The organism is Streptomyces sp. NBC_00239 (assembly GCF_036194065.1).
In the GTDB taxonomy this organism is placed as follows: domain Bacteria; phylum Actinomycetota; class Actinomycetes; order Streptomycetales; family Streptomycetaceae; genus Streptomyces.
In genome coordinates this window covers 5900601-5958113 of sequence record NZ_CP108095.1, presented here as the reverse complement: position 1 = coordinate 5958113, position 57513 = coordinate 5900601, and the positions used below count along the sequence as shown (strand labels likewise).

Annotated in this window: 52 protein-coding genes and 1 pseudogene (2 of these 53 running past the window's edge); 23 read left to right on the top strand and 30 right to left on the bottom strand. The window is 72.9% G+C overall.

Translation table 11 applies throughout. From position 1 onward, the window contains the following. Both OG764_RS26180 and OG764_RS26175 read left to right on the top strand, forming a co-directional pair. A protein-coding gene (locus tag OG764_RS26180; protein ID WP_328970877.1) for an acyl-CoA dehydrogenase family protein crosses the window boundary here: on the top strand, nt 1-429 show its 3' end. Its footprint begins 558 nt before the window's first position; only the last 429 of its 987 coding nucleotides appear in the window; its start codon lies off the left edge, out of view; it ends in the stop codon at nt 427-429. A 760-nt stretch (nt 430-1189) separates the two neighbouring features. Further along, nucleotides 1190-1972 (top strand): class I SAM-dependent methyltransferase, encoded by a 783-nt coding sequence (locus tag OG764_RS26175; protein ID WP_328970876.1) that lies wholly within the window; start codon nt 1190-1192, stop codon nt 1970-1972. Here the strand turns inward: OG764_RS26175 and OG764_RS26170 are convergent. Then, nucleotides 1954-2958: a terpene synthase family protein gene (locus OG764_RS26170; RefSeq protein ID WP_328970875.1), complete on the bottom strand. Its 1005-nt coding sequence runs from the start codon at nt 2956-2958 to the stop codon at nt 1954-1956. The two genes, OG764_RS26175 and OG764_RS26170, sit on opposite strands and share 19 nt — an antisense overlap. A 309-nt stretch (nt 2959-3267) precedes the next feature. Beyond that, nucleotides 3268-4035 (bottom strand): SDR family NAD(P)-dependent oxidoreductase, encoded by a 768-nt coding sequence (locus OG764_RS26165; protein WP_443056048.1) that lies wholly within the window; start codon nt 4033-4035, stop codon nt 3268-3270. Between the two features lie 65 nt (nt 4036-4100). Between OG764_RS26165 and OG764_RS26160 the strand changes: the two genes are divergently transcribed. From OG764_RS26160 to OG764_RS26150, 3 genes are all read left to right on the top strand, one after another. Next, a complete protein-coding gene (locus OG764_RS26160; protein ID WP_328970873.1) occupies nt 4101-4721 on the top strand; it encodes a PadR family transcriptional regulator in 621 nt (206 codons plus the stop codon). A 64-nt stretch (nt 4722-4785) separates the two neighbouring features. Beyond that, complete coding sequence (locus tag OG764_RS26155) at nt 4786-5301, top strand: pyridoxamine 5'-phosphate oxidase family protein (RefSeq protein WP_328970872.1); 516 nt, start codon at nt 4786-4788, stop codon at nt 5299-5301. A gap of 140 nt (nt 5302-5441) precedes the next feature. Further along, a complete protein-coding gene (locus OG764_RS26150) occupies nt 5442-5984 on the top strand; it encodes a GntR family transcriptional regulator (protein WP_328970871.1) in 543 nt (180 codons plus the stop codon). A 175-nt stretch (nt 5985-6159) separates the two neighbouring features. Here the strand turns inward: OG764_RS26150 and OG764_RS26145 are convergent, their stop codons facing one another. The 3 genes from OG764_RS26145 to OG764_RS26135 form a co-directional block, all read right to left on the bottom strand. Continuing rightward, the gene (locus tag OG764_RS26145; RefSeq protein ID WP_328970870.1) at nt 6160-7620 is read right to left on the bottom strand and encodes a glutamate synthase subunit beta; all 1461 of its coding nucleotides are present in this window, start codon (nt 7618-7620) and stop codon (nt 6160-6162) included. Beyond that, nucleotides 7613-12205: a glutamate synthase large subunit gene (gene gltB, locus OG764_RS26140; protein WP_328973173.1), complete on the bottom strand. Its 4593-nt coding sequence runs from the start codon at nt 12203-12205 to the stop codon at nt 7613-7615. Before gltB ends, OG764_RS26145 begins: the two co-directional genes overlap by 8 nt. A gap of 560 nt (nt 12206-12765) precedes the next feature. Next, the gene (locus tag OG764_RS26135) at nt 12766-13497 is read right to left on the bottom strand and encodes a VIT1/CCC1 transporter family protein (protein WP_328970869.1); all 732 of its coding nucleotides are present in this window, start codon (nt 13495-13497) and stop codon (nt 12766-12768) included. Between the two features lie 236 nt (nt 13498-13733). On the opposite strand from OG764_RS26135, the gene OG764_RS26130 reads away from it, so the two are divergent. The 7 genes from OG764_RS26130 (at nt 13734) to OG764_RS26100 (ending at nt 21820) form a co-directional block, all read left to right on the top strand. Then, the gene (locus OG764_RS26130) at nt 13734-14720 is read left to right on the top strand and encodes an ADP-ribosylglycohydrolase family protein (RefSeq protein WP_328970868.1); all 987 of its coding nucleotides are present in this window, start codon (nt 13734-13736) and stop codon (nt 14718-14720) included. Further along, complete coding sequence (locus tag OG764_RS26125; RefSeq protein WP_328970867.1) at nt 14717-16051, top strand: ADP-ribosylglycohydrolase family protein; 1335 nt, start codon at nt 14717-14719, stop codon at nt 16049-16051. Before OG764_RS26130 ends, OG764_RS26125 begins: the two co-directional genes overlap by 4 nt. A gap of 7 nt (nt 16052-16058) precedes the next feature. Further along, entirely contained in the window at nt 16059-17204 is a 1146-nt protein-coding gene (locus OG764_RS26120; RefSeq protein ID WP_328970866.1) for an ADP-ribosylglycohydrolase family protein, read from the top strand. 125 nt (nt 17205-17329) lie between these two features. Then, nucleotides 17330-18838 (top strand): ADP-ribosylglycohydrolase family protein, encoded by a 1509-nt coding sequence (locus OG764_RS26115; protein ID WP_328970865.1) that lies wholly within the window; start codon nt 17330-17332, stop codon nt 18836-18838. After that, a complete protein-coding gene (rbsK, locus tag OG764_RS26110; protein WP_328970864.1) occupies nt 18835-19761 on the top strand; it encodes a ribokinase in 927 nt (308 codons plus the stop codon). Before OG764_RS26115 ends, rbsK begins: the two co-directional genes overlap by 4 nt. Further along, complete coding sequence (locus tag OG764_RS26105) at nt 19758-20999, top strand: CaiB/BaiF CoA transferase family protein (RefSeq protein WP_328970863.1); 1242 nt, start codon at nt 19758-19760, stop codon at nt 20997-20999. The genes rbsK and OG764_RS26105 overlap by 4 nt, the downstream gene beginning before the upstream one ends. Beyond that, nucleotides 20996-21820, top strand: a complete 825-nt coding sequence (locus OG764_RS26100) for an HpcH/HpaI aldolase/citrate lyase family protein (protein WP_328970862.1) — start codon at nt 20996-20998, stop codon at nt 21818-21820. Before OG764_RS26105 ends, OG764_RS26100 begins: the two co-directional genes overlap by 4 nt. A 633-nt stretch (nt 21821-22453) precedes the next feature. On the opposite strand, the pseudogene lgt reads toward OG764_RS26100, so the two are convergent. The 11 genes and pseudogenes from lgt to hisI all read right to left on the bottom strand — a co-directional run. After that, nucleotides 22454-23419, bottom strand: a pseudogene (gene lgt / locus OG764_RS26095) (prolipoprotein diacylglyceryl transferase); the annotation flags it as partial. Nucleotides 23420-23517: 98 nt separating this feature from the next. Further along, nucleotides 23518-24300 carry a DsbA family protein gene (locus OG764_RS26090; RefSeq protein ID WP_328970861.1) on the bottom strand — a complete coding sequence of 261 codons (783 nt, stop codon included), beginning with the start codon at nt 24298-24300 and terminating at the stop codon, nt 23518-23520. Between the two features lie 94 nt (nt 24301-24394). Beyond that, the gene (gene trpA, locus OG764_RS26085; protein WP_328970860.1) at nt 24395-25222 is read right to left on the bottom strand and encodes a tryptophan synthase subunit alpha; all 828 of its coding nucleotides are present in this window, start codon (nt 25220-25222) and stop codon (nt 24395-24397) included. After that, entirely contained in the window at nt 25219-26460 is a 1242-nt protein-coding gene (trpB, locus tag OG764_RS26080; protein ID WP_328970859.1) for a tryptophan synthase subunit beta, read from the bottom strand. Before trpB ends, trpA begins: the two co-directional genes overlap by 4 nt. A 257-nt stretch (nt 26461-26717) precedes the next feature. Then, entirely contained in the window at nt 26718-26939 is a 222-nt protein-coding gene (gene trpM, locus OG764_RS26075; RefSeq protein ID WP_328970858.1) for a tryptophan biosynthesis modulator TrpM, read from the bottom strand. Between the two features lie 7 nt (nt 26940-26946). Beyond that, nucleotides 26947-27756 carry an indole-3-glycerol phosphate synthase TrpC gene (trpC, locus tag OG764_RS26070; protein ID WP_328970857.1) on the bottom strand — a complete coding sequence of 270 codons (810 nt, stop codon included), beginning with the start codon at nt 27754-27756 and terminating at the stop codon, nt 26947-26949. A gap of 178 nt (nt 27757-27934) precedes the next feature. Then, on the bottom strand, nt 27935-28441 hold the full coding sequence (locus OG764_RS26065; RefSeq protein ID WP_328970856.1) for a DUF2752 domain-containing protein: 507 nt from the start codon (nt 28439-28441) through the stop codon (nt 27935-27937). Nucleotides 28442-28519: 78 nt separating this feature from the next. Next, nucleotides 28520-28750, bottom strand: coding sequence for an HGxxPAAW family protein (locus OG764_RS26060; RefSeq protein WP_328970855.1), 231 nt, complete (start codon nt 28748-28750; stop codon nt 28520-28522). 132 nt (nt 28751-28882) lie between these two features. Continuing rightward, nucleotides 28883-29554 carry a TIGR02234 family membrane protein gene (locus OG764_RS26055; protein ID WP_328970854.1) on the bottom strand — a complete coding sequence of 224 codons (672 nt, stop codon included), beginning with the start codon at nt 29552-29554 and terminating at the stop codon, nt 28883-28885. Between the two features lie 51 nt (nt 29555-29605). After that, nucleotides 29606-31120 carry an anthranilate synthase component I gene (locus OG764_RS26050; protein WP_328970853.1) on the bottom strand — a complete coding sequence of 505 codons (1515 nt, stop codon included), beginning with the start codon at nt 31118-31120 and terminating at the stop codon, nt 29606-29608. A gap of 14 nt (nt 31121-31134) precedes the next feature. Next, the gene (hisI, locus tag OG764_RS26045; RefSeq protein ID WP_443056047.1) at nt 31135-31509 is read right to left on the bottom strand and encodes a phosphoribosyl-AMP cyclohydrolase; all 375 of its coding nucleotides are present in this window, start codon (nt 31507-31509) and stop codon (nt 31135-31137) included. Between the two features lie 85 nt (nt 31510-31594). On the opposite strand from hisI, the gene OG764_RS26040 reads away from it, so the two are divergent. Further along, the gene (locus tag OG764_RS26040) at nt 31595-32227 is read left to right on the top strand and encodes a TIGR03085 family metal-binding protein (protein WP_328970851.1); all 633 of its coding nucleotides are present in this window, start codon (nt 31595-31597) and stop codon (nt 32225-32227) included. Between the two features lie 293 nt (nt 32228-32520). On the opposite strand, the gene hisF is transcribed toward OG764_RS26040, so the two are convergent. Genes hisF through hisD form a run of 8 tightly spaced genes read right to left on the bottom strand, consistent with a single transcriptional unit; the run spans nt 32521 to nt 38282 of the window. After that, the gene (hisF, locus tag OG764_RS26035) at nt 32521-33276 is read right to left on the bottom strand and encodes an imidazole glycerol phosphate synthase subunit HisF (protein ID WP_328970850.1); all 756 of its coding nucleotides are present in this window, start codon (nt 33274-33276) and stop codon (nt 32521-32523) included. Beyond that, complete coding sequence (locus OG764_RS26030) at nt 33273-33680, bottom strand: RidA family protein (RefSeq protein WP_328970849.1); 408 nt, start codon at nt 33678-33680, stop codon at nt 33273-33275. Before OG764_RS26030 ends, hisF begins: the two co-directional genes overlap by 4 nt. Next, the gene (gene priA / locus OG764_RS26025) at nt 33677-34408 is read right to left on the bottom strand and encodes a bifunctional 1-(5-phosphoribosyl)-5-((5-phosphoribosylamino)methylideneamino)imidazole-4-carboxamide isomerase/phosphoribosylanthranilate isomerase PriA (RefSeq protein ID WP_328970848.1); all 732 of its coding nucleotides are present in this window, start codon (nt 34406-34408) and stop codon (nt 33677-33679) included. The genes OG764_RS26030 and priA overlap by 4 nt, the downstream gene beginning before the upstream one ends. Next, nucleotides 34408-35067: an imidazole glycerol phosphate synthase subunit HisH gene (gene hisH, locus OG764_RS26020; protein ID WP_328970847.1), complete on the bottom strand. Its 660-nt coding sequence runs from the start codon at nt 35065-35067 to the stop codon at nt 34408-34410. The genes priA and hisH overlap by 1 nt, the downstream gene beginning before the upstream one ends. Then, nucleotides 35064-35231 carry a hypothetical protein gene (locus OG764_RS26015; RefSeq protein ID WP_328970846.1) on the bottom strand — a complete coding sequence of 56 codons (168 nt, stop codon included), beginning with the start codon at nt 35229-35231 and terminating at the stop codon, nt 35064-35066. Before OG764_RS26015 ends, hisH begins: the two co-directional genes overlap by 4 nt. Before the next feature lie 2 nt (nt 35232-35233). After that, nucleotides 35234-35827, bottom strand: a complete 594-nt coding sequence (gene hisB, locus OG764_RS26010; RefSeq protein WP_328970845.1) for an imidazoleglycerol-phosphate dehydratase HisB — start codon at nt 35825-35827, stop codon at nt 35234-35236. Next, complete coding sequence (locus tag OG764_RS26005) at nt 35824-36954, bottom strand: histidinol-phosphate transaminase (RefSeq protein WP_328970844.1); 1131 nt, start codon at nt 36952-36954, stop codon at nt 35824-35826. Before OG764_RS26005 ends, hisB begins: the two co-directional genes overlap by 4 nt. Then, entirely contained in the window at nt 36951-38282 is a 1332-nt protein-coding gene (gene hisD, locus OG764_RS26000) for a histidinol dehydrogenase (protein WP_328970843.1), read from the bottom strand. The genes OG764_RS26005 and hisD overlap by 4 nt, the downstream gene beginning before the upstream one ends. Nucleotides 38283-38480: 198 nt before the next feature. On the opposite strand from hisD, the gene OG764_RS25995 reads away from it, so the two are divergent. The 3 genes from OG764_RS25995 to ybaK are packed head-to-tail and all read left to right on the top strand — an operon-like array spanning nt 38481 to nt 41339. Further along, complete coding sequence (locus OG764_RS25995; protein ID WP_328973172.1) at nt 38481-40016, top strand: oxidoreductase; 1536 nt, start codon at nt 38481-38483, stop codon at nt 40014-40016. A 34-nt stretch (nt 40017-40050) separates the two neighbouring features. Next, nucleotides 40051-40791, top strand: a complete 741-nt coding sequence (locus tag OG764_RS25990; protein ID WP_328970842.1) for an LON peptidase substrate-binding domain-containing protein — start codon at nt 40051-40053, stop codon at nt 40789-40791. Between the two features lie 29 nt (nt 40792-40820). Further along, nucleotides 40821-41339 (top strand): Cys-tRNA(Pro) deacylase, encoded by a 519-nt coding sequence (gene ybaK / locus OG764_RS25985; protein ID WP_328970841.1) that lies wholly within the window; start codon nt 40821-40823, stop codon nt 41337-41339. 293 nt (nt 41340-41632) lie between these two features. Here the strand turns inward: ybaK and OG764_RS25980 are convergent, their stop codons facing one another. The 4 genes from OG764_RS25980 to OG764_RS25965 form a co-directional block, all read right to left on the bottom strand. Next, the gene (locus OG764_RS25980) at nt 41633-42367 is read right to left on the bottom strand and encodes a hypothetical protein (RefSeq protein ID WP_328970840.1); all 735 of its coding nucleotides are present in this window, start codon (nt 42365-42367) and stop codon (nt 41633-41635) included. A 34-nt stretch (nt 42368-42401) separates the two neighbouring features. Next, nucleotides 42402-43238: an ABC transporter permease gene (locus OG764_RS25975; RefSeq protein ID WP_328970839.1), complete on the bottom strand. Its 837-nt coding sequence runs from the start codon at nt 43236-43238 to the stop codon at nt 42402-42404. Continuing rightward, the gene (locus tag OG764_RS25970) at nt 43235-44293 is read right to left on the bottom strand and encodes an ABC transporter ATP-binding protein (protein ID WP_443056046.1); all 1059 of its coding nucleotides are present in this window, start codon (nt 44291-44293) and stop codon (nt 43235-43237) included. The genes OG764_RS25975 and OG764_RS25970 overlap by 4 nt, the downstream gene beginning before the upstream one ends. Nucleotides 44294-44792: 499 nt before the next feature. Beyond that, on the bottom strand, nt 44793-46118 hold the full coding sequence (locus tag OG764_RS25965) for an NYN domain-containing protein (protein WP_328970838.1): 1326 nt from the start codon (nt 46116-46118) through the stop codon (nt 44793-44795). Nucleotides 46119-46334: 216 nt separating this feature from the next. Between OG764_RS25965 and OG764_RS25960 the strand changes: the two genes are divergently transcribed. Then, entirely contained in the window at nt 46335-46502 is a 168-nt protein-coding gene (locus OG764_RS25960; protein ID WP_328970837.1) for a hypothetical protein, read from the top strand. Between the two features lie 91 nt (nt 46503-46593). Here OG764_RS25960 and dnaE read toward each other — a convergent pair whose 3' ends face one another. Next, nucleotides 46594-50133, bottom strand: a complete 3540-nt coding sequence (gene dnaE / locus OG764_RS25955; RefSeq protein ID WP_328970836.1) for a DNA polymerase III subunit alpha — start codon at nt 50131-50133, stop codon at nt 46594-46596. Nucleotides 50134-50289: 156 nt separating this feature from the next. Here dnaE and OG764_RS25950 point away from each other — a divergent pair, with 156 nt between their 5' ends. From OG764_RS25950 to OG764_RS25930, 5 genes are all read left to right on the top strand, one after another. Next, nucleotides 50290-51627 carry a DUF2252 domain-containing protein gene (locus OG764_RS25950; RefSeq protein ID WP_328970835.1) on the top strand — a complete coding sequence of 446 codons (1338 nt, stop codon included), beginning with the start codon at nt 50290-50292 and terminating at the stop codon, nt 51625-51627. A 115-nt stretch (nt 51628-51742) separates the two neighbouring features. Beyond that, nucleotides 51743-52432: a hypothetical protein gene (locus tag OG764_RS25945; RefSeq protein WP_328970834.1), complete on the top strand. Its 690-nt coding sequence runs from the start codon at nt 51743-51745 to the stop codon at nt 52430-52432. 54 nt (nt 52433-52486) lie between these two features. Further along, nucleotides 52487-53275: a DsbA family protein gene (locus OG764_RS25940; RefSeq protein WP_328970833.1), complete on the top strand. Its 789-nt coding sequence runs from the start codon at nt 52487-52489 to the stop codon at nt 53273-53275. A gap of 107 nt (nt 53276-53382) precedes the next feature. Beyond that, nucleotides 53383-55050, top strand: coding sequence for an alkaline phosphatase D family protein (locus OG764_RS25935; protein WP_328970832.1), 1668 nt, complete (start codon nt 53383-53385; stop codon nt 55048-55050). Nucleotides 55051-55213: 163 nt separating this feature from the next. Next, nucleotides 55214-56200, top strand: a complete 987-nt coding sequence (locus OG764_RS25930) for a zinc metalloprotease (RefSeq protein ID WP_328970831.1) — start codon at nt 55214-55216, stop codon at nt 56198-56200. 105 nt (nt 56201-56305) lie between these two features. Here OG764_RS25930 and OG764_RS25925 read toward each other — a convergent pair whose 3' ends face one another. Next, nucleotides 56306-56875, bottom strand: a complete 570-nt coding sequence (locus tag OG764_RS25925) for a dienelactone hydrolase family protein (protein ID WP_328970830.1) — start codon at nt 56873-56875, stop codon at nt 56306-56308. A 64-nt stretch (nt 56876-56939) separates the two neighbouring features. On the opposite strand from OG764_RS25925, the gene OG764_RS25920 reads away from it, so the two are divergent. Beyond that, nucleotides 56940-57513, top strand: partial view of a mechanosensitive ion channel family protein gene (locus tag OG764_RS25920; RefSeq protein WP_328970829.1) — the 5' portion only. 482 nt of this gene lie beyond the right edge of the window; the window shows 574 of its 1056 coding nt (coding positions 1-574); the start codon lies at nt 56940-56942; the stop codon falls past the right edge of the window.

Genomic DNA, 57513 nt, shown 5'->3' with positions numbered 1-57513 from the left:
GCGGCCGCGACGGCGGGCTGCTGGGCGCGGCTGCTGACGGCGGCGCAGTGCCTGGGGCTCGGCGAGGCGCTGCTCGCGCAGACGGTGGCGTACGTGCGCGGGCGCACCCAGTTCGGGGCGGCGATCGGCTCGTTCCAGGCGGTCAAGCACCGGCTCGCGGACACACTGCTGGCGCTGGAGTTCGCCCGGCCGCTGGTGTGGGCGGCGGCGCTGGATCCCGGCCCGCGGGAGGTCGCCGCGGCCAAGCTCGCGGCGGGCGAGGCGGCCTATAGGGCGGCGGGTACGGCCCTGCAGCTGCACGGCGCGGTCGGCTACACGGAAGAACTCGACCTCTCCCTGTGGCTCCGCAAGTCCCGCCCCCTGCGCGACGCCTGGGGCACCCCGTCCCAATGCCGAGCCACCACCCTGCCCCCCGCACGCCCGCAGTAACCCCGGCCCCACCGATACCCGGGGCCACACCCCCGCCCCGCCGATACCCGGGGCCACACCCCCGCCCCGCCGATACCCGGGGCCACACCCCCGCCCCGCCGATACCCGGGGCCACACCCCCGCCCCGCCGATACCCGGGGCCACACCCCCGCCCCGCCGATACCCGGGGCCACACCCCCGCCCCGCCGATACCCGGGGCCACACCCCGGCCCCCGCCGACCCCTGGGGCCACACCCCGCGCCGCCGACCCCTGGGGCCACATCCCGCCCCGCCGACCCCTGGGGCCACACCCCGGCCCCACCGACGCCCGGGGTACAACCCCCCATCCCGCTGGTGCCCTGACGGGCAATTCCCAGCCTCGCCGGCGTTTGAGGCGCGGGGTTTGGGGCGGAGCCCCAGGGCAACCCGGCTCCGCCGGGCACCGGGCTCCGCCCGGACCCGCGCCTCAAACGCCGGCGAGGCTGGGTGTTGCGCCGCAGCGCTTCGGCGAGGCTGGGGTGTTGTGCCGCAACGCTTCGGCGAGGCTGGAAATTGCCGCACGCAGCACCGACAAGGCTGGGAGGGGCTGCACCCCGAGCAACAGCAGGGTGGGGGGTGCACCCCGAGCAGCAGCGGGGTGGGGGGTGCACCCCGAGCAACAGGGGAGTGGGGGTTGCAGCCCGGGCGTCGGTAGGGGCGGGGCGGTGGCGGAGGGGGTGGTTTTCGGGCGGGTGGGGGGATCCGGCCACTCGGTGGGGATCGCACCCTCCAGGATGGTCGGATGACGAACTCAGCCCGCGCACGCGCCTTCGACCGGGCCGCCGCCCAGTACGGCGCGTACCGCCCCGCCTACCCCACCGCCCTCTTCGAAGTCATGGAGGACCTGGCCGGCCGCCGGCTGCGCGGGGCACGGGTCGCCGACATCGGTGCGGGCACCGGCATCGCGACCGCCCTGCTCCACGCCCGCGGCGCCCGCGTACTCGGCGTCGAGCCGGGCGCGGCGATGGCCGCGGAGTTCCGGCGGCGCCTGCCCGGCGTCCCTCTCGTGCGCGGCGACGGCAACCGCCTCCCGCTGGCCGACCGCTCCGCCGAGTTCGTGACGTACGCGCAGTCCTTCCACTGGACCGACCCGGCCCTCTCGATCCCGGAGGCCGCGCGCGTGCTGCGCCCGGGCGGCGCGCTCGCGCTGTTCTGGAACGAGCCGGACGTGTCCGTGCCGTGGATCGCGGGCCAGGACGCCCGCCTGCGGGAGGCGTTCGGCCCCGGCTGGTACGTGTCCGACCACACCCTGCCGGACTCCGCGCCGGCCTTCACCCGCCGCCGGATGCTGTGGTCGCGGCGGGTGTCCCTGGACGCGCACCTGGCCAAGCTGGCCACGCACTCCCTCTTCCTCGTCGACGGCCGCCCGGGCACCCGGGAGTTCCTCGCGGAGGAAAGGGCCCTGCTGGCGCGGGAGTTCCCGGCCGGCGAGGTCGAGGAGCACTACGCGGTGACGCTGCGGCTGACCGTACCCGTTCCCGCATCCGCATCAGCACCCGGCGGCTCTCACAGCAGCGGGTCGTAGTAGCTGGGGTCCTCCAGGGGCGGGGCGTGCTCGATGTCGCGGTAGCGGTGTGACCACAGGTGCCAGGCGCGGCTGCCGGCCATCCAGTGCGACATCGCGTCCAGGCAGCGTTCCAGGTAGGCCGTGGACACCGGGGATTCGGCGAGGGCTCGGCGGGCGGCGAGGTAGTCCTGGGTGCGCACGGCGACCATGCCGGCCGCGCGGGCCGCGGCCTGCGGCCAGCCGAGGCGGTGGGTGTGGCGCAGCACGGCCACGATGTTGTTCATGTCGCCGCGGGCGTACTCCTTGTTGAGGGAGATGATGTCGTTGGTCCAGCAGCAGACGTCGTTGGCGGCGATCCGTACGGCCTGGCACAGGTCGTGGGCGACGAGCTCCTCCGGGAGGCTCTCGCCCTGGGAGGCCTCGATGAGGTCCCAGCAGGCGTCGACGGCGCCGACGACCCGGCGGAACGGCAGGTAGTCCTCCAGGGAGGGCGGGGTGGTGAACCGCCGGTTGGATATCTCGCTGCGGTAGACGTCCACGAACGCGCACAGGTGGCCGGCGAACCTCTGGCGCCAGCCGAGGGCCATCCGGCGGGCCGTACGGGGCCACATGTCGGCGAGTGCGACGGTCAGCGGGTTGGTCGGGCGCCCGGGGGGCGGACCGAGGTCCGGGGTGAGGATGGCGCGGATCTCGGCGAGCACCTCGCCGACCAGCAGGGCCCGCTCGGCCGGGCGGCCGGATTCGTCGAACTCGTCGTCGAAGACGAACAGCCAGGCCGCCCATTCGGCGAGCAGCTCGATGTCGCAGGCCGTGGGGAACGCGCGGGCCGCGAACATGCCGTAGCCCGCCCGGTCGAAGCGCTCGCCGGACACGACAGTGGTGACCAGCCCGAACCGTCGCCCGTAGTAGCGGACATGGGCCTCCGCGAGGTCCGCCGCCGGATGGACGAGCGAGGGGAACGGGCACGGGATGGGTGGTAACTGCGACAGGACATGGTCTTGCATGACGCGCCCCCCGGTTCACTGTGCCAGGGGTGTCATACCCGCCGGAACGTGGTCGCGTAACCCGTCCCCGCCAACCCCCGGCGCAATCCCAGCCCCGCCGGCGTTCGAGGCACAAGCCCGGCCCCGCCGGCGTTTGAGGCACAAGCCCGGCCCCGCCGACGCTCAGGCGCAATCCCAGCCTCGCCGGCGTTTGAGGCGCGGGTCCGGGCGGAGCCCGGTACCGGCGGAGCCGGGTTGCCGTACACCACGCCCTGGGCACGCGCCGTCAGCCGGCCGTACTGCCGCCGTCGACGGCGACGGCACGCGGCGTCAGCCGGCCGTACTGCCGCCGTCGACGGCGAATTCCGCCCCCGTGATGTACGAGGCCGCGTCGGAGCACAGGAAGCGCACGAGTTCGGCGACTTCCCGCGGGCGGCCCATCCGCCCCATCGGCACGTGCGACCAGTCCCGCCCGGCGGACACCGCGGCCACCATCGGCGTGTCGACGGCGCCCGGATGCACCGAGTTGACGCGGATCGCGTCCCCGGCGAGGTCGAGCGCCGCGGAGCGGGTCAGCCCCCGCAGGGCGAACTTCGTGGAGCCGTAGGCCGCGTGGCGGCGGATGCCGACGAGTCCGGCCGTGGAGGAGATGTTCACGATCGAGCCGCCCCCCGCGGCCCGCAGCAACGGCGCAACGGCCTGGATGCCGAGGAACGGGCCGATCAGATTGACCCGCAGCAGCTCCTCGAAGCCACCGAGCGACTGCTCCTCGACGTGCGCGGTGCGCCACAACGCCGCGTTGTTGACCAGCGCGGAGACCGCACCGAAGGCGTCGACCGCGGCTTCGGTGACGGCGGCCCAGCCGGCCGGGGAGGTGACGTCGTGGGCGACGAAGATGCCCTGCCCGCCGAGTTCCGCCGCGACCGCCCGGCCCTCTTCCTCCCGTACGTCCGTCACGACGACGCGCGCCCCCGCGGCCGCGCAGACCCGGGCCTCCTCGGCGCCCTGCCCGCGCCCCGCCCCGGTGACGACGACGACCTTCCCGTCAAGGAGATCCACGCCCGCCCCTCCCGCCGCTCGACTATTTCGAATCGGCATACTTCTAGCAGTCGGGCCCTGCAAGGGGAAGGGAACGACCGGAGCCCGGTCGTAGACTGCGGCCCGTGGCAGACACGGCAGGCGGCACGCACGGACGCACGCTCCCGGCGACGAGCTGGGCGGTGCTGGGACTCCTCTCCTTCGGGGAGGAACTCTCCGGGTACGACCTGAAGAAGTGGGCGGACGGCTCCCTCCGCTTCTTCTACTGGAGCCCCTCCTTCAGCCAGATCTACGGCGAACTCAAGCGGCTGGAGAAGGCCGGGTACGCGCGCTCCCGGCTGGTCTCCCAGGAGACCGGCAGCCGCGACAAGCGGGTGTACCGGATCACCGACGAGGGCCTGGCGGCCGTACGGACCTGGGCCCGCGAGGCCCCCGTGGACCCGCCGGTCCTCAAGCACGGCCCGATGCTGCGGCTGTGGCTCGGCCACCTCCTGGAACCGCAGCAGATGCGCGACATCCTCGCCCGGCACCGGGCGTACGCCGAGCAGATGCGCCTCCGCGCCGCCACCGACGCCGAACACGCCCGCCACGACCCGGCCTGGGCCTCCCCCGCCCTCACCCTCCGCTGGGCCGAACGCCACTACGCCGCCGAACGCGACCTCACCGACGCGATGCTCGCCGACATCGAGGCCCTGGAAGCGGCCCGGGCCGCGGAAGCCCCGGAGGCCGAGCCCGTACGGGACTGATCCACGCGGGCGGGGGCGGGTGCGCCTCAGCCCCGATCGCGGCGCCCCGCGCTTTCATGAAGGCATGACGAGGACGAACAACTGGGCAGCGTTCGAGGCGGCGGAACCGGAGTTCGCGAAGCTGGTGCGGGAGCGCTTCGGGCAGTACCCGCACCACGTCCTGGCCACCCTGCGCAAGGACGGCTCCCCGCGGGTGAGCGGGCTGAACGTGGAGATCCGCGGCGGCGAGCTGTGGCTCGGCATGATGGCCGGCTCCCTCAAGGCCCAGGACCTGCGGCACGACCCCCGCTTCGCGCTCCACTCGAATCCCGGCCCGGACGACACGATGCCCGACGGCGACGTACGGATCTCCGGCACGGCCGTGGAGATCACCGACCCGCCGGAACTCCACCGCTACGCGGAGGAGGACCCGGAGAACGCGGACACCCACCCCTTCCACCTGTTCCGCGCGGAACTGACGGAGGTCGTCCGCACGACGGTGAAAGCCGATGACCTGATCATCACCACCTGGCACCCGGACGGCACTCCCCCACGCACCCTCCGCCGCGGCAACGACGACGAACCAGCCCGGGAGGACTGACCCCCTCCCGGACCGACAGAGAGCATCCCGCCGCGCCGCCCCCGAGTCAATACCCGCCAGTAACGTCCACCCCGGAGACGGTGACCGCCTATCGTGCGCAGCGACGGGAACGGACCGCGCAGGCACACGAGGAGGCCTCGGTGAGCGGCAGCGGATGGACCAGCAGCTCGGTTTCCTACGCAAAGCCCCAGGCGGCGGGCAGCCCCGACGCGTGGTCCCAGGAGGCCGCGGCCAAGGGCCGGCGGGGGACCCAGCGCATCGTCCACGCCGGGGAGCAGGCGGCGCCGGCGGATGCCGCCACGCTGCTCGGCCTGGAGACGGGCGCACCCGTGGTCGTGCGGCGGCGCGTCATCGAACTCGACGGCGAGCCGGTCGAGCTGACGGACACCTACTACCCCGCGCACCTCGCGGCCGGCACCCGGCTGGCGGAAACCGCCAAGATCCCCGGCGGAGCCGTCACCCTCCTCGCCGCACTCGGCCACACCGCGGCCCGCATCGTCGAGGAGGTCACCGCCCTCCTCCCCACCGCGGACCAGTGCGACCAGCTGCGCGTCACGCCGACCGAACCGCTCCTCCGCATCAGCCGGGCCACCCTCGATGCGGACGACCGCCCGTTCCAGGCGGACGTAATGTTCATGCCCGCCCACCGCCAGCACCTGTGCTACGAGATGACGATCGGATGATGTCTACAGCGACCCGGTGAACGCCACAGCGCCCGCCATCCCTGGTCGGGGACATGGCGGGCGCTGTGTCGGGGTGCCGTACTTCGTTGTACGGGCCGTTTGAGGGGTCCTCCGGGAGGGAGGGGTACTGCGAGGTGCTGCCGAGTCCCTCCCCCGGAGGGGAGGGGCCGGAGGATCAGACCATCAGGGAGCGGTCCGTGGGCTTGACCGGGTACGGGAGGGTGCTGGCGCCCGTCAGGAAGCGGTCCACGCCGCGGGCGGCCGAGCGGCCTTCCGCGATGGCCCACACGATCAGGGACTGGCCGCGGCCCGCGTCACCGGCGACGAAGACGCCGTCGACGTTGGTCGCGTACGACGCGTCGCGGGCGATGTTGCCGCGCTCGTCGAGGTCCAGGCCGAACTGCTGCACCAGGCCGTTGGCCTGGTCCGTGCCGGTGAAGCCCATGGCCAGGGTGACCAGCTGGGCCGGGAGGACCCGCTCGGTGCCCGGCTTCTGGGTCAGCTTGCCGTCCACGAACTCGACCTCGACCAGGTGCAGGGCCTTGACGTTGCCGTCCTCGTCGCCCTCGAAGTGGGTGGTGGAGACGGAGTAGATCCGCTCGCCGCCCTCCTCGTGCGCCGACGTGACCTTGTACAGCATCGGGAAGGTCGGCCACGGCATCGCGGCCGGGCGCTCCTCCGAAGGGCGCGGCATGATCTCCAGCTGGGTGACCGACAGGGCGCCCTGGCGGTGGGCGGTGCCGACGCAGTCCGCGCCGGTGTCGCCGCCGCCGATGACGATCACGTGCTTGCCCTCGGCCGTGATGGGGGGCGCCATGAAGTCGCCCTCCTGGACCTTGTTGGCGAGCGGCAGGTACTCCATGGCGAAGTGGATGCCGCCCAGCTCGCGCCCCGGGACCGGCAGGTCGCGGGAGACGGTCGCGCCCGCCGCGATGACGACCGCGTCGAACCGCTTGCGCAGGTCGGTGGCGGTGACGTCGCGGCCGACCTCGATGCCCGTGCGGAACTTGGTGCCCTCCGCGCGCATCTGCTCGATGCGGCGGTTGATGTGCACCTTCTCCATCTTGAACTCGGGGATGCCGTACCGCAGCAGCCCGCCGATGCGGTCGGCGCGCTCGTACACGACCACGGTGTGGCCGGCCCGGGTCAGCTGCTGGGCGGCGGCCAGACCGGCCGGGCCCGAGCCGATGACGGCGGCGGTCTTGCCGGACAGCCGCTCGGGCGCCTGCGGGGTGACGTCGCCGTTGTCCCAGGCCTTGTCGATGATCGAGACTTCGACGTTCTTGATGGTGACGGCCGGCTGGTTGATGCCGAGCACGCACGCCGACTCACAGGGAGCGGGGCACAGGCGGCCCGTGAACTCCGGGAAGTTGTTCGTCGCGTGCAGCCGGTCCGCCGCCGCCGACCAGTCCTCGCGGTACGCGAAGTCGTTCCACTCGGGGATCAGGTTCCCCAGCGGACAGCCGTTGTGGCAGAACGGGATGCCGCAGTCCATGCAGCGGCCGGCCTGCTTGCTGATGATCGGCAGCAGCGAGCCCGGAACGTAGACCTCGTTCCAGTCCTTGAGCCGCTCGGCCACCGGACGGGTGCAGGCGGTCTCGCGGGGGGTGGTGAGGAAGCCCTTCGGGTCAGCCATGGGTCGCCGCCTCCATCATCTTCTCGGTGGTCTCGGATTCCGAGAGTCCGGCCCGCTCAGCGGCGTCCTTGGCGGCGAGCACTGCCTTGTACGTGGTCGGGATGATCTTGCTGAAGCGGGTCACCTCGGTGTCCCAGCCGTCGAGGAGGGACCGGGCGACGGTGGATCCGGTCTCCTCGTGGTGGCGGCGCACCACATCGTGCAGCCACTGCGCGTCCTCGTCGGACAGGCCCTCGATCGCGTCGAGGTTGCCGACGTTGACGTGGTCGCGGTTGAGGTCGATCACGTACGCGACACCACCCGACATGCCGGCCGCGAAGTTGCGCCCGGTCTCGCCGAGGACGACGGCCCGGCCGCCGGTCATGTACTCGCAGCCGTGGTCGCCCACGCCCTCCGAGACGACCAGCGCACCGGAGTTGCGGACGCAGAAGCGCTCGCCGGTGCGGCCGCGCAGGAACATCTCGCCCGCGGTCGCGCCGTAGCCGATGGTGTTGCCCGCGATGACCGAGTACTCGGCCAGGTGGTCGGCGCCCCGGTCGGGACGGACCACGACGCGGCCGCCGGAGAGGCCCTTGCCGACGTAGTCGTTGGCGTCGCCTTCCAGGCGGAGGGTGACACCGCTCGGCAGGAACGCGCCGAAGGACTGGCCGGCCGAACCCGTGAAGGTGAGGTCGATGGTGTCGGCGGGCAGGCCCGCGCCGCCGAACTTCTTGGTGACCTCGTGGCCGAGCATGGTGCCGACGGTCCGGTTGATGTTCCGGATCGCGAGCTGCGCCCGGACCGGCTGTGCCTCCTCGGCGGTCGCCGCGCCCAGGGCGTCGGCGGCCAGCTCGATCAGCTCGTTGTCCAGGGCCTTCTCCAGGCCGTGGTCCTGGGCGACGACCGCGTGGCGGACCGCGCCCTCGGGCAGCTCGGGCACGTGGAAGAGCGGCTCCAGGTCGAGGCCCTGCGCCTTCCAGTGCCGTACGGCCTGGGTGGTGTCGAGGAGCTCGGCGTGGCCGACGGCCTCTTCCAGGGTGCGGAAGCCCAGCTCGGCGAGGATCTCGCGGACCTCCTCGGCGATGAACTCGAAGAAGTTCACGACGAACTCGGCCTTGCCGGAGAAGCGGTCGCGCAGGACCGGGTTCTGGGTGGCGATGCCGACCGGGCAGGTGTCCAGGTGGCAGACGCGCATCATGACGCAGCCGGAGACGACGAGCGGCGCGGTCGCGAAACCGAACTCCTCGGCGCCGAGCAGCGCGGCGATGATGACGTCGCGGCCGGTCTTGAGCTGTCCGTCGGTCTGGACGACGATCCGGTCGCGCAGCCCGTTGAGCAGCAGGGTCTGCTGGGTCTCGGCGAGGCCGAGCTCCCAGGGGCCGCCCGCGTGCTTGAGCGAGGTGAGCGGGGAGGCGCCCGTACCGCCGTCGTGGCCGGAGATGAGGACGACGTCCGCGTGGGCCTTGGAGACACCGGCGGCGACCGTGCCCACGCCGACCTCGGAGACCAGCTTCACGTGGATGCGGGCGACCGGGTTGGCGTTCTTGAGGTCGTGGATCAGCTGAGCCAGGTCCTCGATGGAGTAGATGTCGTGGTGCGGCGGCGGGGAGATCAGGCCGACGCCCGGGGTGGAGTGCCGGGTCTTGGCGACCCACGGGTAGACCTTGTGGCCGGGCAGCTGGCCGCCCTCGCCGGGCTTGGCGCCCTGGGCCATCTTGATCTGGATGTCGTCCGCGTTGACGAGGTACTCGCTGGTGACGCCGAAGCGGCCCGAGGCGACCTGCTTGATCGCCGAGCGGCGCGCCGGGTCGTACAGGCGGTCCGGGTCCTCGCCGCCCTCACCGGTGTTGGACTTGCCGCCCAGCTGGTTCATGGCGATGGCGAGGGTCTCGTGCGCCTCCTGGGAGATGGAGCCGTACGACATGGCGCCGGTGGAGAAGCGCTTGACGATCTCGGAGACCGCCTCGACCTCGTCGATGGAGATCGACTCGCGGTCCTTGAAGGCGAACAGGCCGCGGAGCGTCATCAGGCGCTCGGACTGCTCGTTCACGCGGTCCGTGTACTTCTTGAAGATGTCGTACCGGCGGTTGCGCGTGGCGTGCTGGAGGCGGAAGACCGTCTCGGGGTCGAACAGGTGCGGCTCGCCCTCGCGGCGCCACTGGTACTCGCCGCCGATCTCCAGCGCGCGGTGCGCCGGGGCGATCCCGGAGGCCGGGTACGCCTTGGCGTGGCGGGCGGCCACCTCCTTGGCGACGACGTCCAGGCCGGCTCCGCCGATCTTGGTGGCGGTGCCGTTGAAGTACGTGTCGACGAAGTCCTGGTCGAGGCCGACGGCCTCGAAGACCTGGGCGCCGCGGTACGAGGCCACGGTGGAGATGCCCATCTTCGACATGACCTTCAGGACGCCCTTGCCGAGGGCGTAGATCAGGTTCCGGATGGCCTGCTCGGGCTCGACCTCGGAGAGGAACGTGCCGGCGCGCAGCAGGTCCTCGACCGACTCCATGGCCAGGTACGGGTTGACCGCGGCGGCGCCGTAGCCGATCAGCAGGGCCACGTGGTGGACCTCGCGGACGTCGCCGGCCTCGATCAGCAGGCCCACCTGGGTGCGCTGCTTGGTGGCGATGAGGTGGTGGTGCACCGCGGAGGTGAGCAGCAGCGACGGGATCGGCGCGTGCTCGGCGTCCGAGTGGCGGTCGGAGAGGACGATCAGACGGGCGCCGCCCGCGATGGCGGCGTCGGCCTCGGCCTTGATGGCGTCGATCCGGGCGGCGAGGGCGTCGCCGCCGCCCGAGACCCGGTAGAGGCCGGAGAGCGTGACGGCCGTCATGCCGGGCATGTCGCCGTCGGCGTTGATGTGGATGAGCTTGGCCAGCTCGTCGTTGTCGATCACCGGGAACGGCAGCATGACGTTGCGGCAGGACACGGCCGTCGGCTCCAGCAGGTTGGCCTGCGGGCCGATGTGGGAGCGCAGCGAGGTGACGAGCTCCTCGCGGATGGCGTCCAGCGGCGGGTTCGTGACCTGCGCGAACAGCTGGGTGAAGTAGTCGAAGAGCAGCCGGGGGCGCTCGGACAGGGCCGCGATCGGGGAGTCCGTACCCATGGAGCCGAGCGGCTCGCCGCCGGTGCGGGCCATCGGCGCCAGGATGATCTTCAGCTCTTCCTCGGTGTACCCGAAGGTCTGCTGGCGGCGGGTGACCGAGGCGTGGGTGTGCACGATGTGCTCGCGCTCGGGGAGGTCCTCGAGCTCGATCTCGCCGGCTTCGAGCCATTCCGCGTACGGCGCGGCGGCGGCAAGCTCGGCCTTGATCTCGTCGTCCTCGATGATCCGCTTCTGGGCGGTGTCGACGAGGAACATCTTGCCGGGCTGCAGGCGGCCCTTGCGGACGACCTTGGCCGGGTCGATGTCGAGCACGCCGACCTCGGAGCCGAGGACAACGAGGCCGTCGTCGGTGACCCAGTAGCGGCCGGGGCGCAGGCCGTTGCGGTCGAGGACCGCGCCGACCTGGGTGCCGTCGGTGAAGGTGACGCACGCCGGGCCGTCCCACGGCTCCATCATCGTGGCGTGGTACTGGTAGAACGCCCTGCGCGCCGGGTCCATGGAGGTGTGGTTCTCCCACGCCTCCGGGATCATCATCAGCACGCTGTGCGGGAGCGAGCGGCCGCCGAGGTGGAGCAGCTCCAGGACCTCGTCGAAGGACGCCGAGTCGGAGGCGTCGGGGGTGCAGATCGGGAAGATCCGCTCCAGCTTCGCCGCGCCGCCGACAGAGCCGTCGCGCCCGTTGTCGGCAGAGCCGTCGCGCCCGTTGTCGGCAGAGCCGAACACCTCCGAGGCGAGCTGGGATTCGCGGGCCTTCATCCAGTTCCGGTTGCCCTTGACCGTGTTGATCTCGCCGTTGTGCGCGACGAAGCGGTACGGGTGGGCCAGCGGCCAGGACGGGAAGGTGTTGGTGGAGAAGCGCGAGTGGACCAGGGCGACGGCCGAGGCGAAGCGGCGGTCGGAGAGGTCCGGGAAGAAAGGCTCCAGCTGGCCGGTGGTCAGCATGCCCTTGTAGACGATGGTGCGGGCGGAGAGCGAGGGGAAGTAGACGCCGGCCTCGCGCTCGGCGCGCTTGCGCAGCACGAAGGCCGTGCGGTCCAGCTCGATGCCGGTGGCGCCGCCGCCGGAGACGAACAGCTGGGAGAAGGCCGGCATGGTGGCGCGGGCGCCGTTGCCGAGCAGGTCGGGGGTCACGGGGACCTCGCGCCAGCCGAGGACCGTGAGGTTCTCCTCGGCTGCGATCGCCTCGATCTGCGCGACGGCCTGTGCGGAGCCGTCGGCGGGCAGGAAGGCGATGCCGACGGCGTACGCGCCGGCCTCGGGGAGCTCGAATCCGGCGACCTCGCGGAGGAAGGCGTCGGGGACCTGGGACAGGATGCCGGCGCCGTCGCCCGAGTCGGGCTCGGATCCGGTGGCGCCGCGGTGCTCGAGGTTCCGCAGTACGGTCAGTGCCTGCTCAACGAGGGTGTGGGTGGCCTCGCCGGTGAGGTTCGCCACGAATCCGACGCCACAGGCGTCCTTCTCGTTGCGCGGGTCGTACATGCCCTGCTGGGCGGGGCGACCGTCCATGGGCGACCAGGCAGTGGTGCTGGGGCCGGTCGCGGAGTGCGTGGATGCGGAACGCATCGGCTCTCCCGTCGTCGTCGTGGCATATGCAATAGCCGAGGGACGACGTTGGCCCTCTGCGAAATTTCGTGCAGGTTACATGATGACCGCAATCCCGGTAGCCGGATACTGCATTCCAGCATGCGGACACCGCGGCGGCCACCACGCAGGTTGCGCGAGGCAGAAAAGTGGGACCCTCACGGGCTGATCGCGAGTTCGGGGTCCTGGGGGGCGCGAGATGGGCACCCTTGCCCACGCGCGTTCGTCTCATGCCCGGCGTACACAGGATCGAAACGGCCGGGTAATGGACTACTTATGTTGTGCGACGCATAGTGTCTCACTTTCGCGGCGGTCGGCCTAGGGCGGACGGCCCCGGCGTGCCGGGGCGTACGTCACACACGGTCCCGCACCACGATCCCGCACTTCCGCCCGTACGGCCTGTCCGGTGCACGAGCGAGGCCGCCCGGAGGCCGCCGGGGCTGCCGGCGGCCTCCGGGCGGCCTCGACCGTCCTTCGTGCGGCGATCAGCCGACCGTGTGGCCGATCAGCGCGCCGATGCCGTACGTGACCGCGGCCGCCGCGCCGCCGAGGGCGAACTGGCGCAGGCCGCTGTACCACCAGGTGGACGCGGTGACCCGGGCCACGACCGCGCCGCAGGCGAAGAGGCCGGCCAGCGCCGCCAGCACCGCGGGCCACAGGGCGGTGGCGCCGAGCAGGTACGGCAGCAGGGGCAGCAGCGCGCCGAGCGCGAAGGAGCCGAAGGAGGAGACGGCGGCCACCATCGGGGACGGCAGGTCGTCCGGGTCGATGCCCAGCTCCTCGCGGGCGTGGATCTCCAGCGCCTGCTCCGGGTCGCGGGACAGCTGCATCGCCACCTCGCGGGCGAGGGCGGGCTCGACGCCGCGGGAGACGTAGAGCTCGGCGAGCTCCTCCATCTCGTCGATCGGGTGCTTGCGCAACTGCTGGCGCTCGACGTCCAGTTCCGCCTGGACCAGCTCGCGCTGCGAGGCCACGGAGGTGTACTCGCCGGCCGCCATCGAGAAGGCGCCGGCGGCGAGACCGGCCAGGCCGGTGATGACGACGGTCTGCGGGGCGACCGCGCCGCCCGCCACACCGGTCATCAGCGCGAGGTTGGAGACCAGGCCGTCCATCGCTCCGAAGACCGCCGGCCGCAGCCATCCGCCGTTCACATCGCGGTGCGTGTGGTTGTCGCGGTGGGCCTCGTGCAGCGGTGCTTCGACGTCGATGATGGACATGTGGCTTTACTCCCCTTTTGCGCATGCGGAAGCCATGAGGCATCCGGCTCTCCCCCAACACCTCGAAACTACGCACGATTTTCGGCGCCCGCCAGCAAGGTAGGCCGTACTTACCTGGGGTTTTGGCCGCTGGCGACCGGGTGACCGGGGTGTTTCGCGCCGACCGACAAACCCACTGTCATGGCACAAATCCCCCAAGGGCTCATGATGAGTCCCATCAAGTCGAGAGGCGCGCCATGGAGCTGATTGCATGCAATCCGCAAGTCCTCCTCGAACGGGCGAGGGGCGCTCTTCTGGGGCTCGCGGTCGGTGACGCGCTCGGCGCCCCTGCGGAGAACATGAAGCCGTCGGAGATCCGCGCCCGGTGGGGCCGGATCGAGGGGTTCGTCTCGGACGATCCCGCGGGTACCGACGACACGGAGTACGCGATCTTCTCCGGGCTGCTGCTCGCGCGGCACGGTTCGGCCCTGACGGTCGCCCATGTGGAACGGGCCTGGCACCACTGGATCGCCGACCTCGACGAAGGGCCGTTCCGCGGGGCCGGCTTCTCGGAGCGCGGCACCCTGGAGAACCTGCGGCGCGGGCTGGCCGCCCCGATCTCCGCCCAGCACCGGCACGCGTGGAGCGACGGGCTGGCGATGCGGGCGGCCCCGTTCGGCGTGTTCGCGGCCGGCCGTCCCGCGGAGGCGGCCCGGCTCGTCGCCATCGACGGCTGCGTCAGCCACGACGGCGAGGGAATCTACGGCGGCCAGGCCGTCGCCGCGGGGGTCGCGGCCGCCATGGCCGGCGGCAGCGCCGCCGCGGTGGTCGCCGCCGCGCTGTCCGTCATCCCCTCCGACTCCTGGACCGCGCGCTCGCTGCGGCGGGCGGTGACGGCCGCGCCGCGCGGCGAACGGGCCGTCCGGTCCGCCGTGGTGATCGGCGGCTACCCCTGGACGGACCTGGCGCCCGAGGCGGTCGGACTCGCCTTCGGCGCCTTCGCGGCCGCGCGCGGCGCGTTCTCGGAGTCCGTCCTGACCGCCGTCAACATGGGCCGCGACGCGGACACCACCGCCGCCGTGGCGGGCGCGCTGTCCGGCGCGCTGTCCGGGGTCTCGGCGATCCCCGAGGAGTGGTCCTCGGTCATCGGCCCGGTCCGCGGCAGCTGCCTGCCGTCGATGCGCGGCTACCACGTCCTGGACATCGCCGACCTCCTCACCCCGGAAAGCGAGCCTGCCCGATGACGCCGCCGCCCTACGCCGCCCCGCGCCCCCCGCTGCCCACCGACCCGGTCGCCTGCGAGCCGCACCCCGGCCTGCCGGCGGACCGGAAACCGGAGGGAGAGGTGGACGGCGAGGTGAACGGGGACGAGCTGAACGGGAAGGTGAACGGGCACGCGGGCACGGGCGCGGCGACGGCACCGGCACTGGCACCGGCACCGGCAGCAGCGGCCGGGCCCCGGCGGATCGAGGGGCTGCTGCTCGGGCTCGCCGCGGGGGACGCCGCCGGGTGGCCGGCCGCACGGCACCGCGCCTCGCGGATGCCCGAGTGGACCCGCCGCCTCACCCGCGAGCTCGACACCTTCGCGGAGCAGAACGCCACCACCACCCTCCCCGTGCCGATCGCCCTCAACCAGCCGCCCGAACCGCTCCGCCTGGGCCCCTCCGACGACGCCGAATGGGCCGCCTTCGTCGCCGAGTCGGTGCTCACCGCCGCCGGTTCCCTGCTCAGCGACCTCTCCCGGTCGCGGCGGATGCGCGCGGCCATCGACCTCGCCTGGAACGCCCTGGCCAGCGAGGTCGCGGCGGCCGCCGAACGCGCCCCCGAGGTGGAGTCCGCCGTGCTGCCGCTGCGCGCCCGGATCTCCGTACGCGCGGGCCTGGGCAATCTCGCGGCCGGGCTGCGGCCGCCCGCGACCGGGCACGACAACCCGCACTACTTCGACGACGCGGCCTGCGTGCGGGCGGCCGTACTCGCGGTCGTGCACCCCGGTGATCCCGAAGCCGCCGCCGAACTGGCCGAGTTCGACGCCCGCTACACCCAGGACGGGGACGGGGTGCACGGGGCCCGCGCGATGGCGGCCGCGGTCGCCGCCGCGCTCGGCGGGGCCGACGTGGACGGCGCCGTCGCGGCCGCCCTGGGCCAGCTCCCCGAGTCCACGGAGATCGGCCGCAACGCCCAGCACGCCGTGAAACTGGCCCGAGCGCTGCCCCCGGACAGCGGCGCGTTCGCCCTCGTCCCCACCCTGGAGCACGAGATCGTCGACCACGTCTACAGCTACGGCATCGCGGCCGCCGAGACCGTGCCGGTCGCCCTCGCACTCGCCACGGCGGCCCGCGGCCGGGTCACCGAGGCGGTGCCGGCCGCCGCCTGCCTGTCCCGGGTCGCCGACTCCGCGCCCGCCCTCGCCGGCGCGCTCACCGGCGCGCTCGGCGGCGGCGACGCGCTGCCCGTCGGCTGGCGCGAGGCCTGCCGGACCCTGTCCGGCTGTGTGCTCCCCCGCCTCGCCGGCACCGATCTCGTGGAACTCGCCGGGCTGCTCGCACGCTCGGAACTGACCTCACCCAAGGGATGATTCAGACATGACGCTCACTCTGGAGGAAAGGGCGGCCGGCGTCCTCGTCGGCGCGGCCGTCGGCGACGCGCTCGGCGGCCCGGTGGAGGGCTGGACCCCCGACCAGATCGCCGAACGGCACGGCGGCCGGGTGCACGGCATCGTCGGCCCCTTCCACGACGACTGGCGTACGGCGCGCCCGATCGCGCCATACCACAAGGGCGACGGGCACGTCACGGACGACACCCTGATGACGCACGCCCTGGTCCGCGTCTACGAGAAGGTGCGCGACCACCTCGACGCGTACGCGGTCGCCGACCACCTGGTGCCCGATCTGATCTCCACCCCGCGCTGGATCCCGGAACTGGAAGCGGAAGCCCTCCCCCTGCACCGCGTCTTCCTGGCCGAGAAGTGGATCGTGGCCCGCCTGCACTACGGGCACGTGGACCCGCGCGAGGCGGGCAGCGGGAACATCGTCAACTGCGGCGCCGCGATGTACATGGCGCCGGTCGGACTGGTCAACGCCGGCAATCCGGAAGGCGCCTACGCCGAGGCCCTCGACATCGCCGGCGCCCACCAGTCCTCGTACGGGCGGGAGGCCGCCGGGGTGTTCGCGGCCGCGGTCGCGGCGGCCTGCGTGCCGGGCGCGACGGCCGCCGCCGTGGTGGAGACGGCGCTGGCCCTCGCCAAGGACGGCACCCGGTCGGCGATCGAGGCGGTCTGCGAAGTGGCCGTGCGGCACACGGACTTCGAGTCGGCGCTGGCGCCGCTGCGGACGGCCGTCGCCCCCTTCGACTCGGTCGGCCCGGACTACCGCGCCCCGTCGCTGGCCGCCCGGCGGCCCTCCCGGCTGCACTCCATCGAGGAGCTGCCGGTCGCCCTCGGCATGCTGCTGGTCGCCGGCGGGGCGTACGAGCCCGCCGTCCTGGGCGCGGTCAACTACGGCCGGGACTGCGACTCGACCGCCACCATGGCGGGGGCGATCGCCGGGGCCCTGGGCGGCGAGTCCGCGGTGCCCGCCGCCTGGTCGAAGCAGGTCGCGGAGGCCAGCCGGCTCGACCTGCACGCCCCGGCGGCCGCGCTCGCCGAGGTCGCCCGGGAGGTCTTCGACCGCGACCTCGCCCGGCGCCGCGCCCACGAGTCGGCCTTCACCACGATCGCGACCCCCCGATGACCCCGCCGCCCGGTCCCCCCGCGCCGTCGCCGTCACAACCGTCGCCGTCACCGCCGTCGCCACCGCCGCCATCGCTCGAGCCGACGCCGACGTCATCGCCGGGGCCCGCGCCGGCACGGACGCCGTTGTCGCAGCCGGAGCCCGCGCGGCCGCTGCGGCTGACCTGGGCGCAGCCGGAGGACCTGGTCGGGCACGAGCTGCGGCAGGCGGCCGAGGACGGGCGGGACGCGGAACCGTGGCGGCGCGCGTGGCTCGCCGCGGGCGGCCGGCCCGCACCGGAGCGGGCCGGGGCCTCCACCGGCGCGCCCGCTCCCGGGCTGCGCGCCCTGGCCCTGCGCCTGCTCACCGAACTCGACGCCCTCCCCTCCCCGTTGGCCGCGCGCGAGCCCACCACCCTGTCGGCGATCACCACCGCCTGCCCCCACTGGCCGGCCGACGGCCCCGGCCCGTCGGACACCGGGCAGGACCACGCCAGGCACTCCGAGCCGGACCGGCGGGGGCGTCACGGGCCGGACCGCCGGCCGGGCGGCAGGCCCGGCGCGGGACCGCGGCCCGCGGCCGGGGACCCGCCCCGGGCCGCGTTCGTGGCGCGGCTGGAAGCCGCGTGGGTGGGGCGGGCCGTCGGGTGCGTGCTCGGCAAGCCCGTCGAGAAGCTGCCGCTGCACGCCATCCGGGCGCTCGCACAGGCCGCCGGCAACTGGCCCCTGACCTCCTGGTTCACCGAGAAGGGGGTGCCCGCGGAGCTGCTGGCCGCGTACCCCTGGAACCGGCGCAGCGCGCCGACCTCCCTCGCCGAGAACATCGACGGCGCGCCCGAGGACGACGACCTCAACTACCCGCTGCTGGGTCTGCGGCTCCTCCAGCGGCACGGCAAGGGGTTCACCACCGCCGACGTGGCCCGTGTCTGGCTGGACGAGCTGCCGGCCGGGCGTACGTTCACCGCCGAGCGCGTCGCGTACCGCAACCTGCTCCTCGGTCTGGAGCCGCCGCTCACGGCCACCCGTCACAATCCGTTCCGCGAGTGGATCGGGGCGCTGATCCGCGCCGACGTCCACGGCTGGACCAATCCGGGCGATCCCGCGGCCGCCGCCCGGCAGGCGTACCGCGACGCCCGCCTGACGCACACCGCGAACGGTGTGTACGCGGCCATGTTCGCGGCGGCCGCGCTGGCCCGGGCCGCCGCCGGGAGCGGTGACGTGCACGACGCGCTGCGCGCCGGGCTGGCCGTGGTGCCACCCCGCTCGCGACTCGCCGAGGCGGTCCGGTTCGGCATCGACGCGGCCTGCGCGCACCCGGACTTCGACCGGGTCGCGGACCTCCTGCACGCCCGCTACGGACACCTGCACTGGGTGCACGCCGTCCCCAACACCGCCCTGATCGCCGCCGCCCTCACGCACGCCGACGGCGACTTCGGCGCTTCGGTGTGCCGGGCCGTGTCCGGCGGCTGGGACACCGACTCGAACGGCGCCACCGCGGGCTCCCTCGCGGGCCTGCTGGCCGGTTCCGTACGGGCCCTGCCCGCACACTGGACGGCCCCGCTCCGCAACCGTCTCGCCACCACCGTCGCCGGCTTCGACGGCATCGGCTTCGACACCCTGGCCACCCTCACCGCACAGGAGGCAGCGCTCCAATGACACCGCCCGCATCCCCCGGCCGCCCCCGGATCGCCGTGCTCGGCAGCGCGAACATGGACCTGGTCGCGTACGTGGCCAAGGCCCCGCGCCGCGGCGAGACCGTCACGGGCCGCGAGTTCCGTACCATCCCCGGCGGCAAGGGGGCCAACCAGGCGCTGGCCGCGGCCCGTTCGGGCGGGGCGGTGACGATGATCGGGGCGGTCGGCGCGGACGAGTCCGGGGTGCGGCTGCGGGCCGTGCTGGCCGGGGCCGGCGTGGACACGGCCGGGCTGCGGACCGTGGAGGGGGCCAGCGGCACGGCCCACATCACGGTGGACGACGAGGGCGGCAACGCGATCGTGGTGGTGCCGGGTGCCAACGGCACGGTCACCGCGCTCGAAGCGGGCGACGAGGAGCGGATCGCCGGCGCGGGCGCGCTGCTGCTCCAGCTGGAGCTGCCGCCGGCCGGCGTGCTCGCGGGCGCCCGGGCGGCCCGCGCGCACGGGGTGCGCACGGTGCTGACGCCCGCGCCCGCCCAGCCGCTGGCCGCCGAACTGCTCGCCGCGACCGACCTGTTGGTGCCCAACGAGCACGAGGCGGCCGCGCTGACCGGTCTCACCGACCCGCTCCAGGCCGCCGCGGCGCTGCTGCACGACGTGCCGGAGGTGGTGATCACGCTGGGCGCGGCCGGCTGCCTGTACGCGGCGCGCGGCGCGGACCCGTACACCGTGCCGGGTCTGCGGGTGCGGGCGGTGGACACCACGGCCGCCGGGGACACCTTCGTCGGGGCGCTCGCCGTCGCGCTGGGCGAGGGTCGGCCGATGCGGGACGCGCTGGGCTGGGCGTCGGCGGCGGCCGCGCTGTCGGTGCAGCGGCCGGGCGCCTCCGCCTCGATGCCGGAACGCGCCGAGATCGACGCTCTCGCCGCGGAGCACCGCTCATGAACACGACGGCCGGTACGGCGGCCGACACGACGGCCGACCCGGCGACCGGTACGGCTCCCCCGCTGGCCGGATTGCGGGTCCTGGACCTCGCCACGCTGTTCGCGGGGCCGCTCGCCGCCACGATGCTCGGCGACTTCGGCGCCGAGGTCGTCAAGATCGAGCATCCGCACCGCCCCGATCCGTCCCGCGGCCACGGCCCCGCAAAGGACGGCATCGGCCTGTGGTGGAAGATGCTCGGCCGCAACAAGCGGACCATGACCCTGGACCTGTCCACGCCCGGCGGCCGTGACGTGCTGCTGCGGCTGGCCGCCTCCGCCGACGTCCTGATCGAGAACTTCCGTCCCGGCACCCTGGAGAAGTGGGGGCTGGGCTGGCCTGAGCTGTCCGCCGCCAACCCGCGGCTGGTGCTGACCCGGGTCACGGGCTTCGGGCAGTTCGGCCCGTACGCCCACCGCGCCGGTTTCGGGACCCTCGCGGAGGCCATGAGCGGCTTCGCGGCGATGACGGGCGAGCCGGAGGGCCCGCCCACCCTGCCGCCGTTCGGGCTCGCGGACTCGATCGCCGCGCTGGCGACGGCGTACGCGGTCATGACGGCGCTCGCCGCGCGCGCCGGTACCGGCCGTGGCCAGGTGGTGGACCTGGCGATCATCGAGCCGATCCTGACCGTGCTCGGCCCGCACCCGCTCTGGTACGACCAGCTCGGCTACGTGCAGCCGCGGACCGGGAACCGGTCCACCAACAACGCCCCCCGCAACACGTACCGCACCGCGGACGGCCGCTGGCTGGCGGTGTCGACGTCCGCCCAGTCCGTCGCGGAGCGGGTGATGCGGCTGGTGGGGCGGTCGGAGCTGATCGCCGAGCCGTGGTTCGCGACCGGCACCGGCCGCGCCCGGCACGCGGAGACGCTCGACGAGGCGGTCGGCGGGTGGATCGCCCGCCACAAGGAGGACGAGGTGCTCGCGGCGTTCGAGCAGGCGCAGGCGGCGGTGGCGCCCGTGTACGACGTACGGGACGTGATGGCGGACCCGCAGTTCGCGGCGCTGGACACGGTCACGGAGGTCGCCGACCCCGAACTGGGGTCCCTGCGGATGCAGAACGTCCTGTTCCGGCTGTCCGAGACCCCCGGCGGCATCCGCTGGGCGGGCCGCCCGCACGGCGCGGACACCGACGCGGTGCTGTCCGAGCTGGGACTGACCGCCGACGAGATCGCCGCACTGCGCGCGGGAGGCGTCCTGTGACCGTCCACGAGACCCCGCTGACCTGGCTGTACGCGCCCGGGCACCGGCCGGAGGTGGTCGCGAAGGCGATCGGGTCCGGCGCGGACGTGGTGATCGTGGACCTGGAGGACGCGGTGCCCCCTGACCGCAAGGAGTACGCCCGGACCGCCACCGCCGAGCTGCTCGGCACCCACCCCGCCGTGCCGGTGCACGTCCGGGTGAACGCCCTGGAATCGCCCTGGGCCGAGCCGGACCTGGCGGCGCTGGCCGGCCTGCGCGGGGTCTCCGCCCTCCGCCTCCCCAAGATCACCGAACCGGCGTCGGTGGCGTGGGTCGCGGAGCGCACCGGGGGCACGGCCCTGTACGCCCTGCTGGAATCGGCGCTCGGCATCGAGCGGGCCTTCGACATCGCACGGGCGCACCCGGCGCTGCGCGGGCTGGCGCTGGGCGAGGCGGACCTGCGGGCCGACCTGGGGCTGGTCTCGGACGAAGGCCTGGACTGGTCCCGCTCCCGAGTCGTCGTCGCGGCCCGGGCGGCGGGGCTGCCGGCGCCCGCGCAGTCTGTCTACCCGGACGTACGCGACCTCGACGGGCTCGCGGTGTCCTGCGCGCGGGGGCGGGCGCTGGGCTTCCTGGGGCGGGCGGCGATCCATCCCCGGCAGTTGCCCGTGATCGAGCGGGCGTTCCTTCCCTCGGCGGCGGAGGTGGACGCGGCGCGCCAGATCCTGGACACCGCCCGGGCCGCCCCGGGGGCGGCCGCGCTCCCCGACGGCCGTTTCGTCGACCCCGCGGTAGTGGCCGCCGCCCACCAGGTCCTCGCCCTCTCCACCCGAACCCCCTGACCCCCCACCGCCCGCCTGCGGCGCACCTCCAGCCCACCGATGCCGGGGGCATCTCCAGCCTCGCCGGCCACCCGAGCGGCAACCTCCTGCCTCGGGAGCAACCTCCAGCCTCGCCAGCCACCCGGGTGGCAACCCCCCGCCTGGGCGGCGCCATCCAGCCTCGCCGGCGTTTGAGGCGCGGGTCCGGGCGGAGCCCGGTGCCCGGCGCCAGCCGGGTTGCAGTCCTGGGGCTCCGCCCCAAACCCCGCGCCTCAAACGCCGGCGAGGCTGGGGGTTCCCGCCACAGCGCAGGCGCCCGCCCGGCTGAACGAGGGGGCCCGGGCACGCGAGAGGCCGGTCACCCCCTGGGGGTGACCGGCCTCTTCGGCGCTCGACTCAGAGCTTCTTGGCCTCGGCAGCCGGCTCCCCGACCACAACACCCTCGGCATCGCCACCCGCGTCGGCCCCGCCATCGCCATCCGCGGGGTCGGCCTTGGCGGAATCGCCCTTGGCGAAGTCAGCCTTCACGGAGTCGGCCTCGGCAGAGTCACCCTTCACGGAGTGGCCCTCCGCGGAGTCAGCCTTGTCGAGGTCAGCCTTCGCGGAGTCGCCCTTGGCAGAGTCACCCTTCGCAGGGTCCCCCTTGAGGGAGTCACCCTTCGCAGAGTCACCCTTGACGGAGTCACCCTTGGCGGGGTCGCCCTCCGCGGGGTCGGCCTCGGCGGAGGCCACCTCCGCGGAGTCGGCCTCCGCAGAGTCGGCCTCTCCCGCCTCGTCATCGGTCTTCGCCGGGCCCGTGCCCGGCCCCGGCTCCGGTTCGACGACCAGCTCGCGCCCCGGTCGCAGGCGGGCGGAGAGGATGAAGTAGGTGACCGCGAGGACGAAGACCACGATGGCGGTCCACACGTTCAGGCGCAGGCCCAGCACGTGGTGCGCCTCGTCGACGCGCATGTACTCGATCCAGCCGCGCCCCGCGCAGTACCCCGCGACGTACAGCGCGAACGCCCGCCCGTGGCCCAGCTTGAAGCGGCGGTCGGCCCAGATGACCAGCAGCGCGACGCCCACGCACCACAGCGACTCGTACAGGAACGTCGGGTGGTAGGTGCCCGCGACCCGGTTCGGGCCCTCGTCGATCTTCAGGGCCCAGGGCAGGTCGGTGGCCCGGCCGTACAGCTCCTGGTTGAACCAGTTGCCCCAGCGGCCGACCGCCTGCGCCAGCGCGATGCCGGGCGCCAGGGCGTCCGCCCAGGCCGGCAGCGGGATGCCCCGGCGGCGGCAGCCGATCCAGGCGCCGACCGCGCCGAACGCGATCGCGCCCCAGATCCCGAGGCCGCCCTCCCAGATCTTGAAGGCGTCGACCCAGTTCTCACCCTCGCTGAAGTACAGCTGGTAGTCGGTGATCACGTGGTACAGGCGTCCGCCGACCAGGCCGAAGGGCACGGCCCACACGGCGATGTCGGCGACCGTGCCCGGCTTGCCGCCGCGCGCGATCCAGCGCTTGTTGCCGAGCCAGACGGCGACGAAGACGCCGATGATGATGCAGAACGCGTAGCCGCGCAGCGGGACCGGTCCGAGATGGATCACACCGGTCGACGGGCTGGGAATGTAAGCAAGTTCCATGGCAGGACCGACGCTACCTTGCCGGGCGGTACCGAAGGCAACCCGCCCGGCAAGGTGAAACCAAATCCACACACGGCGCGGTCGGGCGCCGCACCCGCTCAGCCCTTGGCGGCGGCCTCCACCTTCGCCTTGAGCTTCGCCGGGGTCAGCGGGTTCGCCTGGTCGGCGAAGATGTCCTTGCCGTCGAGCTGCACGGTCGGCGTGCCGCGGAACTGTCCGGCCCGGAAGGCCTCGTACGACTTGTTCACCCACGCGTTGTGGGTGCCGTCCTCCAGGCACTTGGTGAAGGTCGGGGTGTCGAGCCCGGGCACCTTGCCTGCCAGCTCGATCAGCTTGGAGTTCTTGGCGAACGCGTCGTCGGTCTCGGCCGGCTGGTTCACGAACAGCACGTCGTGGTAGGCGGAGAACTTGCCGGCGTCCTGCGCGCAGGCCGCCGCGTTCGCCGCCTTCAGTGAGCCGCTGCCGCCCATGTTCCCGTCGATCAGGGTCACCAGGTGGTATTCGACCTTGAGCTGCCCCTTGGCCTCCAGCTCGTGGATGGTGGCGCGGTAGCCGTCCTCGAAGGACTTGCACGCCGGGCAGCGGAAGTCCTCCCACACCGTCAGGGTGGACTTCGCCGCGTCCTTGCCGGTCTGGATGGCCAGGGCGTCCTTGCCGGTCGCGCCGGAGGGGGCGACGACCGGTCCGGCCGTCGACTTGCCGCCGTCCTTCCCCGCATTCGCCGCGATCAGGCCGACGACGGCGGCGAGGCCGAGCACTCCGACCACCGCTCCGGCGACCACGAGGGTCCGCCGGCGCTTGTCCTTGGCCTTCTGCCGCTCGCGCTCCACATGGAGCCGCTCCCGGGCCGACCGCTTCGCTTCAGGGTTCTTCTCACTCACGTCCCGCAAACGAACCGGGGAGGCACTCGCGTGCCTCCCCGGTCCCGGTTCCACCCGATCGGGCTACAGAACCCGGCGTTCCGTCACCGTGCGCTCAGCTCCGCCGTACGCCCTCGGCGAGCTCGGCGGCCAGTTCCCGTACGGACTCCAGGCCCGTCGCGAGGTCCGGCGCGTCCAGCAGGCGCTGCACGAAGGCCGAGCCGACGATCACACCGTCCGCGAAGCCCGCGACCTCCTTCGCCTGCTCGGCGTTGGAGACGCCCAGGCCCACGCAGACCGGCAGGCCACGGTGGGCGGCGGGGGTGGCGCGGGTGCGCCGGACCAGGTCCTGGGCCTGCGCGCCGACCGAGGCGCGGGTGCCGGTGACGCCCATCAGCGAGGCCGCGTACACGAAGCCGCTGCCGGCCTCCGTGATGGTGGCGAGCCGCTCGTCCTTGCTGCTCGGCGCCACCACGAAGACGGTCGCGAGACCGTGCTTCTCGGCGTGCTCGCGCCACAGCGCGGACTCCTGGACCGGCAGGTCGGGCAGGATGCACCCGGCCCCGCCCGCGGCCGCCAGCTCGGCGGTGAAGCGCTCCACGCCGTAGCGGTCGATCGGGTTCCAGTAGGTCATGATCAGCACCGGCGCGCCGGTGGCGGCGTGGGCCTCGCGGACCGTGCGCATCACGTCGGCGATCTTGACTCCGCCGCGCAGGGCGATGTCGTCGGCGGTCTGGATGACCGGGCCGTCGAGGACCGGGTCGGAGTGCGGCAGGCCGACCTCGACGATGTCCGCGCCGCCCGCCACGACCGCCTTGACGGCCTCGATGCCGCCGTCGACGGTCGGGAAGCCCGCCGGCAGGTAGGCGACGAGGGCGGCGCGGTCCTCGGACTTCGCCTTCGCGAGGGTGTCGCTCAGCAGTTGGATGTTCCCCTGGCTCACTTCTGCTCCCCCTCGGCGTCGTAGAGCCCGAAGTAGCGGGCCGCCGTGTCCATGTCCTTGTCGCCGCGGCCGGACAGGTTGACGACGAGGAGTCCGTCCTTGCCCAGTTCCTTGCCCAGGTCGAGGGCGCCCGCGAGGGCGTGCGCCGACTCGATGGCCGGGATGATGCCCTCGGTGCGCGACAGGAGCCGCAGCGCCTGCATGGCCTGGTCGTCGGTGACCGCGCGGTACTCGCCGCGGCCGCTGTCCTTGAGGTAGGCGTGCTCCGGGCCGATGCCCGGGTAGTCGAGGCCCGCCGAGATCGAGTAGGGCTCGGTGATCTGGCCCTCCTCGTCCTGGAGGACGTACGACCGGGATCCGTGCAGGATGCCGGGCTCGCCCGCGGTCAGGGTGGCCGCGTGCTCGCCGGTCTCCACGCCGTGGCCGGCCGGTTCGAAGCCGACCAGGCGCACCCCGGCGTCGGGGACGAAGGCGTGGAAGAGGCCGATGGCGTTGGAGCCGCCGCCGACGCAGGCCGCGACGGCGTCGGGCAGCCGGCCGGCGCGCTCCAGGATCTGGCGGCGGGCCTCGACGCCGATGACCCGGTGGAAGTCGCGGACCATGGCGGGGAAGGGGTGCGGGCCCGCGACCGTGCCGAAGAGGTAGTGGGTGCGGTCCACGTTGGCGACCCAGTCGCGGAACGCCTCGTTGATCGCGTCCTTGAGGGTCCGGGAGCCGGACGTCACCGCGATGACCTCGGCGCCGAGCATCCGCATGCGGGCCACGTTCAGGGCCTGCCGCTGGGTGTCGACCTCGCCCATGTAGATGGTGCATTCGAGGCCGAACAGGGCGCAGGCGGTCGCGGTGGCGACGCCGTGCTGGCCGGCGCCGGTCTCGGCGATGACGCGGGTCTTGCCCATGCGCTTGGTGAGCAGCGCCTGGCCCAGCACGTTGTTGATCTTGTGCGAGCCGGTGTGGTTGAGGTCCTCGCGCTTGAGGAAGATGCGGGCGCCGCCGGCGTGCTCGGCGAAGCGCGGCACCTCGGTCAGGGCGCTGGGGCGGCCGGTGTAGTTGACCATCAGGTCGTTGAGTTCGGCCGTGAAGGCGGGGTCGTGCTTGGCCTTCTCGTACTCGACGGCGACCTCGTCCACGGCGGCGACGAGGGCCTCCGGGATGAACTTGCCGCCGAAGTCGCCGAAGTAGCCCTCGGCGCTGGGGACCTGACCCTCCAGGTCTGGAATGAAGAACTCGCTGGACATTGCGGTACCTCTCGGGAGCGATCGGCTGGAGTCACCGTATGCGCCGGATACCCGCGCGGCGGGGCCGCCACGGGCCGCGGGAGGAACAAGGGGCACGGGAGACCGGCCCCCTTGCCGTGCGGGCGTACGCACCCGTCCGGGCGGCGCGGGGCCGGTCCGGGGGTGGCGAGCACCCGTGCGGGCCGGCGCTGGCCGGTCCGGGTACGGGTGTCAGTGCACGCGGGCGGGGCGCTCGGGGCGTCCGGCCCTGTTCCTCGCTACAGCGCAGCGCCGGCGCGCCATCGCATGCCGTCGACCTGGCCGGGCTCCGAGCCGATCACGTACCGGACCCGCCGCCCGTGCACCCGGCGCGCCGGGGCGCGGCAGCCGCGCGGGCGGCAGCCGCGCGCCAGGGGCGCGTGGTGTGTCGCGACGGCGGACACCGAGGCGGAGCGCAGGCTCGGCCGGGTGTGGGCGCCGGGGCGGGGGCGGACGGTCATGGCAGGGTCAGCTCCGGCCGTGCCGCAGTGCCGGGTGGGCGCCGGCGGCGACGAGGTCGGCGACGGCCGCCTTCGGGTCGCGTCCGGTGACCAGGGACTCGCCCACGAGCACGGCGTCCGCGCCCTCGTTGGCGTAGGCGATCAGATCGTGCGGTCCGCGGATGCCGGACTCGGCGATCTTGACGATCCCCGCGGGGATCTCGGGGGCGACCCGCCCGAAGGTCGAGCGGTCGACCTTGAGGTCCTTCAGGTTGCGCGCATTGACGCCGATGATCTTGGCGCCCGCGGCGACGGCCCGTTCCACCTCTTCCTCGTCGTGCACCTCGACCAGCGGGGTGAGTCCGATGGACTCGGCCCGCTCGATGAGGGAGACGAGGGCTTCCTGCTCCAGGGCCGCGACGATCAGCAGCGCGAGGTCGGCGCCGTAGGCGCGGGCCTCCCACAGCTGGTACGCCGTGACGATGAAGTCCTTGCGGAGGATCGGGATGTCGACCCGGGCGCGCACGGCTTCCAGGTCGGCCAGGGAACCGCCGAAACGACGCTGTTCGGTGAGGACCGAGATGACGGCCGCACCGCCCGCCTCGTAGTCGGCGGCGAGTCCGGCCGGGTCGGCGATCGCGGCCAGCGCGCCCTTGGAGGGGCTGGAGCGCTTGACTTCGCAGATCACCTTGACGCCGTCGCCGCGCAGGGCCGCGACGCCGTCCTTCGCCTGGGGCGCCTTGGCGGCGCGCTCCTTGAGCTCGTCGAGGCTGACCCGCGCCTGCCGCTCTGCGAGGTCGGCGCGGACCCCTTCGATGATCTCGTCGAGCACACTCACGCGAGCGGCCCCCTTCCGGGTCGGTGACGATGGTCGGCCGGCTTCGCGGTTGACGGGCAACAGCAAGGTCGGCAATTCAAATGGTATCCGCAGGAGGGCTTGCCCTCCGCATGTGGTTGACGGCGTCCCAGCACCTGGACATTCGGAATACGGGCTTCTGGTGCCGGGCGCCGGGCGCTCAGGGGGCCAGGGCGCTGCCGAAGGGCAGGTTTCGGACAACCGTGAAGACCCCGACGAGGGCCCCCACGGCCCACCAGTACGCCGGTTTCAAGGCCGGCACGGGCTTGGACCCTCCCTGCCAGGCGCGAACCAGCCACAGCGCGGTGAAGCCCGCGAAGAGGAAATAGGCCGCGACGCCCAGCGCGTTCGCCCCGAGCGCGGCGGGAAGATCGCCGTGGGCGAACGCGTGGGCGCTGCGCAGTCCGCCGCAGCCGGGGCACAGGATCCCGGTGAGCCGCAGCAGTGGGCAGACCGGGTAGTGGCCGGGTTCGTTGGGGTCGACGGTGGCGACGTACGCGAAGGCGGCGGCGACGGCCGCGAGGGAGAGCAGGGGCGCGCCCAGACGGCGTACCCGGGCGCTGCGGGGCGCCCCGGCGGGCGGGGCCGGCGCGGCGGGGGCCGGCGGGCCCTGGGGGGCGGGTGCGGCCCCGGCGGCGGGCCCGGGCGGCGTAGGAGTGGCGTCCACCCGGTGATTCTCGCCGGTTGCGCGGAAAGGCGCAGCCCTGGGGGCTGCGCCTCTCCGAGAACTGCCCGGACGGGGGCGTTACGCCTTCGCGCCCGCCTCCGTGAGGGAGCGGACCGGCTTCTTGGCGCCCATGCCCGCGGCCCTCATCGCGAGGCCGACGACACCGCCGAGCGCGACGACGATCAGGCCGGCCCAGAAGCCGAGCGGGTTGGCCATGACCATGAAGGCGCCCGAAATGCAGAAACCGATGAAGGCGATGGTGACACCGGTCCAGGCGGCCGGGGTGTGTCCGTGGCTGCTGCCCGCCATGAGTTGCTCCTCGTTGCTCTGTCGAACGTGGTGTGTCGCACGCTCGGATCTCATTGTCCCGCACCCGTGCCCCTGGTCTTTGCCGGGGGTGGGGGCGGGCGGGAAGGGGGGAGGGTCGGTGGGGTCCGGCGGTCAGCCGGTGGGGTCCTCACCGCGGTCGAGGGCCTTCCACAGGTCCTCGGGCCGGTCCGGGTCCACCCGGACGGGCGCCGTGCGGGTGCGCGGGGCGCCGTCCCGCTCGTACCGGCCGCCCATGGCGGGCCAGCCCTTGCCGAACCGCAGGGCGAGCAGGCCCGCCAGCAGGATCAGCACGCCGCCGACGGCCGTGACGTACGGCCAGGCGGTGTGGGTGAGCCCGGCCGCGGCGGCCGCGGTGTCCGCGGTGGTGCGGGCGGCCTCGGCGTCGAGGGCGGCGCGGTCGGCGGCGCCGAACACGGCGGCCGCGACGGCGCCCGCGCCGCTCAGCGCGAGCAGGGCGGAGACCAGGACGCGGCCGGGGCCCCGTACCGCGAAGACGGCGACGAGGGCGGCCAGGCCGACGATGGCGAGGGCCGCGGGCACCTGTGTGACGTTGGTGCCGTCCGTGGCCAGCCGGAGCGTTCCGCCGCCGACGTCCGCGGTGCCGCGGGCCCAGGTCCGCCCGGAGGCGAGCAGGACGACGGTGGCGCCGAGGGCGCCGGTCAGCAGGGCGGCGGCGACGCTGCGGCGGCTGCCGCGGGCGGCGGCGGCAGCGGGGTCACCGCTTGCTGCCGCCGCGCTCTCGGCATCGGATCGGGGCTGGGGTACGGCACTCACGTACACCACTATCCCCTACGGGTCCGGCGGCCCCGGGTCCAGGTCCGCCGAACGCCCGGGTCAGCGCTGGTGGAGGCGGTTCGCGGCGCCCACCGCGCGCAGCACGGCGGCCGCCTTGTTCCGGCACTCGTTGTCCTCGGCGACCGGGTCGGAGTCGGCGACGACGCCCGCTCCGGCCTGTACGTAGGCGGTGCCGTCGCGCAGCAGGGCGGTGCGGATGGCGATGGCGGTGTCGGAGTCCCCGGCGAAGTCGAGGTAGCCGACGCAGCCGCCGTACAGGCCGCGGCGGGAGGGTTCCAGCTCCTCGATGATCTGCATGGCGCGCGGCTTGGGCGCGCCGGACAGGGTGCCGGCGGGGAAGCAGGCGGTCAGCACGTCGAAGGCGGTGCGGCCCTCGGCGACCTTGCCGGTGACGGTCGAGACGATGTGCATGACGTGCGAGTAGCGCTCGATCGACATGAAGTCGACGACCTCCACGGAGCCGGGCTCGCAGACCCGTCCCAGGTCGTTGCGGCCCAGGTCGACGAGCATCAGGTGCTCGGCGCGCTCCTTGGGGTCGGCGAGCAGCTCCTCGGCGAGGTCGTGGTCCTCCTGCGGGGTGGCGCCGCGGTGCCGGGTGCCGGCGATGGGGTGCAGCATGGCCTGCCCGCCCTCGACCTTGACGAGGGCCTCCGGGCTGGAGCCGACCACGTCGAAGCCGTCGAAGCGGAAGAGGTACATGTACGGGGACGGGTTGGTGGCCCGCAGCACCCGGTAGACGTCGAGGGCGGAGGCGTGGCAGGGCGTCTCGAACCGTTGCGAGGGCACGACCTGGAAGGCCTCGCCCGCCCGGATGCGCTCCTTGATGTCGTCGACGGCCTTGCGGTACGACTCGCCGCCCCACAGCGCGCTGACCGTGCCGTCTTCGAAACCGGGCAGCTCGGAGGCGGGCAGCGGGGCCGGGGCGTACGGGGCGGGGCGGGCGAGGTCCGCTTCCATGGCGTCGAGGCGGGCCACGGCGCCGGCGTAGGCCTCGTCCACTCCGGAGTCGAGGTCGTTGTGGTTGATCGCGTTGGCGATCAGGAGGACCGAGCCGTCCCAGTGGTCGAGGACCGCGAGGTCGGAGGTGAGGAGCATGGTCAGCTCGGGGAGCTGCAGGTCGTCGGTGCCGTGGTCGCCGATGCGCTCCAGGCGGCGGACGATGTCGTAGCCGAGGTAGCCGACCATGCCGCCGGTGAAGGGGGGCAGCACCCCGTCCACGAAGGCGTCCAGGTCGCGGGGGGTGTGCAGGGTCTCGATGGTGCGGCGCAGGGCCTCCAGCGGGTCGCCGTCGACGGGCACGCCGACGGGCGGGGTGCCGATCCAGCGGGCCTGGCCGTCGTGCGCGGTGAGGGTGGCGTCGCTGCGCACGCCGATGAAGGAGTACCGGGACCAGGACCGCCCGTTCTCGGCGGACTCCAGGAGGAAGGTGCCGGTGCGCTCGGCGGCGAGCTTCCGGTAGAGGCCCACGGGGGTGTCGCCGTCGGCCAGCAGCCTGCGGCTGACCGGGATGACGCGGCGGTCGACCGCGAGCTTGCGGAACGTATCGAGATCCATGGTCTGGGACCTGCCTAGTTCGAGAGCGGGAGCTGGTCGGCGTCGAAGCACGTACGGGCGCCGGTGTGGCAGGCGGCGCCCACCTGGTCCACCTTGACGAGGAGGGTGTCCGCGTCGCAGTCCAGCGCGACTGATTTCACGTGCTGGAAATGGCCGGAAGTATCGCCCTTCACCCAGTACTCGCGGCGGCTGCGGGACCAGTAGGTGCAGCGTCCGGTGGTGAGGGTGCGATGCAGGGCCTCGTCGTCCATCCAGCCGAGCATGAGCACCTCACCGGTGTCGTACTGCTGCGCGATGGCGGGAATCAGGCCGTCCGCGGACCGCTTGAGCCGGGCTGCGATCGCCGGGTCGAGGCCGCTGGAGGTGTCGGGCGTGCTCATGGGTGCCATTGTGCCGCGCGGCGCGGGGCCGCCGGACGTGCTGTCCGCCTGATGGAACAGGCATCCGGGCGATTTCCGCCGTAGGGTGACGGCCATGTCTACCCATGCGAAGCGTGAACGACTGCTCCTGGCCGACCTGTTGGAACAGGCCGGACCCGACGCCCCGACCCTGTGCGACGGCTGGACCACCCGCGAGCTGGCCGCACACGTGGTCGTACGGGAACGCCGGCCGGACGCGGCGGGCGGGCTGCTGCTGGGGGTGTTGAAGGACCGCCTCGACAAGGCGATGGCCGAGTACGCGGCGAAGCCGTACGAGGAGCTGATCCAGCTGATCAGGACCGGGCCGCCGAGGAGGTCGGTGTACGCGCTGAAGCAGGTGGACGAGGCGGCGAACACGGTGGAGTTCTACGTCCACGCCGAGGACGTGCGCCGGGCCCAGCCGGACTGGACCCCGCGCGAGCTGGATCCGGTGTTCTCGGACGCGCTGTGGTCGCGGCTGGAGAAGCTGGCCCGGATCACCGGGCGCCGCTCCCCCGTCGGCATGGTGCTGCGGCGGCCCGACGGGCAGACGGCGGTCGCCCGCAAGGGCACGCCGGTGGTGACGGTGACCGGCGAGCCGGGGGAGCTGGTGCTGTTCTGCTTTGGCCGTCAGGACGCGGCGCGGATCGAACTGGACGGCGACAAGTCGGCGGTGGCCCAGCTCACCACCGCCAAACTCGGCATCTGACCCGCTACCCCGCCTCCCGGAAGCGCCCCCAGCCTCGCCGACGCCCGGGCATTCCCAGCCCCTCCGGCGCTTCAGGAGCGGGTCCGGGCGGACCCCGCCAACCCCGCGCACCCCTCAGCCCCTCCGGCGCTTGAGGAGCGGGTCCGGGCGGAGCCCGGTGCCCGGCGCCAGCCGGGTTGTCTTGGGGCTCCGCCCCAAACCCCGCGCCTCAAACGCCGGCGAGGCTGGAATTTGCCGCACGCAGCGCCGACAAGGGCTGGGTATTGCGCCCGGGCACCGGCCAGGCTGGCGGGTCAGCGGACGGGGTGGCCGGCCTGGCGGAGGGCGGATTTAACCTCGGCGATGCGGAGGTCGCCGAAGTGGAAGACCGACGCGGCCAGCACCGCATCCGCCCCGGCCTCGATCGCCGGCGGGAAGTCGGACAGCCGCCCCGCCCCGCCGGAGGCGATGACCGGGATCGTGACGTGCTTGCGCACCGCCGCGATCATCTCGACGTCGTAGCCGTCCTTCGTGCCGTCGGCGTCCATCGAGTTCAGCAGGATTTCCCCGGCGCCGAGCTCGGCGGCCCGGTGGGCCCACTCGACGGCGTCGATCCCGGTGCCCTGGCGCCCTCCGTGCGTGGTGACCTCGAACGTCCCGGCCCCGGTGCGCCGCGCGTCGACCGACAGCACGAGGACCTGGCGGCCGAACCGCTCGGCGATCTCCTGGATCAGCTCGGGGCGGGCGATGGCGGCGGTGTTCACGCCGACCTTGTCCGCGCCGGCCCGCAGGAGCTTGTCGACGTCGTCCGCGGTGCGCACGCCGCCGCCGACGGTGAGGGGGATGAAGACCTGCTCGGCGGTGCGGCGCACCACGTCGTAGGTGGTCTCCCGGTTGCCGGAGGAGGCGGTGATGTCGAGGAAGGTCAGCTCGTCGGCGCCTTCGGCGTCGTACAGCTTGGCCATCTCGACGGGGTCGCCGGCGTCGCGGAGGTTCTGGAAGTTGACGCCCTTGACGACGCGGCCGTTGTCCACGTCGAGGCAGGGGATCACGCGTACGGCGAGGGTCATGCGGCACCTCCGCGGTAGGCCTCGACCTCGACCTCGACAACCAGGTTGGGGTCGACGAGCCCGGCGACGATGACCATCGTGCTGGCGGGGCGGGCGGCGTCGAAGAGCAGCTTGTGGGCGCGGCCCACCTCGTCGACGTCGCGCGCGTGGGTCAGGTACATGCGGGTGCGGACGACGTGCTCGGCGCCGAGGCCGACCTGCGCGAGGGCGCCCAGCGCCACGTTGAAGGCGTTGACGGTCTGCTCGTACGGGTTGCCCGCGACGACGGACCCGTCGACCACGGAGACGCAGCCGGACACCAGGACCATGCCGTTGGGGAGCTCGACGGCGCGGGAGTACGCGATCACGTCCTCCCAGGGGCCGCCGGAGGAGATCCGCTTGACCTCGTTCGTGCCGTCGCTCATGCGGAGACCACTTCCAGCGCCTCTTCGAGGGTGAAGGCCTTGGCGTACAGGGCCTTGCCGACGATCGCGCCCTCGACGCCCAGCGGGACGAGCCCGGACAGGGCGCGGAGGTCGTCGAGGGAGGAGACGCCGCCGGAGGCGACGACGGGCCGGTCGGTGGCGGCGCAGACGTTCTTCAGCAGCTCCAGGTTGGGGCCGGTGAGGGTGCCGTCCTTGCCGATGTCGGTGACGACGTAGCGGGCGCAGCCCTCGGCGTCGAGGCGGGCGAGGGTCTCGTAGAGGTCGCCGCCCTCGCTGGTCCAGCCGCGGCCCTTGAGGGTGGTGCCGACGACGTCGAGGCCGACGGCGATCTTGTCGCCGTGCTCGGCGATGACCTTGGCGACCCAGTCGGGGGTCTCCAGGGCGGCGGTGCCCAGGTTGACGCGGGTGCAGCCGGTGGCGAGGGCCTTGGCGAGGGAGGCGTCGTCGCGGATGCCGCCGGAGAGCTCCACCTTGATGTCCATGGCGCGGGTGATCTCGGCGACGAGGTCGCGGTTGTCGCCGGTGCCGAAGGCGGCGTCGAGGTCGACGAGGTGCAGCCATTCGGCGCCGGCCGCCTGCCAGGCCAGGGCGGCCTGGAGCGGGGAGCCGTACGAGGTCTCGCTGCCGGACGCACCGTGCACGAGGCGGACCGCCTGGCCGTCGCGGACGTCCACGGCGGGGAGGAGTTCGAGCGTGTTCACGGTCATCAGAGGGTCTCGATCCAGTTGGTGAGCAGCTGGGCGCCGGCGTCGCCGGACTTTTCGGGGTGGAACTGGGTGGCCCACAGGGCACGGTTCTCCACGGCCGCGACGAAGGGTTCGCCGTGGGTGGCCCAGGTGACCTTGGGGGCGCGGATCGCCGGGTTGGTGATCTCCAGGGTCCAGTCGCGGACCGCGTAGGAGTGCACGAAGTAGAAGCGGGCGTCGTCGTCCAGGCCGGCGAAGGCCTGGGAGTCGGCGGGCGCGTCGACGGTGTTCCAGCCCATGTGGGGGACGATCGGGGCGCGCAGCGGTTCGACCGTGCCGGGCCACTCGTCGAGGCCTTCGGTCTCGACGCCGTGCTCGATGCCGCGCTCGAAGAGGATCTGCATGCCGACGCAGATGCCCATGACGGGGCGGCCGCCGGAGAGCCTGCGGCCGACGATCCAGTCGCCGCGCGCGTCCTTGAGGCCCTTCATGCAGGCGGCGAAGGCGCCGACGCCGGGGACCAGCAGGCCGTCGGCGTCCATGGCCTTGTCGTAGTCGCGGGTGATCTCGACGTCGGCGCCGACGCGGGCGAGGGCGCGCTCGGCGGAGCGCACGTTGCCGAAGCCGTAGTCGAAGACGACGACCTTCTTGGTGGCCCTCTTGCCGGATGAGGCGCTCATGCCCAGATTCCTTGGATCCGCAGGACTCCGGCTGCCAGACACATCATGGAGCCGATGGCGAGCAGAACGACGACGCCGCGGGGCATCTTCTGCTTCTTGAAGGAGTAGACGCCGCCGGCCAGGAAGAGGCCGACGACGATCAGGATGGTGGAGAGACCGGTCACGGTTAGAGCGCGCCCTTCGTGGAGGGGAGGATGCCTTCGGCACGGGTGTCGCGCTCGCTGGCGTAGCGAAGCGCGCGGGCCAGGGCCTTGAACTGGCATTCCACGATGTGGTGGGCGTTGCGGCCGTACGGGACGTGGACGTGCAGGGCGATCTGGGCCTGTGCGACGAACGACTCCAGGATGTGCCGGGTCATCGTCGTGTCGTACGAGCCGATCATCGGCGCCATGTTCTCGGGCTCGGTGTGCACGAGGTACGGGCGGCCCGAGAGGTCGACGGTCACCTGGGCGAGGGACTCGTCGAGCGGCACGGTGCAGTTGCCGAACCGGTAGATGCCGACCTTGTCGCCGAGGGCCTGCTTGAAGGCGGCGCCGAGCGCGAGGGCGGTGTCCTCGATGGTGTGGTGCGAGTCGATGTGCAGGTCGCCGTCGGTCTTGACCGTGAGGTCGAAGAGGCCGTGGCGGCCGAGCTGGTCGAGCATGTGGTCGTAGAAGCCCACGCCGGTCGACACGTCGACCTTCCCGGTGCCGTCGAGGTCTATCTCGACGAGGACCGAGGTCTCCTTGGTGGTGCGTTCGACCCGTCCGATGCGGCTCATGCCTGCTGCTCCTTCTTCAGTGCGCGAACCGCTTCCAGGAACGCGTCGTTCTCCGCCGGCGTGCCCGCGGTGACCCGCAGCCATCCGGGTACTCCGTTGTCCCGGACCAGGACGCCCCGGTCGAGGATCTGCTGCCAGGCGGTGTGGGAGTCCGCGAACATCCCGAACTGCACGAAGTTCGCGTCGGACTCGGTGACCTCGTAGCCGATGGCGCGCAGTTCCGCGACCAGCCGGTCCCGCTCGGTCTTGAGCTGTTCGACGTACCCCAGGAGGGTGTCGGTGTGCTCCAGGGCGGCCAGCGCGGTGGCCTGGGTGACCGCGGACAGGTGGTACGGCAGCCGGACCAGCTGTACGGCGTCCACGACGGCGGGGTGCGCGGCCAGGTAGCCCAGGCGCAGGCCGGCCGCGCCGAAGGCCTTGGACATGGTCCGGGAGACCACCAGGTTGGGGCGGCCCTCGATCAGCGGGAGGAGCGAGTCCCCGTGGCTGAACTCGACGTACGCCTCGTCGACGACCACGAGCGAGGGCTTCGCGGCCTGCGCGGCCTCGTAGAGGGCGAGGACCGTCTCGCTGTCGACCGCCGTGCCCGTGGGGTTGTTGGGCGAGGTGATGAAGACGACGTCGGGGGCGTTCTCGGCGATGGCCTGCTCGGCGGCGGTCACGTCGATGGTGAAGTCGTCGCGGCGCGGTCCGGAGATCCAGCCGGTGCCGGTGCCGCGCGCGATCAGGGCGTGCATCGAGTACGAGGGCTCGAAGCCGATGGCCGTGCGGCCGGGCCCGCCGAAGGTCTGCAGCAGCTGCTGGATGACCTCGTTGGAGCCGTTGGCGGCCCAGACGTTCTCCATGGCGACCGGGTGCCCGGCCGTACGGGTGAGGTAGGCGGCCAGCTGGGTGCGCAGCTCGACCGCGTCCCGGTCGGGGTAGCGGTTGAGGCCGCGGGCGGCCTCGGCCACGCGCTCGGCGATGCGCCGCACGAGGGGCTCGGGCAGCGGGTAAGGGTTCTCGTTGGTGTTCAGCTGGACGGGCACGTCGAGCTGGGGGGCGCCGTAGGGGATCTTGCCCCGGAGTTCGTCCCGGACGGGCAGGTCGTCGATGCCGATCGTGCGTTCGGGCGTGTCGCCGCTCATGACTGGGGGATCTTCCATCCGAAGCGCGCCTTGAGGGCGGCGCCGTGCGCGGGCAGGTCCTCGGCCTCGGCCAGGGTGACCACGTGGTGGGTGACCTCGGCGAGGGCGTCGCGCGTGTAGTCGACGATGTGGATGCCGCGCAGGAAGGACTGCACGGACAGGCCCGAGGAGTGGCAGGCGCAGCCGCCGGTGGGCAGTACGTGGTTGGAGCCGGCGCAGTAGTCGCCGAGCGAGACCGGGGACCAGGGGCCCACGAAGATCGCGCCGGCGTTGCGGACCCGGGCGGCCCACGCGGCGGCGTCGGCGGTCTGGATCTCCAGGTGCTCGGCGCCGTACGCGTCGACCACCTTGAGGCCGTCCTCCAGGTCGTTGACCAGCACGATCGCGGACTGGCGGCCGGCCAGGGCGGGCTTGATCCGGTCGTCGACGTGCTTGGAGGCGGCTACCTGCGGCTCCAGCTCCCGCTCGACGGCGGCCGCGAGCTCCTCGGAGTCGGTGACCAGGACGGCGGCGGCCAGCGGGTCGTGCTCGGCCTGGCTGATCAGGTCGGCGGCGACGTGCACCGGGTCGGCGGTGGCGTCCGCGAGGATCGCGATCTCGGTCGGGCCGGCCTCGGTGTCGATGCCGATCTTCCCGGTGAAGTACCGCTTGGCGGCCGCGACCCAGATGTTGCCGGGGCCGGTCACCATGTTCGCGGGGGCGCAGCCGTCCGGTCCGGTGGTGCCGTGGGCGAACATGGCGACGGCCTGGGCGCCGCCGGCCGCGTACACCTCGTCCACGCCGAGCAGCGCGCACGCGGCGAGGATCGTCGGGTGCGGGAGACCGCCGAATTCGGCCTGCGGCGGGGAGGCGAGGGCGACGGACTCGACGCCGGCCTCCTGCGCGGGCACCACGTTCATGATCACGGAGGACGGGTAGACGGAGCGGCCGCCGGGCGCGTACAGGCCCACCCGCTCGACCGGCACCCACTTCTCGGTGACGGTGCCGCCGGGGACCACCTGGGTGGTGTGCGCGGTACGGCGCTGGGCCGCGTGCACGATCCGGGCGCGCCGGATGGACTCCTCCAGGGCCGCGCGGACGTCCGGATCGAGCCGCTCCAGGGCGCTGTGCAGGGCCTCGACGGGCACCCGGACCCGCTCCAGGGTGACGCCGTCGAACTTCTGCGCGTACTCGATCAGCGCCGCGGTGCCGCGATGATGCACGTCCTCGCAGATGGGCCGCACCTTCTCCAGGGCGGCTTCCACGTCGAATTCGGCACGGGGCAGCAGATCGCGCAGGGCTCCACCCTCGGGGAGGGCCTCGCCGCGCAGGTCGATACGAGAGATCACACCCCGATTCTCTCAGACCGCCTCACGCCACCGGTCGCCTGTATCACTGGCTGATACGCGCCCCGGATGTCATCCGTGACCACTAGCGTTCGCAAGGACGACCGAGGGGAAGGGGGGCCTCCCGTGGACGAAGTACGCGAGGTACAGCCCGATGGGCTCGACGGGGCACCGGCGGATCTGCGGGCGCCCGAGCTGCGGATGTGGCGGGCCTTCCGCACCGGCGCCGTCTGCGACCTGAGCGCGCACGCCGCCGACCGGGACGATCCGATGGCCGACCGTGCCTGGGGGCCCGAGCGCAGCGTGCGCGCGGAGGTGATCGCCCGGCTGCTGCTCAGCGGGCCCGCGGCAGTGCCGGGCCGGGTCGCGTCGCTGAAGGTGCGCGGCGCCCGGATCACCGGCCGCCTCGAACTGTCGGGCGGCACCGTCACCCCGTACGTGGAGCTGAACGCGTGTCGTTTCGACAGCGAAGTGCAACTGTCCGAGACCCGGTTCACGACGCTGCGGATGATCAACTGCTCGGTGCCGCGGATCGAGGCGGCCCGCCTGCACACGGAGGGCGACCTGCACCTGCCGCGCTGCCGGGTCGCCCGCGGCATCCGGCTGACCGACGCGCAGATCGGCACCGACCTGCTGATCAGCCAGGCGGTGGTGCAGCGGGACAGCAAGGGGCGGGCGATCGCCGCGGACGGCCTCTCGGTGGCCCAGGACTTCCAGGCCGAGCTGCTGGAGACGTACGGCGAGGTCAGCCTGCGCGGCGCCAAGGTCGGCGTCTCGATGAGCCTGCGCGGGGCCCGGCTGCGCAATCCGTACGGGCGGCGCGCCCTGAACGCGCCGCAGCTCACCGTGGAGCGGACCCTCTACCTGACGTCGGTGGCGCTGGACCCCGGCGGCGAACCCGGATCCACTCCCCCGTACGGGCTGGGGCAGACGCCGGTGCGCGGCAGCCGGGTGCAGCGCTTCGAGTGCCGGGGCGGGCTACGGCTGGACGACGGGCGGTTCGGGGACGCGGTGGACTTCTTCGGCGCCCGGTTCGTGCTGGCCGGGGACCAGGAGGTGTCGATGCGCCGGATCCAGACCCCGGAGCTGCGGTTCGTCGGGGAGCGGCCGGAGCAGGGGCGGGTGGTGCTGTCCGGGGCGAAGGTGGTGAAGCTCGTCGACCAGGCCACCAGCTGGCCCGGCCCGGGCATGGTGTCGATGGACGGCTTCAGCTACGAGTTCCTGGCCCCGCGGGGCCTGTTCCCGCTGGCCCGCCGCCTGGAGTGGGTGGAGGCGGCGACCCCCGAGTACTCGCCGGAGCCGTACGAGCGGCTGGCGGCGGTGCTGCGGGCCGGCGGCGAGGACGCGGAGGCCCGCGAGGTGCTGCTCGCCAAACAGCGCAGACGCCGCGAGACGCTGCCGCTCGCGGCGAAGCTGTGGGGGTACCTCCAGGACTGGACGGTGGCGTACGGGTACCGGCCCGGGCGGGCCGCGCTGTGGATGGCGGTGCTGTGGGCGGCGGGCGCGGCGGCCTTTTCCCGCCATGATCCGCCCGCCATCAAACCGGAGGAGCATCCGCTGTGGAACCCCGTCCTGTACGCGCTGGACCTGCTGCTCCCCGTGATCGATCTCGGCCAGGACGGGTACTGGCGGCTGGAGGGCGGCTGGCAGTGGGCCGGGGCCGTGCTGGTGCTGCTGGGGTGGGTGCTGGCGACGACGGTGGCCGCGGGCGCGTCCCGGCTGCTGCGCCGGGGGTGACGGGCGTGGTCCCGCGGCGATTACCCTGACCGACGTGACCACCGTTCGTCTGCCGCTCTTCCCGCTGAACTCGGTACTGTTCCCGGGCCTCGTCCTGCCCCTGAACGTTTTCGAGGAGCGCTATCGCGCCATGATGCGCGACCTGCTGAAGTCCGGCGACGAGGAGCCGCGGCGCTTCGCCGTCGTCGCGATCCGCGACGGCCGCGAGATGGCGCCCACCGCCCCCGGACTCCCCGACCAGACGGCGCTGCCCGAGAAGGGCCCGGCCGCCGGCTTCGGCCCCGACCCCGTCCAGGCCTTCCACCGGGTGGGCTGCATCGCCGACGCGGCGACCGTCCGGGAGCGCGAGGACGGCAGCTTCGAGGTGCTGGCCACCGGCACGGTCCGGGTGAAGATCCTGTCGGTCGACGCGAGCGGCCCCTACCTGGTGGCCGAGATGGAGGAACTGCCGGAGGACTCCGGGGAGGGCGCGGGCGCGCTGGCGCAGGGCGTCCTGCGGGCGTTCCGGGCGTACCAGAAGCGCCTCGCGGGGGCCCGCGAGAGGTCCCTGGCCACCGGCGCGGACCTGCCCGACGAACCGTCGGTGGTCTCGTACCTGGTGGCGGCGGCGGCGGTGCTGGACGTCCCGTCCAAGCAGCGGCTGCTACAGGCCCCGGACACCGCGACCCGGCTCGCCGAGGAGCTGAAGCTGCTGCGCAGCGAGACGGCGGTCATCCGGCACCTGCCGTCGCTGCCCGCGGTGGACCTGACCCGGTCCCCGACCAGCCCGAACTGACCGGAACCGACCCGAGGGGGGCCGCGGCGATGGCGAAGAAGTCCACGAAGGCGACGCAGGCGACGAAGCAGGGCGCGGGCGGTACGCCGGCCACGGTCGCGCTGACCGCGGCGGGGGTGCCCTTCACGGTGCACGCGTACACGCACGACCCGGCGGCCGCCTCCTACGGGGAAGAGGCCGCCCAGGCCCTCGGGGTCTCCCCCGACCGGGTCTTCAAGACGCTCGTCGCGGAGGTCGACGGGGCGCTGACGGTCGCCGTGGTCCCGGTGTCGGGCTCGCTGGACCTGAAGGCGCTCGCCGCGGCGGTGGGCGGCAAGAAGGCCGTCATGGCCGACCCGGCCGCGGCGGAGCGGTCCTCCGGGTACGTACGGGGTGGCATCTCGCCGCTGGGGCAGCGGCGGGCGTTGCCGACGGTGCTGGACGCGTCTGCTCTTGCGCACGCCACGATCTGCGTCTCGGCGGGCCGCCGGGGCCTGGAAGTCGAACTGACCCCCACCGCCCTCACCACCCTCACCAACGCCACGACCTCCCCCGTGACCCGCCCCTGACCCGGCCGTGGGCCCGCCCGGCGCCTCGGCCGGCAACCCCCGGCCTTCGCCGACGCCTTGGGGGTGCACCACCCGGGCTTGTCGGCGCTGCGTGCCGGAAATCCAGCCTCGCCGGCGTTTGAGGCGCGGGGTTTGAGGCGGAGCCCCAAGGCTGCAACCCGGCTCCGCCGGGCACCGGGCTCCGCCCGGACCCGCTCCTCAAACGCCGGAGGGGCTGAAGGGTGCGCGGGGTCAGCGGCGCCGGGCGGCCGGGTGCGCGGGATCAGCCGCGCCCGGTGGCGGGGTGGGCGGGGTCAGCGGGGCGGGGTGTCGGTGGGGGGCGCGGTGACGTCCGCGGACCCGGCGGCACGGCCCGCATCCGGGGCGGCGTCGGCGGCACGGCCCGCATCGGCAGCCGCGTCGGGGGCCTGGGCGGGCTCGACGGGGTGGGCGTAGGGCGGGGGGTAGCCGGCGTCCCAGGCCGGGGCCGGCTCCGGCTCGCGCGGCCCGAACACCCCGACCAGCCCCAGATGCACGGCCACGGCCGCCATCGGCCACGCCAACAACACCCCGTACGCCAGCAACTGCAACGGCGCGTCGAAGGGAACGTCCTTGCCGACGGCCCGCGCGGCGGCCACGACGTCGCGGGACGGGCCGAGCCACAGGCCGAACCGCCACCCGAGCAGCGCGGCGAGCACGGATCCGAAGGACAGACCCATCACCACGGCGACCCCGCCGCTCCGGCGCGCCAGGAAGACCACGACCCCGCTGAGGATGCCGAGCCCCAGCGCGATCAGGAAGAACGTGCCGTCGGCGCCGATCCGCCCCTCGTTCTCGGTGTCGCGCAGGAAGACCGCCTCACCGTTGGAGACGTACTGCACGCGCGGTGCCAGCCAGGCCCACAGCAGGCCGAGCAGCAGCCCCGAGAACGCGACGGCCAGCATGACGACGGCGCCGTCCTTGAGGTCCTGGGCGACGGACGGCGTCGGCGGCCGGTCCTGCTCGTCCGGGACGGGCACGGGCGGCGGCGGGGCGAAGGCTTCGGTCACCCCCACATCGTGCCAGGTGACGCCGGACCCGGCGTCAGCGGACCGCTGCCCGCCGGTACGCCCAGGTGGCGAGGGCCAGCGAGAGGACGCCGACGGCCGCGCAGACCGCCAGGTCGGCGGCGACCACGGCCCAGTCGGGGTGCGGCGCGAAGGTGTGGGCGAAGGCCTCGACCCCGTACGTGGACGGCAGCAGGTCGCGGGCCCACACGATCACCGACGGCATCCGCTCGGGCGGCAGCACGCCCAGCAGCAGCGCCGCCGACATGCCGAGCTGCCCGGCCAGCGTGGCCAGCTCCTGGCGGGGGGCGAGCAGCCCGAGCGCCGCGCCGAGGCCTGCGAGGGCCGCCCCGGCCAGCGGGACCACGGCCGCCAGGATCCACAGTCCGCCCATCGGCAGCCCGAAGAGCACGCAGCCGAACACGGCCGTCACGAGCGTGCCGGGCACGGTGAAGGAGGCGTACGCGCCGGCCGCGCCGAGCACCACCGCGGCGGGCGGCACCGGCAGGGTGGCGTAGTGGTCGAGGCCCCCGGAGGCGCGCAGCTGGCCGAAGTACTGGGCCAGCAGGTTGAGCGCCACGAAGGCGACGACGAGGACGGAGGAGCCGGCGACCACGGCGCGCGCCTCGCTGCCGCCGTCCACCACCCCGCGCATCAGGACCATGATCCCGACGGACTGGAAGGTGGCGACGAACAGCAGCGGGATGCGGGCCACCCGGGCCCGGGACAGCTGCGCGCGGTAGACGGCGGCCAGCGCGGGGAACAGCCGGGCCCGCGGGGCGAGCGCGGCGGCCGGCTCCGTGGCTTCGTCGTCGAGCGCCGCCGGTACGGGCGCCGGGGCGGCGGGAACGGCGGCGGAGGCGGGAAGGCTCACGTCTTGACCAGGCCCTTCGTACGGCCGCCGAGCGCGAGGTAGACGTCCTCCAGGCTCGGGGTGGCCAGGGTGAAATCGTCGAGGGCGGCGAAGGCGGGGCCGCCGGTGACCGCGGCGACCGCGGCCCGGGCCTCGTCGGGGCCCATCCGCAGCACCCAGCGGCGGCCGGCCTCGGTGGCCGCCGGTCGCAGTGCGGCGACCTCGGGGACGTGCATCGGCGGGGCCTCGCGCCACACCAGCTCCAGCCGGACCTCGTCGGCGACCTGCGCCTTGAGTCCGGCGGGGGTGTCGCAGGCGATGACCCGGCCGCGGTCGACGACGGCGACCCGGTCGAGGACGGTCTCGGCCTCGATGACGTTGTGGGTGACGAGGACGACGGTCGCGCCGTGCCGGGCGCGGCGGCGGTCCACCGCGTTCCACACGGCCCGCCGGGCGACCGGGTCCATGCCGGTGGTGGGTTCGTCGAGGACGAGGACGGGGCGTTCGCCGACGAGCGCGGCGGCGAAGCAGGCGAGGCGGCGCTGGCCGCCGGAGAGCTTCTTCAGGGGCCGGTCGGCGATCTCGCCGAGGCCCAGCTCCTCGAGGACGGCGTCGCGCTCGGCGCGGGCGGTCCGTGCGTCCAGGCCGCGCAGCCGGCCGGTGGTCTCGGCGGCCAGGGCGACGGTCAGCTCGTCGAGCGCGGTGGATTCCTGGCCGAGGTAGGCGAGCAGCCGGGAGGCGCGCTCAGGGTGGCGCACGATGTCGTGGCCGAGGAGGCGTACGGAGCCGGAGTCGGGCCGCATCAGCCCGGTCAGCTGGCGGACCAGGGTGGACTTGCCGGCGCCGTTGGGGCCGAGCAGTCCGAAGATCTCGCCGCGCCGGATCTCCAGGGAGATGCCGTCCGTGGCCCGGACCGCGGGCAGCGCCGGGGTGCCGCGGCCGCCGCGCGCGGCGGGGTACGACTTGACCAGTTCGGACACCGTGCAGACCACGGCGAACGGCTCGACGGCCCCTGCCCCGGGGGTCCGGTCGCCGTGTCCCGCGGCGTGTCCCGCCTCTGCTGTGCCCGTGCTCACGAGGGAGCAGCCTACGCGTCTCAGCCGCCCGCGACGCCCGCGGGTCCGACCCCCCACCCCACCCCGCCGCCTCCACCCCCCTCCGGACGACACCCCATTTCAGTCGCCGGCGCCTGCCACCCAGCCTCGCCGGCCGACCTGTGCCGCGGCCTCCAGCCTCGCCGGCTGCCCGGGCGCCACGCCGTACCTTGGGCGGCGACATCCAGCCTCGCCGGCGTTTGAGGCGCGGGTCCGGGCGGAGCCCGGCAACCCCCCGCACCCTCCAGCCCCTCCGGCGCCCGCACCCTCCAGCCCCTCCGGCTGCCCGCACCCTTCAGCCCCTCCGGCGCTTGAGGAGCGGGTCCGGGCAGAGCCCGGTACCCGGCGGGAGCCGGGTTGCCCTTGGGGCTCCGCCCCAAACCCCGCGCCTCAAACGCCGGCGAGGCTGGAAGTTGCACCCCAGCGCGCCGGCGAGGCTGGAATGGGCGTCGGCCAGGCTGGGGCCGCACCCCGGCGGGGGTTATTCGGGCAGGTCGCCCGTGACCTTCTCGGCGGCCCTGTCCAGGCTCTTCTCCGCGGCCCGCTCACCGGTCGCGGCCCCGGGAACGGCCGCCCCGGCGGCCCCGGGCGCCCCCGCACCCACATGCTCCGCGGCGGCCCGCACATCGATCTCGCGCCAGAACCCGGCCCGGATCGCATACCGGTCGTGCTCGTCGATCTGGTCGTCCTTGTGCGCGAGCAGCCCGAACCGCGCCGCGTACCGCAGCAGTTCGCCGTCGATGCGGTGCGGGATCCGCGGGTACATGGTGGCGAGCTTCTGCAGGTGCACCGTTTCGGGCAGGCGTTCCATCCAGCGCCGGGCGAACACCTGGCCGACCTCGAACGGGTCACCGCCGACGGTGGTGATGTCCTCCTCGCGGTCCGCCCAGCGCTGCTCGGCGCTGGTCAGCTGGGCGAGGGTGGGCAGGGAGGCGGTCTCGGCCGGTTCGCCGAGCGGGCCACCGCGTTCGATCCAGCCCCGGTCGGAGGACCAGCGCAGGGTGGCCGTGCCGCTGGGCTGGGCGGTCTGCGGCCCGGGGACGGGCGCGTGGGCGCGCAGCCCGGCGAGGTCCTTGGGGGTGGGTACGCCCTTGGCGGCGGTGGTGGCGGGCCCGCCGGGCGGGTTGTCGGCGGGGGCGGGCGCGGGGGCGGCGCCGTTGCGGGCGGCTTCGGCGAGGGCCGCCTCGGGCAGCGGGGCGGAGAGGATCGCGGCGATCTCGGGGCGGGGCGCCGGCGGCGGGGCGCAGATCCCGGCGAGGTCCTTGGCGCGGACCGCCCGGGTGATCCAGGCCCGGTCGAGCACCCGGCGCTCGTCGGCTTCGGCGACCAGGTCCTCGGACTGGTTGTAGTCGCCGTCGGCGGCCTGGACGGCCCACAGGTGGACGGCGACGCCGTGTTCCTTGGCGGACATCAGGCCGGGCAGCAGGTCGCCGTCGCCGGTCACCAGGACCACGTCCGAGCAGGCGCGGTTTCTGGCCAGCTCGGTGAGCTCGGCGTGCATGGCCGCGTCGACGCCCTTCTGGGCCCAGCGGCCGTCGCTGCGGGTCAAGGCGCCGAGCCGGACGGTGACCCGGGGCATCACGCGCAGTCGCCGGTGCTCGGGCTGGGGCACCCGGTCGGGTGCGCCGTCGAACCAGTAGATCCGCAGCAGCGGGCGCTCGGTGTCGGCCTCGGCGCGTTCGCGCAGCCCCTGGATGAGGGCGGCGTGGTCGACGGTGATGCGCGAGCGGGAGGGCTCTCCCGCCAGGAGGCTCGCGGCGGCGCCCAGCAGATAGCCGGCGTCCACCAGGACGACGCAGCGGTCCACGCGTTCCACCCTCTTCCGGGGAGCGATCCAGGTTTTCCCCGAGTCTGCCCGACCGTAAGGGCGTTGACGGCCGGAACTCGATCATCGGCGTGGCGGATCCTGCGGTTCCCCCGACTACGCATAGTTACGCATAGTAATGATCCAAAATGCGCGGTCTATGGTGGTATGTGAGTGTGAAGGCGGCCCTGGCCCCTACACCCCCCACGGAGGCTTCCCATGGCCAAGAACAAGAACCGTCAGCACGAGAGCAAGTCCCAGAACCGCACCGCCCCGCAGGAGCAGTCGAAGAGTTCGGCCGAGTCGGTGTCCGAGCCGTCGTCGTCCGCCCCGAGTCCGATGGACATGGCGCGCAAGAGCAAGCAGAAGCGCTTCGGCCACAACTGACGCCGGCCGTGGAACCCCCGAGGGGCGCGCCCGCATCGCGGGCGCGCCCCTCGGCGCGTGACGGCGGCCCGTACGGCGGGCCGCGGGCCGGTCAGCCGGCCAGGCAGGACGGGCCGAGCAGCACCTTCAGGTCGCCGAACAGGGCCGGGTCGGGCTGCACCCGGTGCCGGTCGAGCCGCAGCACGGTGGTGCTGCGCGGCCCCTGGAGCTTGATCCGCACCTCGGTGTTGCCCTTGTGGTGGCGGAGGATCTCGCCGAGCCGGGTGACCATCGGCGGGGTCACCTTGACCGTGGGGATGGTGAGCACCACGGGTGCGTTGGTGCCCGCGGAGGACAGGTCGGGGACCATCATCTCCATCGCGACCAGCCGGGGGACGTCCTCGCGCTTGTCGAGGCGGCCCTTGACGAAGACGACGGTGTCCTCGACGAGCTGGGTGGAGACCAGCTGGTAGGTGGCGGGGAAGAACATGCATTCGATCGAGCCGGCCAGGTCCTCGACGGTGGCGATCGCCCAGGCGTTGCCCTGCTTGGTCATCTTGCGCTGGAGGCCCGAGATGATGCCGCCGATGGTGACCACCGCGCCGTCGCCGTGCTCACCGCCGGTGAGCTGCGAGATCCCGGCGTCCGTCTTGTCCGAGAGGACGTGCTCCAGGCCGAACAGCGGGTGGTCGGAGACGTAGAGGCCGAGCATCTCGCGCTCCTGGGCGAGCAGGTAGGACTTCTCCCACTCGACGTCGGAGAACTCGACGTCGAGGCCGAAGCCCGGCTCGCTGCTCTCCTCGTCGCCCATGCCGCCGAACAGGTCGAACTGCCCCTCGGCCTCCTTGCGCTTGACCGCCACCACGTTGTCGATCATCGGCTCGTGGTGGGCGACGAGGCCCTTGCGGGTGTGGCCCATCTCGTCGAAGGCGCCGGCCTTGATCAGCGACTCGACGGTGCGCTTGTTGCAGACGACGGCCTCGACCTTGTCCAGGAAGTCGGGGAAGGAGCTGTACTTCCCCTTCGCCTTCCGGCACTTGATGATCGAGTCCACGACGTTCTGCCCGACGTTGCGCACCGCGGTGAGGCCGAAGAGGATCACGTCGTCGCCCTGGGCGGCGAAGTTCGACTCCGACTCGTTCACGTTCGGCGGGAGCACCTTGATGCCCATCCGGCGGCACTCGTTCAGGTAGATCGCGGACTTGTCCTTGTCGTCCTTGACCGAGGTGAGCAGGCCGGCCATGTACTCGGCCGGGAAGTTCGCCTTGAGGTAGGCGGTCCAGTACGAGACCAGGCCGTACGCGGCGGAGTGGGCCTTGTTGAAGGCGTAGCCGGCGAAGGGGACCAGGACGTCCCACAGGGCCTTGATCGCCGCGTCGCTGAAGCCCTTGCTCTTGGCGCCGGCCTCGAAGATGACGAAGTTCTTCGCCAGTTCCTCGGGCTTCTTCTTGCCCATCACGCGGCGCAGGATGTCGGCCTCGCCGAGCGAGTAGCCGGCGATGATCTGGGCGGCCTTCTGGACCTGCTCCTGGTAGACGATGAGGCCGTAGGTGACGTCGAGGACCTCGCGCAGCGGCTCTTCGAGCTCCGGGTGGATCGGGGTGATCTCCTGCTGCTTGTTCTTGCGCAGCGCGTAGTTCGTGTGCGAGTTCATGCCCATCGGGCCGGGCCGGTAGAGGGCCGACACGGCGGAGATGTCTTCGAAGTTGTCGGGCTTCATCAGGCGCAGCAGGGAGCGCATGGGCCCGCCGTCGAACTGGAACACGCCGAGGGTGTCGCCGCGGCCGAGCAGTTCGAACGTCTTGGGGTCGTCGAGCGGGAGGGCCAGGAGGTCGATGTCGATCCCCTTGTTGGCCTTCACCATCTTGACGGCGTCGTCCATGATCGTGAGGTTGCGCAGGCCGAGGAAGTCCATCTTCAGCAGGCCGAGCGACTCGCAGCTCGGGTAGTCCCACTGGGTGATGGTGACGCCGTCGGTGTGCCGCACCCAGACGGGTACGTGGTCGGTGATCGTCTCGCTGGACATGATCACGCCGGCGGCGTGCACGCCCATCTGGCGGACCAGGCCCTCCACACCGCGGGCGGTGTCGATGACCTTCTTCACGTCGGGCTCGTTCTCGTACATCGAGCGGATCTCGCCGGCCTCGCTGTACCGCGGGTGCTGCGGGTCGAGGATGCCGGAGAGCGGGATGCCCTTGCCGAGGACGTCGGCGGGCATGGCCTTGGTGAGCCGGTCGCCCATGGCGTACGGGTAGCCCAGGACGCGCGCGGAGTCCTTGATCGCGTTCTTGGCCTTGATGGTGCCGTAGGTGCCGATCATGGCGACCTTGTCGGCGCCGTACTTCTCGGTCACGTACCGGATCACCTCGACGCGCCTGCGCTCGTCGAAGTCGATGTCGACATCGGGCATGGAGACGCGTTCGGGGTTCAGGAACCGCTCGAAGATCAGGCCGTGCGGGATGGGGTCGAGGTCGGTGATGCCCATGGCGTACGCGACGATCGAGCCGGCGGCGGAGCCGCGGCCGGGGCCGACCGCGATCCCCTGGTTCTTGGCCCACATGATGAAGTCGGCGACCACGAGGAAGTAGCCGGGGAAGCCCATCGAGATGATCGTGTCCATCTCGTACTCGACCTGCTTCATGCGGTCCTCGGGGATGCCGCCGGGGAACCGGCGGTGCATGCCCCGCATGGTCTCCTCGCGGAACCAGGTGACCTCGGTGTAGCCCTCCGGGATGTCGAACTTCGGCATCAGGTTCCGGAACTGGAACATGCCCTCGGTCTCGACCTGCTCGGCGACGAGGCGGGTGTTGGCGCAGCCCTCCTGCCAGGCGTCCGAGGAGTCGATCGCGTACATCTCGTCGGTCGACTTCAGGTAGTAGCCGGAGCCGTCGAAGCGGAAGCGGTCGGGGTCGGAGAGGTTCTTGCCGGTCTGGATGCAGAGCAGGGCGTCGTGCGCGCCGGCCTCGCTCGCGTAGGTGTAGTGCGAGTCGTTGGTGACCAGCGGCGGGATGCCGAGCTTCTTGCCGATCTCCAGGAGGCCGTCGCGGACCCGGCGCTCGATCTCGATGCCGTGGTCCATCAGCTCCAGGAAGTAGCGTCCCTCGCCGAAGATGTCCTTGTAGTCGGAGGCGGCCTGCACGGCCTCGTCGAACTGGCCGAGCCGCAGCCGGGTCTGCACCTCGCCGGAGGGGCAGCCGGTGGAGGCGATCAGGCCCTCGGACCACTTGGCGATGGTCTCCTTGTCCATCCGCGGCCACTTCGTGAGCCAGCCCTCGGCGTACGCGTCGGAGGACAGCCGGAAGAGGTTGTGCAGACCGGTGGCGTTGGCCGCCCAGATCGTCTTGTGGGTGTAGCCGCCGGAACCGGAGACGTCGTCCCGCTTCTGGTGCGGCTGGCCCCACTGGATCCTGCGCTTGTTGCGCCGGGACTCGGGGGCGACGTACGCCTCGATCCCGATGATCGGGGTGATCCCGGCCTTCTTCGCGGTGTGGAAGAAGTCATACGCGCCGTGCAGGTTGCCGTGGTCGGACATCGCGATGTGCGACATGCCCATTTCATTGCACGCGGCGAACATGTCCTTGAGCCGCGCAGCACCGTCCAGCAGCGAGTACTGGGTGTGTACGTGCAGGTGCGTGAACGGCTGCTTGGCCACGGCGGTGGACCTCCGGAAAACAATCGCCGACAGGATGGGGGGACAGCGTCGAAGTCTACGTCGGGCGGCTGACAGATCCGGGGCACAGACGGGTACCGTCGGGCGTTGCACACCATGAACAGCTGTCCCACCAGCCCTCACCAGGAGGCATCCGCCATGGCGGTTCCCGAGACGACGACCGAGCAGCGCGCCGAGCAGATCCTCGACGTGTTCGACACCGCCTTCGGTGAGCTCCTCGCCGCCGACCCCGCCGCCTTCCAGGTGAAGTTCCGCAAGATGGCGGCCTCCGCGTTCGCCTTCTACCGGGGCACGGCCTGCCTCTTCTACGCCGACCTGGAGCGGGAGCGGCACGGCGGCCCGTACCTGGACGACCGGACGGGCCGGGTCTGGATCCACGGCGATCTGCACGCCGAGAACTTCGGCACCTACATGGACTCCCACGGCCGGCTGGTCTTCAACGTCAACGACTTCGACGAGGCGTACGTCGGCCCCTTCACCTGGGACCTCAAGCGCTTCGCCGCCTCCGTCGCGCTGATCGGCTACACGAAGGCGCTCAGCGACGAGCAGATCAGCGGGATGGTCCGGATATACGCCGACGCCTACCGCGAGCGGATCCGGCTGCTGGCCGCCGGCGCCAAGCACGAGGAGGTGCCCTCCTTCACCCTGGAGACCTCCGAGGGCCCGCTGCTGGACGCCCTGCGCGCGGCCCGCTCCCGCACCCGCTTCGGGCTGCTGGACTCGATGACGGAGATACGGGACCACGAGCGCCGCTTCACGGCCGGCGCGGGCACCATCGAGCTGGACGCGGCCACCCGGTACAAGGTCCTCGCGGCCTTCGACGCGTACCTGGAGACGCTCCCCGAGGCGAGCCTGGTGCGGCCGGACTCCTACCGGGTCAAGGACGTGGTGGGCCGGCGCGGCGTGGGCATCGGCTCGGCCGGGCTGCCCTCGTACAACATCCTGCTGGAGGGGCACAGCGACGCCCTGGAGAACGACGTCGTGATCTACCTCAAGCAGGCGCAGACCCCGGCGGTGTCCCGGCACATCACCGAGCGCTCGGTGCGCGAGTACTTCCGCCACGAGGGGCACCGCACGGTGATCTCGCAGCGCGCCCTGCAGGCGCACGCGGACCCGTGGCTGGGCTGGACGGAGATCGAGGTCGACGGCCGGCAGATCGGCCAGCTGGTGGCCGAGGTGTCCCCGTACGCGGTGGACCTGGACTGGTCGGACATCGACGACGTCGACGAGATAGCGGCGGTCGTCGCCGACCTGGGGCGGGCCACGGCCACGATGCACGCGGCGGCCGACGCGGACGAGAGCGGCCAGTCGCTGGTCCCGTTCTCGACCGAGCGGGCCATCGACGCGGCGATCGCGGCGGACGAGGAGGGCTTCGCGCAGCTGCTCGTGGACTTCGCCCACGCGTACGGCGCCCGGGCCCGGGCCGACCACCAGATCTTCGTGGACCTGTTCCGCAACGGACGGCTGACCGTCTAGAACGGACGGCCGACCGCCTGGTCCCACCGGCCGCGGCCACCGGGACCGGCCCCGGTGGCCGGTCCTGAGGGGTGGGAATCGGGGTTCACAGGGAGTCGTGGCAAACTTCCGGGCGATGGACATTTCAGGGATGGGGCTCAGAGCACTGCGGGCGGCGCTGTTCAGCGCCGTCGTCGTGCTGCTGTCGTCCGCGTCCCACGTGCTGACCTCCCGGGCGCCGCTGCCCCCGGCGCTGGTCGGGGCGCTCGGCGGCGCCGTGTTCGCGGCGGCGTACGCGCTGGCCGGCCGCGAGCGCGGGTTCTGGCGGATCGCCGGGCTGCTGGTGCCGCTGGAACTGGCCGCCGACACCGTCTTCACCACCGGCCAGGACGTCTGTTACGGCCCGGCCGGCGGTCCGGTCTCCGGTCCGCTGCGCTCCCTCGGCCTCGACGTGCTGTGCGGGGGCGGCCCGGTCGGCACCCCGCTGGCCCGGGTCGCGGGCCGCACCGGCGAGCCGGCCGCGCTGCTCGCGTCGGCCCATCCGCTGACCCCGTGGCTGCTGCTGGGCGGGCACGTCGTGGTGGGCCTGCTGGCCGCCTTCTGGCTGTGGCGCGGCGAGCACGCGCTGGGCCGGCTGCTGCGCGCGGCGGCCTCCTGCGCCTTCCGGCCGCTGCTGCTGGTGGCCGCGGCCGCGGTCACGGCCGGTGCCCGGCCGGCCCGGCGGGCGGTACGCGCCGTGCGCGCCGCCGCCGTCGCCCGCACCCGCTTCCCGGTGCACTCCGTGGGCCTGCGGGGACCTCCCGTGCCGACGCCTTCCGGCGCCTGAGCACGTACGGCAGTCCCCCACCCGGCTTTCCTGACACACCCACGGAGATTTCCCATGAGCAACCGCAACAGCAAGGCGAACAAGGACGCGGCCCGCGAGCGCATGCGCGCGGAGCGCGAGCGCCAGGCGAAGAAGGACAAGGCCCGCCGCCAGGTGATCGTGGCCGGCTCGATCGTCGCGGTCCTCGCGCTGGCCGGCGGCGTCGGCTACGCCGTGATGCAGGGCAACGACGGCGGGTGGGAGGATGCGCCCAGCGCGAAGCTGGTCATCCCGAAGAACGCCACGGGCGAGAACGGCACCACCGTCGTCATCGGCAAGCCGGCCGCGAAGAAGACCCTGGACCTTTACGAGGACGCGCGCTGCCCGATCTGCGCGACCTTCGAGCAGACCGCCGGCGCGCAGATCAAGAAGGACGTCGACGCCGGCAAGTACAAGCTGAAGTACGTCGGCGCGACCTTCCTCGACAACAACGGCGGCACCGGTTCGAAGAACGCGCTGAGCGCGCTGGGCGCGGCCCTGAACGTGAGCCCCGAGGCGTTCCTGGAGTACAAGGCGGCGCTGTACTCGAAGGAGAACCACCCGGAGGAGATCGACGACAAGTTCGGCAAGGACTCCTACCTGCTGAAGGTCGCCGAGCAGGTGCCCGCGCTGAAGGGCGACGCGGGGTTCAAGAAGGCCGTCGAGGACGGTACGTACGACCGCTGGGCGATCGAGATGTCGAAGGTCTTCGACAAGAGCGGGGTCACCGGCACCCCGACGATGAAGATGGACAGCACGAAGATCGACATCCCGCAGACCCTCGACGCGTTCAACGCCGCGATCGACAAGGCCCTCAAGAGCTGACACCGGGACATTCCCGGACAACGGGTGGGCGAACTTTCGAAGTTCGCCCACCCGTTGCGTTTCTGACACTGTCAATGGATCAATACCGATCAGTAATATGATCGGCCGTGACCAGTCTTCACTCCTCTTCTGCCGCAGCGCCGCGTCGCCGCACGGTCGTCAAGGCCGCAGCCGCCACCGCCGCGTTCGCTCCTCTCGCCGCACAGGCCGCCGTGGGGACGGCGACCGCCCATGCGGCCGAGGCAGGCGCCCCCGCCTTCCTCCACGGCGTCGCCTCCGGCGACCCGCTTCCCGACGGCGTCCTGCTCTGGACGCGCGTCACCCCCGCGCCCGAGGCCGTGCCCGGCTCGGGCCTGGGCGCCGACACCGAGGTCAGCTGGGAGGTGGCCGAGGACAAGGCCTTCTCCCGGGTCGTCGTGCGGGGCGCCACCACCGCCACGGCCGCCTCCGACCACACCGTCAAGGCGGACGTCCGCGGGCTCCGCGCCGAGACCTCGTACTGGTTCCGCTTCACCGCCGGCGCCACCGTGTCCACCGTCGGCCGCACCCGGACCACCCCGGCCCACGACACCGCGGCCCCGGGGGTCCGCTTCGGTGTCGTCTCCTGCGCCAACTGGGAGTCGGGGCACTTCTCCGCGTACCGCCACCTGGCGGCCCGCGCCGACCTGGACGCCGTCCTGCACCTCGGCGACTACATCTACGAGTACCCGACCGGGGGTTACCCCGAGGCGAAGTACGTGGTCCGCCAGCACGAGCCGAAGCACGAGATCGTCTCGCTGGCCGACTACCGCACCCGCCACGGCAAGTACAAGACGGACGCCGACCTCCAGGCGCTGCATGCCGTGCACCCGGTCATCGCGATATGGGACGACCACGAGTTCGCCAACGACGCCTGGTCCGGCGGCGCGGAGAACCACACGCCGGGCGCCGAGGGCGAGTGGGCGGCGCGCGTCGCGGCCGCCAAGCAGGCGTACTTCGAGTGGATGCCGGTCCGCCCCTCCGTCGCGGGCACCACCTACCGCCGGATCCGCTTCGGCAACCTCGCCGACCTGCACCTGCTGGACCTGCGCTCGTTCCGCTCGGAGCAGGTCAAGGTGGGCAGCGGCAAGGTCGACGACCCGGAGCGCTCGCTCACCGGCCGCGCCCAGCTGGACTGGCTGAAGGCGGGTCTGGCCGGCTCGGACGCCACCTGGAAGCTGGTCGGCACCTCGGTGATGATCTCGCCGATGGCCTTCGGCTCGGTGCCGGCGCACATCCTGGGGCCGCTGGCCGAGCTGATGGGCCTGCCCAAGGAGGGCCTTGCCGTCAACGTCGACCAGTGGGACGGCTACACCGACGACCGCAAGGAGCTGCTGGGCCACCTGACCCGGCAGAACGTCAAGAACACCGTGTTCCTCACCGGCGACATCCACATGGCCTTCGCCAACGACGTCCCGGTCACGGCGGCCACGTACCCGCTCTCCCGGTCCGCCGCCACGGAGTTCGTCGTCACGTCGGTCTCGTCCGACAACATCGACGACCTCCTGCACGTGGCCCCGCGCACCCTGTCGCTGGTCGCGGAGACGGCGGTCAAGGCCGCCAACCGCCACGTGAAGTGGGTCGACATGGACTCGCACGGCTACGGCGTCCTGGACGTCACCGCCGAGCGCTCCCAGATGGACTACTACGTGCTGTCCGACAAGCGGAAGGCGGACGCCACGTCCTCCTGGACCCGTTCCTACCGGACCCTGAACGGCACGCAGAAGGTCGAGCGGGTCGACCAGCCCGTTCGCTGACGATCCATCAAAATCTTTCGGTGATCATGCCGTCCGGATTACGATCCGGACGGCATGATCACCGGTTGGCCGAAAGTTCTTGACTTCGGCCTGACATGCACACGTAAACTCCGCGCCAACGAGGAAAACCTCCGCACCCCCCATATCTTTGCGAGGAGTTCACGTGCGCGCCTTCGCCCGCATATCCCCCACTCTCCGCCGCCGCGCCCTCGGCACGGCCGTGCTGGCCGGAACCCTGGCCTTCGCCCCGCTGTCCGCCCCCACGATGGTCGCCGCCGCCGCCAAGACCGGCGCCGAGGTCTGCGCCGAGGACGCGTCGGCCGCCGCCAACGCCCGGGTCGCGCGCCCCAAGGACGGCCACGCCGCCGAGCCCAACGCGATCACGGACGCCCAGGCCAAGGCCATGGACGCCGCCCTCCAGGCGAAGCTCTCGAAGAAGGCGCAGACGCCCCGCAGCCTGCGCGGCGCCGAGGCCCTCACCACGATCCCGGTCTACTTCCACGTCGTGCACTCCGGCACCACCGGCAAGCTGACGTCGACCGACATCAGCAACCAGATGGCCGTTCTCAACGCCGCGTACGGCGGCCAGGGCACCGGCAACGTGAACACCAACTACCAGTTCTCGCTGGTCTCGACCGACTACACGGACAACTCGTCCTGGTACAACCTGGCGAGCGGCTCCACGGCCGAGAAGAACATGAAGACGACCCTGCGCAAGGGTGGCGCGAACGCGCTGAACGTCTACACCGCCAACCTCTCCGGCGGGCTGCTCGGCTGGGCCACCTTCCCCAGCTCGTACTCCTCCGCCCCGAACATGGACGGCGTCGTCCTCCTCGACACCTCGCTGCCGGGCGGCTCTGCCGCCAACTACAACGAGGGCGACACCGCCACCCACGAGGTCGGCCACTGGATGGGCCTCTACCACACCTTCCAGGGCGGCTGTAACGGCAACGGCGACTACGTCTCCGACACCCCCGCCGAGAAGAGCGCCGCGTACGAGTGCCCGACCGGCCGTGACACCTGCGCCTCGAAGCCCGGTGCGGACCCGATCCGCAACTTCATGGACTACACGTACGACTCGTGCATGTACCAGTTCACCGCCGGCCAGGTGAGCCGCATGACGAGCAACTGGACCGCCTACCGCGGCTAGTCCCCCGCTGCCGCCCGAGCGGTGCGGCAACGGGACAGGGGCACGGCCCGGCATCTGCCGGACCGTGCCCCTGCGCCGTGTTCGGGCCCCGCGGGACCCCGCCCGCTACAGCGAGTCGAGGAAGCCGAGCGCCGCCCGCCAGGCCTCCTCGGCCGCCTCCACGTCGTAGTCCGGCAGGTCCGGGTCGGTGAACAGGTGCCCGGCGCCCGGGTAGCGGTGCACCTCGACGTCCGCGCCCGCCCGCTGCATCCGCAGGTACCAGGCCGTCAGCCAGTCGTGCGGCTCGAACGGGTCGGGGTCCGCGATGTGCAGCTGCACCGGCAGCTCGTCGACCGACGCCCCGTCCGCGATGTCGGACGTGCCGTGCAGGAGCAGCAGCCCGCGCGCCTTCTCGTCGGCGAAGGCCAGGTGCTGGGCGAGCGAGCCGCCGAAGGAGAAGCCGGCGTAGACCAGCCCGCGGTCCGAGTACGGGGCGGCCGCGAGCACCGCCCGCTTGAGCAGTTCGTCCCGGCCGACCTCCTCCTGGAAGGCCATGCCGTCCTCGACGGTCTCGAAGGTGCGCCCCTCGAACAGATCGGGCACGTGGACCTCGTGCCCGGCGGCGCGCAGCCGGTCGGCCGCCGCGTGCACCGCGGGCCGCAGCCCGTACGTCGAGTGGAAAAGCATGATGTTCATGGGTCCATCGTGCCAGCCGCCACCGGCCGGGGTCGGCTACGGTCGACCGAAGGAGGTCGGTCCCATGGAAAGCGTGCTGCGTCCCCTGTGCCTGATCGGCGGCTCGGTCCTCGTCACCCTGATCGCCGGGTGGCTGCTGGACGTGCTGCTGCGCCGGGCCGATGCCCGGCACCGCGAGACCCCGCTGTGGGGACTGCTGCGCCGCTGCCGGATCCCGTTCCAGATGGTCCTGTGCACCGCGCTGCTCCTGGGCGCGCACCACCGGGCCGGACTTCGGCCCGAGTACCAGGCCACCGTCGAGCGCGTCCTGGTCCTGGTCCTGATCGCCGTGTCGGCCTGGCTGCTCGTACGGATCGTGACGGCGGCCGTCGACTCGGCGTACGCGCGCTACGCGGCCGGGGCGGGCGCGGAATCGGCCCGGGTGCGCCGGGTCCGGACCCAGGTGACCCTGATCCAGCGGGTGGTGACGGCCGCCGTCGGCGTGGTCGCGGTGGCCGCGATGCTGCTGACCTTCCCCTCCATGCGCGCGGTCGGCGCCTCGCTGCTGGCCTCCGCGGGCATCCTCGGCGTCGTCGCGGGCATCGCCGCCCAGTCCACGCTGGGCAACCTCTTCGCCGGACTCCAGATCGCCTTCGGCG

Coding starts and splice junctions, on each gene's coding strand:
- OG764_RS26175 (WP_328970876.1), top strand. CDS start 1,190: ATGACGAACTCAGCCCGCGCACGCGCCTTCGACCGGGCCGCCGCCCAG.
- OG764_RS26170 (WP_328970875.1), bottom strand. CDS start 2,958: ATGCAAGACCATGTCCTGTCGCAGTTACCACCCATCCCGTGCCCGTTC.
- OG764_RS26165 (WP_443056048.1), bottom strand. CDS start 4,035: ATGCCGATTCGAAATAGTCGAGCGGCGGGAGGGGCGGGCGTGGATCTC.
- OG764_RS26155 (WP_328970872.1), top strand. CDS start 4,786: ATGACGAGGACGAACAACTGGGCAGCGTTCGAGGCGGCGGAACCGGAG.
- OG764_RS26145 (WP_328970870.1), bottom strand. CDS start 7,620: ATGGCTGACCCGAAGGGCTTCCTCACCACCCCCCGCGAGACCGCCTGC.
- gltB (WP_328973173.1), bottom strand. CDS start 12,205: ATGGACGGTCGCCCCGCCCAGCAGGGCATGTACGACCCGCGCAACGAG.
- OG764_RS26135 (WP_328970869.1), bottom strand. CDS start 13,497: ATGTCCATCATCGACGTCGAAGCACCGCTGCACGAGGCCCACCGCGAC.
- OG764_RS26130 (WP_328970868.1), top strand. CDS start 13,734: ATGGAGCTGATTGCATGCAATCCGCAAGTCCTCCTCGAACGGGCGAGG.
- OG764_RS26125 (WP_328970867.1), top strand. CDS start 14,717: ATGACGCCGCCGCCCTACGCCGCCCCGCGCCCCCCGCTGCCCACCGAC.
- OG764_RS26120 (WP_328970866.1), top strand. CDS start 16,059: ATGACGCTCACTCTGGAGGAAAGGGCGGCCGGCGTCCTCGTCGGCGCG.
- rbsK (WP_328970864.1), top strand. CDS start 18,835: ATGACACCGCCCGCATCCCCCGGCCGCCCCCGGATCGCCGTGCTCGGC.
- OG764_RS26105 (WP_328970863.1), top strand. CDS start 19,758: ATGAACACGACGGCCGGTACGGCGGCCGACACGACGGCCGACCCGGCG.
- trpB (WP_328970859.1), bottom strand. CDS start 26,460: ATGTCCAGCGAGTTCTTCATTCCAGACCTGGAGGGTCAGGTCCCCAGC.
- trpM (WP_328970858.1), bottom strand. CDS start 26,939: ATGACCGTCCGCCCCCGCCCCGGCGCCCACACCCGGCCGAGCCTGCGC.
- OG764_RS26060 (WP_328970855.1), bottom strand. CDS start 28,750: ATGGCGGGCAGCAGCCACGGACACACCCCGGCCGCCTGGACCGGTGTC.
- OG764_RS26050 (WP_328970853.1), bottom strand. CDS start 31,120: ATGGATCTCGATACGTTCCGCAAGCTCGCGGTCGACCGCCGCGTCATC.
- hisI (WP_443056047.1), bottom strand. CDS start 31,509: ATGGCACCCATGAGCACGCCCGACACCTCCAGCGGCCTCGACCCGGCG.
- OG764_RS26040 (WP_328970851.1), top strand. CDS start 31,595: ATGTCTACCCATGCGAAGCGTGAACGACTGCTCCTGGCCGACCTGTTG.
- hisF (WP_328970850.1), bottom strand. CDS start 33,276: ATGACCCTCGCCGTACGCGTGATCCCCTGCCTCGACGTGGACAACGGC.
- OG764_RS26030 (WP_328970849.1), bottom strand. CDS start 33,680: ATGAGCGACGGCACGAACGAGGTCAAGCGGATCTCCTCCGGCGGCCCC.
- priA (WP_328970848.1), bottom strand. CDS start 34,408: ATGACCGTGAACACGCTCGAACTCCTCCCCGCCGTGGACGTCCGCGAC.
- hisH (WP_328970847.1), bottom strand. CDS start 35,067: ATGAGCGCCTCATCCGGCAAGAGGGCCACCAAGAAGGTCGTCGTCTTC.
- hisB (WP_328970845.1), bottom strand. CDS start 35,827: ATGAGCCGCATCGGACGGGTCGAACGCACCACCAAGGAGACCTCGGTC.
- OG764_RS26005 (WP_328970844.1), bottom strand. CDS start 36,954: ATGAGCGGCGACACGCCCGAACGCACGATCGGCATCGACGACCTGCCC.
- OG764_RS25995 (WP_328973172.1), top strand. CDS start 38,481: ATGTGGCGGGCCTTCCGCACCGGCGCCGTCTGCGACCTGAGCGCGCAC.
- ybaK (WP_328970841.1), top strand. CDS start 40,821: ATGGCGAAGAAGTCCACGAAGGCGACGCAGGCGACGAAGCAGGGCGCG.
- OG764_RS25960 (WP_328970837.1), top strand. CDS start 46,335: ATGGCCAAGAACAAGAACCGTCAGCACGAGAGCAAGTCCCAGAACCGC.
- OG764_RS25950 (WP_328970835.1), top strand. CDS start 50,290: ATGGCGGTTCCCGAGACGACGACCGAGCAGCGCGCCGAGCAGATCCTC.
- OG764_RS25945 (WP_328970834.1), top strand. CDS start 51,743: ATGGACATTTCAGGGATGGGGCTCAGAGCACTGCGGGCGGCGCTGTTC.
- OG764_RS25940 (WP_328970833.1), top strand. CDS start 52,487: ATGAGCAACCGCAACAGCAAGGCGAACAAGGACGCGGCCCGCGAGCGC.
- OG764_RS25925 (WP_328970830.1), bottom strand. CDS start 56,875: ATGAACATCATGCTTTTCCACTCGACGTACGGGCTGCGGCCCGCGGTG.